The organism is Streptomyces muensis, assembly GCF_021474425.1.
GTDB lineage: Bacteria > Actinomycetota > Actinomycetes > Streptomycetales > Streptomycetaceae > Streptomyces > Streptomyces muensis.
This window is the reverse complement of the sequence record NZ_JAKEIP010000033.1, coordinates 1-54,836: the sequence shown is the minus strand read 5'-3', so window position 1 is coordinate 54,836 and position 54,836 is coordinate 1. Positions and strand designations below refer to the sequence as shown.

The window sequence follows — 54,836 nt, the reverse complement described above, 5'->3', positions numbered from 1 at the left end:
CGGAGGAGGGTGAGGCGCTCGGGGAGTTCCACGCGGCGGCGTTGGAGGGCGACCGCGGTGAGTTCCTCGGTGAGGAAGAAGCCGGTGACGAAGACGCCGATGACCGGGACGACGGTCTGGCCGAGGACCGGGATGAAGCCGAGGGCGAAGAGCAGGACTCCCCAGAGGGCGGCGCGCAGGACGATGCGGAGGCTGTCACGGGCCGAGATCAGCAGTTCGCGCCAGAGCGGGAGGCCGGAGACGGGGACGGTGCCGTCGGGGGAGACGTCGCGGTCGACCTTCTCGGAGAGGCTCTCGTAGAAGGGCTGGCCGATGAGGAGCGTGACCGCGGTGAAGGTGATCACGGAGAGGAGCAGGCCGAGGGCGAACAGGACGGCGGTGAGGAACCCGCGGAAGAGACCCTGCCAAGGGCTCGACCAGTCGTCGGCGAACGGCGTCGACCAGGAGACGAAGGCCTCGCCCCAGATCGCGAGCGCGACCAGGGCGGCCACGTAGAGCACCAGGGTGATCAGGCCCGGGATCAGCCCGAACTCGTACTGCTTGCCGTGCCGGGCCACCCATCGCTGGCCCTTGAGGAGATACCTGAATCCGGTCCCGAGATCGCGCATGGCCCGAACTCTAGTCGGGCCGTGTCACACGGCAGTCACGGCCGTTTCGGCGCCCGGTCACCGCGGTCCCGCACCGGTTCGTCGCGGCCCTCTCTCCTCCCCCGCAGGTCCGCGCTCCGGCGCTCGGATGCGCCATCCGGGGCATCCGTGACACCAACTCCCTCTTGTTGCGGTTGAGTCGAACAGGTACACCTCGCCGTACCGATCTCAGGAAGTTCCCGGAGGAGGTACGCGTGCGCAACACGAGAACCGTTCCTGCGAGACCCGTTCCGCTCATCGCCCTCGCCGTCACCACGGCCGGCTCCCTGCTCCTCGGCCCGGACGCCGGCGCGGCGGAACCCCGGCCCCCGGTCCACCGGGAGGCCGCGCTCGACCAGCAGGTGGCGCGGGCGCCGTTGAGCGCGGCCCAGCGGGCGCTCACCGGCGTCGGGGCCGCGCCGGAGGCGGAGGCGACGCTCGGTGACGACGGGCGTGGCTATCCCCGGCAGCAGGTCCTCGGCCCGGACCCGGTGAACCCGGGCGACAAGTCCCTCAAGCTGGGCCTCACCCCGTACCACGCCCTCGCGCCCGAGTTGAACCGCCTCCAGGCCCTCGGCGACCGGGTGAGCGTCGAGGTCGCGGGGCGGTCGGCGGGCGGGCACCGGCTGTATCTCGTCACCGTCACCGGTCCCGAGACGGCCCGTCAGGCACGCTCGCAGGCACGGATGCGCGAGCTCATCGAGCGGGCGCCGGCCCTCGCCGCCAAGTCGTCCGAGATCAAGCGGACCTACAAGGCGCCGGTCTTCGTCAACAGCAACATCCACGGCGACGAGTGGGAGGGCACCGACGCCTCCCTGAAGCTCATCCGGCGGCTGGCCACCGCCCAGGACGCCAAGACCCGCGATCTGCTCGCCCACAGCCGGCTGTACTTCAACATCACCGCCAACCCGGACGGCCGTATCGCCGGAACCCGCGCGAACGCGAACGGCTTCGACATGAACCGGGACTTCGTCACCGCGATGCGTTTCACGGTTGTCCAGGGTTCGCGCCGATGACGTGGGACTGGTGCGGGTACGTCAACGGCACCGTGAATGTGCCCACCAACGTACCCGCACCTCGTGAACAGGGGTACGACCTGTTCGTCAACTGCCCACCGCTTGGGCGCGGCAGGCTTGCGCTACGGTCACCGCTGGCTGCGATGCGACGTACGCGTCCAGCCACCCGTCGGGTGGCAGAGGCAGTTGACTGTGCCCCGCACCTGACGCCCTCGACGTCCGCACAAAACCGGGTCCACCGGCTATGCCGGGCTTGTGCCTTCACGAACTCATGCGCCGGGACCCAGACCGTAACACCGGCAGGGATCAAGCGGAGCCCGAACCCACAAACCGCTGGGGCTGCCCTGCGCGCCACCCTCGACTTCGTCCGCACCAGGCGCGCCTCGCTGGTCGCCGACCAGATCGAGGTCTTCCGGCGGGGAGCCGCGGGCGCCGCGCAGGTGCCGGTGTCCCCGCAGACCGTCCCGGGCGTCCCCGGCATCGGCCCCGAGGACGTCTACACGACCACCTTCCCCCGCGCGTACGTCATCCCGGCCCCGGGCACCACGGCCGCCGCCCGCCTCGTCGACCACCTCCTCGCCAACGACGTACGTGTCATGCGCGCCACCCGCTCCTTCCGGCTCGGCGGCCGGACGTACGCCAGGGGCTCGTACGTCGTCGACATGCACCAGGCCAAGCGCGGGCTCGCGAACGTGCTCCTCGCGGACGGGCGGGACATCAGCGACAAGGTGTCGGCGATGTACGACATCTCGGGCTGGAGCCTCGGCCGGCTGTGGGGTGCGACGGTGCGGACGCTGCCGCGCATGCCGTACGGCGGTGTACTGCGCCCGGTCCGTGAGGCGTCCCCGGTCGCGTACGTCGCGCCGCGCGGCGATCTGCGGCTGCGGCTCGACGACCCGAACGAGGTCGCCGCGCTCAACTCCCTGCTCCGCGAGGGCGTCCGGGCGCGCCGGGCCGCCGACGGCAGTGCGATCGTGCCGGGCTCGGCGCGGCTGCAGGCCGGGGAGGCCGCCCGCCGCTACGACGTCGCCTTCCACGCGACGCGGCTCACCGGCACGGCCCCGCTCCAGCGCACCCGGGTCGCCGCCGCCGTCACCGCGGGCGAGCTGTTCGCGCTGCGGGAGATGAACTTCGAGGTCACGCCGGTCTCGGCGGACGTGCTGAACGCCGGGTTCGACTGGTCGTCGGTGGACGTGCTGTTCGTGTCGGTGGGGTTGGAGTACGGCGATCTGAGCGCCGCCGCCCGCACCGCCCTGGACGCCTTCCTCGACGGCCACGGTCTCGTCGGCAGGGGCGTCACCGGCGCCGAGCTGAACGCGGCGGCGGGGCTGCTGGCGGTGAAGCCGGTCGAGGGCAACGGGGACGCCAACGGGGTGGTAAGGGTGCGGAACTCGGGCAGCCTTCTGATGTCCGGTGCGCCGGACCACGGGTTCGTGTACGCGCCCGTGTGGTTCACCGACCTGGGCCCGGACGTGCGGGTCGAGCAGGCCTACGGCGCCGGGAACCCGCTGGTCTCCGGGCACTGGCGGCCGTCGCAGGACGGTTCCGGTGGGCCGGCGGACGCGGCGGGCCGGGCGTCGGTGGTCAGCGGGCCGGAAGCCGTCCTGTTCGGCACCGAGCCGCTCTTCCGGGATCATCCGAAGGGTGAGTTCGCCCAGGTCGGACGGGCGTTGTTCAGCATGGCGCAGGCCAGTGGCACCAGATGAGGAGAGCGGATGACGCAGCGGATCCACGGCAGCGTGGCGGACGGCTTCGAGGCGGTACGGGAGGAGTTCGCCGCGTTCGTGGCAGGTGAACTGCCCGACTACGAGGGCCAGTTGTGCGCCTATGTGCAGGGCCGGAAGGTCGTCGACCTGTGGGCCGGCGACGGCTGCGAGGCCGACTCGCTCTACGGCGTGTTCTCCTCCACCAAGGGCGCCGCCCATCTGGTGGTCGCGCTCCTGATCCAGGACGGCACGCTAGAACCGGACCGCAAGGTGACGTACTACTGGCCGGAGTTCGGCGCCGAGGGCAAGGCCGGGGTGACCCTGCGCGAGCTGCTCTCGCACCGGGCCGGGCTGGTCGGGCTCGACGCCGGCTTCACCCGGGACGAGCTGGCCGACGACCGCGCGATTGCCGAACGCCTCGCCGACCAGCGGCCGTTCTGGCGCCCCGGCACGGCCTTCGGCTATCACGCGCTCGTCATCGGCGCACTGACGGGTGAGGTCGTACGGCGTGCCACCGGCCGTACGCTCCAGGAGCTGTACGAGGAGCGGGTGCGGGCGCCGTACGGCCTGGACTTCCACCTCGGGCTGCCCGAGGAGCTGGAGCCGCGCTTCCGCTCGGTGCAGCCGATGGCGCCGACGCCGGAGCAGCAGGCGGTGCTGGACTCGGTGCCGCAGGGGCCGCACACCCTGTCGTCGATCGCGTTCAACACGCATGTGCCGGATCCGGGTGAGCTGGTGGACTACGCCAACTCCCGTGCCGTGCGCGCGAGCGGGCCGGCGTCGGCGGGCGGGGTCGCGTCCGCGCGGGGGCTGGCCGGGATGTACGCGGCGGCGATCAGTGAGCTGGGCGAGCGGCCGCCGCTGCTGAAGCCGGACACGGTCGCGGAGGTCGGGCAGATCCATTCGACCGGGTACGACCTGGTGGCGCGGGCGCACAAGTCGTACGGGCTGGGTTTTCAGGCTACGGCTGACACGTGGTATCCGTTCCTGGGTGCCGGTGCGTTCGGGCACAGTGGGGCTGGGGGGTCGCAGGCGTTTGCGGATCCCCGCGCTGGGCTGGCTTATGGGTACACCCGGCGTCGGTGTGCGTTTCCTGGTGGGGCTGCTCCGGAGAACGGGCGGTTTGTGCGGGCGGTGCATTCGGCGGCGCTCGCGGGGTGATGCCCGGTGCGTGCGCCTAATAGCTCGGGGGGTTCGGTCGTATCGCGGGTGCGGCCCGGTGGGGGCTGGTCGCGCCCGCGCGGCGGAGCCGCATATCAGTACAGCCCCGCGCCCCTAGGACGTCGCGCCCACCGCCGATGAGGCCGCACCCTACGTCCAAGGGTGCGGCCTCCGCCGGTGCAACGAGCGTGTCAGACGAGCGTCACGGTGATGTTGCCGCGGGTCGCCTTCGAGTACGGGCAGACCTGGTGGGCCTTCTCAAGGAGGGCCTTGGCGGTCGCGGCGTCGACTTTCGGGAGGTCGGCGGAGATCTCGACGATGATGCCGAAGCCGTCCTCGTTCTTGCCGATGCCGACCTTGGCGGTGACGGTCGAGCCGGAGATGTCGGCCTGCTCCTGGCGGGCGACGACGCCGAGGGCGCCCTGGAAGCAGGCGCTGTAGCCGGCCGCGAACAGCTGCTCCGGGTTGGTGCCGGCGCCGCTGCCGCCCATCTCCTTGGGCGGGTTCACTACGACGTCGAGCTTGCCGTCGTCGGTGGCGACCCGGCCGTCGCGGCCGTTCTCGGCGGTGGCGACGGCGGTGTACAGGACGTCGGACTGCTGGATGGACATGCGGTGTCTTCCTCCTCGGTCCGTCGCGACTCGCGCCCACGATCGCGACAGATTTCGGAAAGAAGTTACCGCATGCCGGAAATACAGCACCAGAGCTGGTGGGTGCCTACAGCTTGACGATCATCTTTCCGGTGTTGTCGCCGCGCAGGACCCCGAGGAACGCCTCCAGGTTGTTCTCGATGCCCTCGACGACCGTCTCGCGGTACTTCAGCTCACCGGCGGCCACCCACGGACCGACCTCGGAGACGAACTGCGGCTGGAGGTCGTAGTGGTCGCCGACCAGGACGCCCTCGACGCGGAGGCGGTTCTGGAGGATCTTGACCATGTTGCGCGGGCCGGGGGTCGGCTCGGTCGAGTTGTACTGGGAGATCATGCCGCAGATCACGGCACGGCCCCGGAGGTTGAGCGCGCCGATGGCGGCCTCCAGGTGCTCACCGCCGACGTTGTCGAAGTAGACGTCGATGCCGTCGGGGGCGGCCTCCTTGAGCTGCTCCCAGACCGGGCCGTTCTTGTAGTTGAACGCGGCGTCGAAGCCGTACTCCTCGACGAGGAGCTTGACCTTTTCGTCCGAGCCGGCCGAGCCGATGACCCGGGAGGCGCCCTTGAGCCTGGCGATCTGGCCGACCTGGCTGCCGACGGCACCCGCCGCGCCCGAGACGAAGACCGCGTCACCCTCCTTGAAGGCGCCGACCCGCAGCAGGCCGGCGTAGGCGGTGAGGCCGGTCATGCCGAGGACGCCGAGGTAGGTGGACAGGGGCGCGGCGTCGGGGTCGACCTTGACGGCGTTCTTCGCGTCCACGGCGGCGTACTCGCGCCAGCCGAAGAAGTGCAGGACGTGGTCGCCGACGGCGATGCCCTCGGCGTTGGAGGCGACGACCTCGCCTACGGCCCCGCCCTGCATGACCTTGCCGAGCTCGAAGGGGGCGACGTAGGACTTGGCCGACGACATGCGGCCGCGCATGTAGGGGTCGACGGAGAGGTACTTGTTGCGTACGAGCACCTGGCCCTCACCGGGCGCGGGCACCTCGGTCTCGACCAGGGCGAAGTCCTCGTCCTTGGGCCAGCCGACGGGGCGGGAGAGGAGGTGCCATTCGCGGTTGGTCATCAGTGCGCCTTTCCAGAATTTACTTCAGCATCTGAAACAACCATGCTCCTGAATATTTCATGATGTCAAGTAACGGGGGTACGCTGAGAGCATGGCCACTCCACCCAAGACCCGCCGCCCCGATGAGCTGACCCTCGAGGTCGTCGACCTCATCGGCTCCGTCGTGGCCCGCTACCACGAGGAGTACGAGGAGGCCGCCGCCGAGCACGCGCTCACCGGTGCGCAGGCGCGGCTGCTCAGCCTGCTGTCGCTGGAGCCGCTGCCGATGCGGAAGCTGGCCCAGCGGCTGCGCTGCGAGCCGTCGAACGTGACCGGCATCGTGGACCGCCTGGAGAGCCGGGGCCTGGTGGAGCGGCGCCCGGACCCGGCCGACCGCCGGGTGAAGCTGGCGGCGGCGACGGACGACGGCCGCCAGGTCGCCCGCAGCCTGCGCGACTCCCTCCGCTTCGCCCGGGAGCCCCTGGCCGGGCTGTCGGAGGAACAGCGACTGACTCTGCGGGATCTGCTGCGGCGGATGCTGGGCGTGGAGGTCTAGGGCCGCGCCCCGCTGCCCCAGGGCGCCGGTTGCGGGTGGTTCGGGCCGGGGCGAGGATCGGAACGTGGTGGTGTACCGCTCGGGCAGCCGTGAGGGGCGTGACGGGCGTGACGGGCGTTCCGTCGGGGCGGGGGTGACTCCGGGCGGTGACCCGGTGCTCGCCGCCCGGCTGACCGTGCCGAGCGTGCCGGGGACGTTCGTCCGCAGGGAGCGGCTCGTCGAGCAGTTGGACGAGGGGGCGGGCCGGCCGCTGACCCTGGTCGACGGGCCCGCGGGGGCGGGCAAGACGCTGCTGGTCGCCGACTGGGTCACGGCCCGCGCACCGGGGGCCGTCGCCTGGCTGACCGTGGAGCCGCAGGACAGCGCGCCCGGTGTCTTCTGGTCGTACGTCCTGCACGCGCTGCGGCACCACGGGATCGCCCTGCCCGAGCACATCCGCGGTCCGGCCCGGCCCGGCGAGGTGGACCACTCGCTGCTGGCCCGGCTCGCGGCCTGGCTGAACGAACGGGACAGCCGGGTGATCCTCGTCCTGGACGAGTTCGACCGGGTCGCCGAATCCGCCGCGGTCGCCGACGAGCTGCAGTTCGTGCTCCGGCACGCCGGTGACGGACTGCGCCTGGTGGTCATCAGCCGCACCGAGCCGCTGCTGCCGCTGTACCGCTACCGGGCCGCCGGGGAACTCGTCGACATCCGCGCCGACGACCTGGCCTTCCGCGCCGAGGAGACGGCGGCCCTGGTCGACCGGCACGGGCTGCCGCTGTCGGCCGAGGCCGCGCGGGCACTGACCGAACGCACCGAGGGCTGGGCGGCGGGGCTGCGGCTGTGCGCCCTGGCCGCGCAGCGGGCCGACGACCCGGAGAGCTTCCTGGACGACTTCGAGGCCGGGCACAGCACGGTGGCCGACTTCCTCCTGGGCGAGGTGCTGCGCGCCCAGCCCGCCGAGACCCAGGACCTGCTGCTGCGCACCAGCATCCTGGAGAGGACCCACCCCGACCTGACCAACGCCCTCACCGGACGGGACGACGCCGAGCCGGTCCTGGAGACGCTGCAGCGCGCGAACGCGTTCGTCGAGCCCCTCGGGCACTCGTGGTACCGGCTGCACTCGCTCTTCGCCGAGATCCTCCGGGTGCGTCTGCGGGTGCGCCACCCGGGCCTGGAGCCGGAGCTGCACCGCAGGGCCGCCGAGTGGCTGAGCCGGGCGGGGCTGCTCGACGAGGCGCTGCGGCATGCGGCGGACGCAGGTGACTGGGAGCTGGCCGCCACCGAGCTCGTCGGCCAGCTGGCGATCGGCCGGCTGCTGACCGGGCTGGCGGCCGAGCGGCTGGACGCGCTGTTCGCCGGGATGGCACCGGAGGCGTCCGGTCCCGCGCCCGACCTGGTGCGCGCGGCGCGCGAGCTGGCCCACCACGACGTAGACCGGGGTGTCACGTATCTGCGGCGCGCGGAGGAGAACCTGCCGGACCTCGGCGCCGACAGCACCGACGACGCCGCGGCGACGCGGCTGAGCTGTGCGGTGCTGCGGGTGCTGGCCGCCCGGGTGGTGGGCTCGGCGGACCTGGCCGAGACGGCGGCGCGGGACGCCGCCGAGGCGGAACAGGCCCTGCCCGCCGACCGGCTGGAGCGCAGCCCGGAGCTGACGGCCCTGATGCTCACCGACCTCGGTTCGGCCCAACTGTGGGCAGGCCGCTTCGACGCCGCGCGCGGCACACTGTCCGCCGCCGTCGACGCCGCCGCCGAGGGGCTCTCGACGGCGTTCCCCCGGCACGAGGCGCCAGGGCGTGTTGCGAAAGTCCCGCCTGCCGGGCGACGCCTGGCCCGCACTCTCGCCGCACCGGACGAAAGCCCACGTACAAGCAGTACGAGGGCTTCCGCCCGGCACGCTGAGAGCACGCTCCCCCACGCTCGAACAACCTCGCGCGGGGGGACCCCCATGACGCCGCCCGGCCCGCCCTCCGGGCGGACGACGGGACTTTCGCAACACGCCCTGGGCCGGCTGGCGCTGATCGACTTCCTGCACGGCCGGCCCGGTCAGGCCGAGGCACATGCCCGGGGGGCGGTCGCCGAGGCGGAGCGTTCGGGGCTGCCGGTGGCGTACCGCACCGGGATGCCCCAGCTGGTGCTGGCCGCGGTCGCCGTGGACCGCGACGACCTGACGGCGGCCCAGGACCATCTCGACGAGGCGGCCGCCACGTCCGCCGCCTCCCGCGATCCCCTGATGGCCGTGGAGCTGGCGATCCTGCGCTCCCGGATGCTGGTGGCCAGGGGCGACCCCCGGGCGGCGCTGTCGGCTCTCGACGACATGACGCGGCAGCCCCTGGGCTCCGCCGAGCCCTCCCCGTGGGTGAGCGACCGTATCGCCATGGCCACGGCGGCGGCGCATCTGGCGGACGGCGATCCGAAGGCGGCGGTGAAGGTCTTCGAGGAACAGCCGCTGCACAGCCCGGAGAGCCGGGCGGCCGAGGCCCGGGCCCGGGTGGCCGCGGGCGACGGTGAACGGGCGCTGCGGATCCTCGACGCGCTCCCCGAGTCCCGGGACCAGGGACCGGCCGTCGACGTGTGGCTGCTGCTGACCCGTGCGCAGGTCCTCGAGGCGAGGGGTGACTCCCCGGCCGCGGAGGGCCTGGTGCTGCGGGCCCTGGCGGCGGCCCGTCCGCACCAGCTCAGACGGCCGTTCCTGGAGGCCGGGCCGTGGCTCGGCCGGCTGCTGCGCCGGCCCGCGCTCGCCCGGGAACACACCTGGCTGACCGGCACGCTCGCGCCGCACCGCGCGCAGCCGCCGCCTCCGGAGCCGCTCAGCGCGCGGGAGCAGGACGTCCTCGAACGGCTGGCCCAGCTGATGTCCACCGAGGAGATCGCCGCCGATCTGCATCTGTCGGTCAACACGGTGAAGACGCACCTGAAGAGCATCTACCGCAAGCTCGCCGCCACCCGGCGCGGCGAGGCCGTCCGCCATGCCCGCGACCTCGGACTGCTCTGACGTGTCACCTCGCCCGGGTGATGCCACCGCGCCTCCGGTCGCCCAGCATTGAGGTCATGCGCTACGAGATCCGCGTCGACGGGGAGATGTCGGACGAGCTGACCACGGCGTTCCCCGAGTTGAAGACGTTCGTCGTCCCCAGCCAGACCGTGCTGTACGGCCCGGTCGACGACGAGGCGCATCTCTACGGCCTGTTGGTCCGGTTCCAGTCGCTCGGGCTGCGCGTGGCGGAGTTCCGCCGGCTCCCGGAGTGAGGGCGCCGGCTCCGCAGCGGTGACGGCCGGGTTTCGCGCAGCCCGCGAGGACTCAGCCCGCGAGGACCTTCGCCTTGGCCTGCTCGTACTCGGCGTCGGTGATGTCGCCGTGGTCGTGCAGCCCGGCGAGCCTGGTCAGTTCGTCCACGCGGGTCGCGCGGGCCTCACCGGTGGCCGGGGTGCCGGCGGCGGCCTCCTGGACGTAGGAGCGGAACGCCTGCTCCTGCCGCTGCATCTGGCGCACGTCGCGCTCGCCCATCCCGCGGCCGCGGGCGATCAGGTAGACGAAGACGCCGAGGTACGGCAGCAGACATACGAAGACCGTCCAGCCCGCCTTGGCTCCGCCGCCCATGGTGTCGTCCCGGAAGATGTCGCCGATGACCCGGAACAGCAGCACGAACCACATGACCCACAGGAAGAACCAGAGCATGGTCAGGAACGCGTTGAGCAGCGGATAGTCCACGGTTTCCTCCACATGCCGGCCGCCGTGGGGCCACGGCGGCACTCGAAGCCTGACGCTCTCCACGCTGCGCCTGTCGGCCCGGGACGGCATCACCCACGGCGGGTGGGCGGTCAGACGAGGATCAGCACGATGAAGATCACGCAGACCACGATGTTGATCAGCCAGCTGTGCGTGTTCATCCAGTCCCGCACATGCGGCATGGCGGCCGTCGCCCGGTGGTGGAAGAGCAGCAGGGACAGCAGCGGCAGCGCGGCGATGAGCACGGTCGCCGCGACGAAGGGCAGGGCCTCGGCGAAGTTCGCGTTCGCCTGGGCCAGGTTGGTGCCCACCGTCAGCATGACGACGATGTCCGACGGCATCAGCAGGATGACGAGCAGCCCGACCTTCAGGGCCCGCTTGGCGTCCGCCGACATCAGGGTGCCCAGCCACTTCGGTGGCTGGATGGTCTCCCGCCGTATCCAGTTCTTGAGGGCGCCCGCGGCCAGGAGGCCGACCAGCACGTACTGGATGATCCTGCCGCTGGAGCCGCCGTCGTCGGGGTCGCCCAGGTCGAACGCCGAGGCGAGGCCGAAGGCGATGGCGGTGCCGACGGTGGCGGCGACGGCGACGCCGAGGAGGAAGCCGAGCGAGACGCGGACGGCCCGGGGGGCGGTGACGAAGATGATCGCCGACATGATCTGCGGGCCGATCATCATGGTCACGGCCAGCGGCAGCACATTCAGACCGTCCACGTCCGCCTCCGCGTCGGGTTCGTCAGGTCGTCAGGACCCTGGACTTGGCCCGCTCGTACTCGGCGTCGGTGATGGCGCCCCGGTCGTGCAGCGCGGCCAGCCGGCCCAGCTCGTCCGCCTTGGTGCCCGGCGTCCTCGGCTCCGGTGCGGCGGCCTGCCGGACGTAGGCGCGGAACGCCCGTTCCCGGTCCTGGGCCCGGTTCAGCTCGCGTTCGCCCATCCCCCGGCCGCGGGCGACCAGGTAGCCGAGGATGCCCAGGAACGGCAGCACACACACCGTCAGTGTCCAGCCGGCCTTGCCCCAGCCGCCGAGCGCGTCGTCCCGGAAGATGTCGGCGACCACGCGGAACAGCAGCATCAGCCACATGATCCACAGGAAGAACCAGAGCATGGTCCAGAACACGTCGAGCAGGGGGTAGTCCATGGTGTTCCCCCTTCGCTAATCGGACATGGGGTCCTTCCGGACCACGCACAGCGCCCAGATGATGAACGCGTACAGCGCGATCAGCGTGAGCGACCAGACCGGGTAGTACGGGATGGACAGGAAGTTGGCGATCAGCAGCAGGGCCGCGATGCCGACGCCCATGACCCGCGCCCAGGTCTTCGCCGTGAACAGGCCGAAGCTCACGACCAGGGCGATGGCCCCGAACAGCAGGTTGATCCAGCCCCAGCTGGTCAGGTCGAACTTGAAGATGTAGTTGGGGGTGGAGACGTAGACGTCGTCCTCGGCGATCCCCATGATTCCCCGGAAGACATCGAGGATCCCGGCGATGAACAGCATCACACCGGCGAACAGCGTCAGGCCGGTCGCGGCGGTCTGCGTCCTCTCCCGATGCTGGGGACGGCTGGTGGTGGCCATGGTGGCCTCCCTTTCCTCGACGGGCTGCGGCGCGCAGCCGTACACCCCGAGCCTGATCCACTGGGCGGCTCCCGTCGTCACCCTCGGCGGGTGAGGGTGCGTCGCCCGAGGTCATGCCGCCGGGTCGGTCCTGGCGGTGACACGGCCGGCGGCGACGGCGTCGGCCAGTTCCCGGTGGTCGCGTTCGTTCTGGTCGGCGTAGGACTCGGCGAACCGGACCAGGGCGCGGTCGAAGGTGTCGCGGCGGCCGAGGTAGGCGGCGATGGCGACGGGGTCGCCGGAGCGGGCGTGGGCGCGGGCCAGTGAGGCGCCGCACAGGCGGGCGAACAGGGCCAGGGTGCCGGGGTCCATGGTCTCGGGGCGGGCGATGCCCTTCCAGTCCCGCAACTGCCGTACGTAGAAGTCGCGTTCGCGGCCGTCGAGGCCGGTGACGTGCTGCCAGCCGAGGAAGATGTCGCTGGCGGCCTGCATCAGCCGTTGTCCGGTCACCACCCGCTCGCCCTGGTTCTGGAACGGGCTCGCCTCGCAGTAGGGGGCGAGGACCGACTCCCCCGCCTCCTTGGCCTGCAACAGGAGCGGGTCGCCGTCGTCGCGGCCGAGCAGCAGGATGATCCAGCAGCGGGTGCCTACGCTGCCGACCCCGACGACCTTCCGCGCCATGTCGACCACGTGGTACCGGCTGAGCAGGTGCCGACGCTCGGAGGTCAGGCTGGACCGGTAGTCGTCGACCAGGGTCCGCAGCATCCGTGCCAGGCCCTCGCCCTCGGCGCCGGGCAGCAGCTCGGCGAGCGGGGTGATCAAGGGGGGATCCGAGACGATCCGGGGTGTGCCGTCGACCACCCGGGTCAGCTTGGCGGCCGCCTGGAGGCTGGTGCGGGTGCGGGCCTTGGCCGCCGCGCGGGTGGCGCGCCGCTCGTCCGCCTTGCCGGGCCGCTCGGGCAGCAGCGCCGCGATCTGGTCGAAGTCGTCACGGGCGTACCAGACGTCGAGGGTGCGCGCCCCGGCGAACTCGCGCATCCGCTCGCGGTAGGACTCGACCCCGGCGCGCACCGCGGTGGCGCACCGCTTCGCCGGGAACCCGTTGGCCCGGCCCGCGATCACCAGGGACGCGGCGAGCCGCTTGACGTCCCACTCGAAGGGGCCCGGCAGGGTCTCGTCGAAGTCGTTGATGTCGAAGACGAGATGGCGTTCGGGCGAGGCGAGGAGCCGGAAGTTCAGCAGGTGCGCGTCACCGCACAGCTGGGCGTACAGCCCGGTGTGCGGCGCCGCGCCCAGATCGGAGGCCATGATCGCCGCGGCTCCCCGGTAGAAGCGGAACGGCGATTCGAGCATCCGGCCGTAGCGGACGGGGACGAGTTCGGGGACCCGGGTGGCGGACTGCCGCTCGATGATGTCGAGGGGGTCGGGCCGCTTCTCGTCGGGCTCGTAGAGCGCGTGGGCGGAGCGCGGGACACGAGCGCGCGTCTCCTTGCCGAGTGCCGTCCGCTCGTCCGGGGAGAGCGGGGCGTCGGGCATCGGTGCGAGCGGGCCGTCGTAGATCGTCGCCATGACCGGACCTCCTTGCCCGCATGGTCACAGCGGCGCACGGCGGCGGGATCACCCGGAGCAGGTGAGGCGCGAACGGGAAAGGCTCAGGTGCACCACCACAGGAACCGGTCGCACTCCGTCTCGGACGGGGTCGGCTGCGGGGTCGGGTCCTGTGTGGTCGGGTCGGCGGTCGGCGCCGGGGCCTGCGGTTCGGAGGTGGGGGCGGGGGCCGCGGTCGAGGTGTCGGAGCCGCCGCTGCCCGTGGTCGCCGACTGGGCGTCCTTGTCGGGGGTCTTGTCCTCGTCCTTCTTGTCGTCCTCGTCCTTCGGGGACTTCGAGGACGAGGGAGACGCCGAGGGACTCGCCGAACGCGAGCCCCCGCCCGTCCGCGTCGTGCCGTCCGTCGCCTCGGGGGACGCGGTGACCTCCTCCGAGGCCGCGCCCTCCGCCGACTCGTCACCGGCCGCGGCCGGCTTCGGGCTGCTTCCCGGGGCGTCCATGCCGAGTTCGGCGAGGCTCAGACCGCCGGCGGCCAGGACGAACCCGGCGGCGATCAGCAGGGTCCGGCGACGCCGGCGACGGTGCGCTGCGGCCTTGCGGTCGCGCCGGCTCGCACCGGCCGCCCCGGGCTCCTCGTCCAGGTCACCGTCGTCCTCGTCGTCGTACTCGTCCCGCTCGCCCTGATCGTCGTGGCCGGCGCCGTACTCGTCCTGACCGCGCCCGCGGCCGCGCCGCTGTGCCGCCCGCCGCGCGGCCCGTCCGCCGACCGGCGCGACCGCAGCGGCCTCGGCCGTCTCACCGGCGTCCGTGCCCGTGTCCGCGGCCTCTTCGCGGTGGCCGGCGTCGGTGTGGTGGTCGCCGTACTCGCCACCGCCGTACTGCCCCGCAGTGCCGCCGTACTGGCCGGCGTCAGCCCCGTACCGCGCCTCGTACCCCGCGTACGCCCCCTGGCCGCCCACGACCCCCACAGGCGCCTGTACGGGCCGCTCGGTCAGCTGCGGGTACGCCTCGCCGGGCGCGCCCGCGTACCTGCCCGGCTCTTGGATCGTGGCGCCGCACCCTGGGCAGGCAAGGGCGCCGTTCAAGTGCCGTTGGCACGGGTGGCAGTAGTCCATGACGCGGGAAGACTAGGGAACCGACCTGCACCTTTCCTAGCGGCTCCTGTGAAGGTTCTGTGCGGAACTGGCCTTTCCGGTTTGGTCGGTGGGGTCAAGCCCGACCATTCGGCGCGATCCTCCGCGCCGGATCCGGGCAACAGCCCGTACGAGAACGCCACGTGGCCCGTCGCCGGTATGCCGCGCGACGGGCCACGTCGACCCAAGTCCCCAGGTCCGGCCTAGGTTTGCTTGCGCGTCGTCATCGCCCGCTGGATCAGGATGAACGCGCCCAGCAGCACACCCGTGGCGATCTTCGTCCACCAGGAGCTGAGCGTGCCCTCGAACTGGATGATGCTCTTGATCAGGCCGAGTACGAGAACGCCGAACAGGGTGCCCAGGACGTAACCGGAGCCGCCCGTCAGCAGCGTGCCGCCGATGACGACCGCGGCGATGGCGTCGAGCTCCATGCCGACGGCGTGCAGCGGGTCACCGGACTGGATGTACAGCATGAACAGCAGGCCGGCCAGCGCCGAGCAGAAGCCGCTCACCGTGTACACGGCGATCTTCGTGCCGCCCAGCGGAAGCCCCATCAGCAGCGCCGACTGCTCGTTGCCGCCGATCGCGTACACCCGGCGGCCGAAGCGCGTGTAGTGGAGGATGTAGAAGGCGGCGGCGACGACGACCACGGCGACGAGGGCGCCGATCGACAGCTCCCCCAGTCCGATCGACACCCGGGTCTGGGCCATGCTGCTCACCGTGGAGTCGCTGACGGAGATGGACTCCTTGCTGATGACCAGGCACAGGCCCCGGAAGAGGAAGAGGCCGGCGAGGGTCACGATGAACGGCTGGATCTCGAAGTTGTGGATCACATAGCCCATGAGGAAGCCGCCGAACGCGCCCACCCCCAGGGCGAGCGGGATGACCACCAGCAGCGGCAGGCCCTGCCGCTCCACCAGCCACGCCGTGAACATGGTGGTGAAGCCGATCAGCGAACCGACGGACAGGTCGATGCCGCCGGCCATGATGACGAAGGTGGCGCCGACGGCGGCGACCAGCAGATAGCCGTTGTCGATGAACAGGTTGAGGAAGACCTGCGGTTCACCGAAACCGTAGTTCTGGTAGCGGCTGAGACCGCCGATGTACATCGCGAGGAACAGGCCGACCGTGACCAGGACGGGCAGCCGCCGGTCGCCGAGCAGCCGCGCGGCCGTGGACGCCCGTGCCGGCGTGGACGGCGTACGGCCTTCCGCCGCCGTACGGGTCTTGGTGGTCGCGCTCATCGCGACACCTCCATCTTCGGGGCGGCGTCGGCCGGGGTGGCGGGCTCCGCCGGGGCGGTGGTGCGGGCGCGTCCCTTCGCGCCGAAGACCTTGGCCCGGAACTTCGGGGACTGCAGCAGACAGACGACGATGACGACGGCGGCCTTGAAGACCAGGTTGGTCTGGGTGGGCACGCCGATGGTGTAGATCGTGGTGGTCAGGGTCTGGATGACGAGGGCGCCGATCACGGTGCCGCCGATGGAGAACCGGCCGCCGAGCAGCGAGGTGCCGCCGATGACGACCGCGAGAATCGCGTCCAGCTCGATCCACAGGCCGGCGTTGTTGCCGTCCGCGGCCGAGGTGTTGGAGCTGATCATCAGGCCGGCGATGCCCGCGCACAGGGCGCAGAACATGTACACCATGATCTTGATGCGCCGGGAGCGGATGCCGACCAGACGGCTGGCCTCCGCGTTGCCGCCGACCGACTCGACGAGCAGGCCGAGCGCCGTACGGCGGGTCAGGGCGACGGTGACGGCCACGACGGCGGCGACGACGAAGATGGAGAAGGGCAGGGTCAGCCAGTAGCCGCCGCCGATGAGCTTGTACGGCTCGCTGTTGATGGTGATGATCTGGCCGTCGGTGATCAGCTGGGCGACACCACGTCCGGCGACCATGATGATGAGGGTCGCGATGATGGGCTGGATGCCCATCCGGGCGACCAGGAAGCCGTTCCACAGGCCGCAGACCACGGCCGCCACCAGGCCGATGCCCATGGCGAGGAAGACCCCGGAAAGCGCGCTCTGGTCGGCCTGGTCACTGATGTACGAACAGGTCAGGGCGCCGGTGATGGCGACCACCGCGCCGACGGAGAGGTCGATGCCGCCGGTGGCGATGACCAGGGTCATGCCGACCGCCACCAGGATCAGCGGCGAGCCGAACAGCACGATCGAGACGAGGCTGCCGTAGAGGTGGCCGTCCGCCATCCGGATCGCGAAGAAGTCGGGTGTGAAGGGGACGTTGACGAGCAGCAGGGCGATCAGGACCGCGACCGGCCAGAACAGGTGGTGGTGCGTCAGTGCTCGCCAGCGGGAGGGGGTGGTCGCTGATGGGGTACTCACTGGTGCTCTCCGCTCGCGATGGTCTCCAGGATCTTGCTGGTGGTGATCTCCGGCCCGTTGGTCAGCTGTGCCACGAGCTTGCGGTCGCGCAGCACTCCGATGGTGTGGCTGAGCCGGAGCACCTCCTCCAGTTCGGCCGCGATGTACAGCACGGACATGCCGTCCTCGGAGAGGGAGACCACGAGCTTCTGGATCTCGGCCTTGGCGCCGACGTCGATGCCGCGTGTGGGCTCGTCGAGGATCAGCAGCTTCGGCTGGGTGATCAGCCAGCGGGCGAGCAGCACCTTCTGCTGGTTGCCGCCGCTCAGCTGGCCGACGCGGGCCTCGGGGTTGGCGGGGCGGATGTCGAGGGCCTTGATGTACTTGGCGACGAGTTCGTCGCGCTGGGAGACCGGGATGGGCCGGGTCCAGCCGCGGGAGGCCTGGAGGGCGAGGATGATGTTCTCGCGCACCGTGAGGTCGGGGACGAGACCCTCGGTCTTGCGGTTCTCCGAGCAGAACGCGACACCGGCGCCGATGGCGTCGTTGGGGGCGCTCATCGAGACCTGCTTGCCGGCGACGCTCACCTTGCCGCTGTCGGGCTGGTCGGCGCCGAACAGCAGCCGGGCCAGTTCGGTGCGGCCCGAGCCGAGCAGTCCGGCGAGGCCGAGCACCTCGCCCTTCTTGATCTCCAGGTCGAAGGGGGCGATACCGCCGGTGCGGCCGAGGCCCTCGGCCTTGAGAAGCGTCTCGCCGACGTCGGAGCGCAGCTGGTGCTCGTGCAGTCCCTCCAGCTGGTCCAGGGCCTTGCCGATCATCAGCTCGATCAGCCCGACCTGGTCGAGGTCGGCCACCATGTGCTCGCCGACCAGGGTGCCGTTGCGCAGCACCGTCATGCGGTCGCAGATCTCGTAGATCTGGTCCAGGAAGTGCGACACGAAGAGGATCGCGACGCCTTCGTCCCGCAGCCGCCGCATCAGGCGGAACAGTTCGAGGACCTCGTCGCGGTCGAGGCTGGAGGTGGGCTCGTCCAGGACGAGCACCTTGGTGCCGGAGCCCTCGCCGTCGCTGTCGCCGTGGCCCACCGACCGTACGATCGCGACCAGTTGCTGCACGGCCAGCGGATACGAGGACAACGGCGCCGTCACGTCGATGTCGAGGCCGAGCCGGTCGACCATCTCCGCGGCCTGCTTGCGTATCTGCTTCCACTGGATACGGCCCGCGCGGGTGGGTTCACGGCCGATGAAGATGTTCTCCGCCACCGAGAGGTTGGGGCAGAGGTTGACCTCCTGGTAGACCGTGCTGATGCCGGCGTGCTGGGCCTCCGACGGGCTGCCGATCCGCACGGCCTTGCCGTCGAGGGTGATGGTGCCGCCGTCCAGGGAGTAGACCCCGGTCAGCACCTTGATGAGGGTGGACTTCCCGGCTCCGTTCTCGCCCATGAGGGCGTGGATCTCGCCGGGGAAGAGCCGGAAGTCGACGCCCGACAGAGCCCGTACCCCCGGAAACTCTTTGACTATGCCCGTCATCTCCAGGACGGGCCGCGGCTCTGCCATGGCAGCGCTCCTCTTGAAATGGGTTCAGGCCCGCAGGGAGCCTCCCGGGACCGGATGGTCGCCGGCCGGCCGGAGGCTCCCTGCCGGTGGGTGCGGTCGGTCAGTACTTGCGGGTGGGGAGCGCGTCCTTGGCCTGGTCCTGCATGAAGTCGCTCTCCTCGGTCTTGATCCAGCGCTCGACCTTCTCGCCGGCGTGGACCTTCTTCACGGCCTCCATCAGCTGGGGGCCGAGCAGCGGGTTGCACTCGACGATCGCGTTGATCTTGCCTTCGGACATGGCGATGAAGCCGTCCTTCACGCCGTCGACCGTGACGATGAGGATGTCCTTGCCGGGCTTCTTGCCGGCCGCCTCGATGGCCTGGATGGCGCCGAGACCCATGTCGTCGTTGTGCGCGAACAGCACGTCGATGTCCGGGTTGGACTGCAGGAAGGCCTGCATGACCTGCTTGCCGCCGGCGCGGGTGAAGTCGCCGGTCTGGCTGGCGACGATCTCCCAGTCGTCCTTGTGCTCGGCGTCCATGACCTCCTTGAAGCCCTTGGCGCGCTCGATCGCGGGGGCGGCACCGGTGGTGCCCTCCAGCTGGGCGATCTTCACCTTGCCCTTGTGGCCGGCCTTCTCCAGGACCTTCTCCAGGATCTTGGCGGCGCGGCGGCCCTCATCGGTGAAGTCGGAGCCGACCAGGGTGACGAACAGGGACTCGTCGCTGTCGACGGACCGGTCGGTCAGGACGACCGGGATCTTCGCCGCCTGGGCCTCCTTGAGCACGGCGTCCCAGCCGGTGACGACCACCGGCGAGAAGGCGATGACGTCCACCTTCTGCGCGATGAAGCTGCGGATCGCGGAGATCTGGTTCTCCGGCTTCTGCTGCGCGTCGGAGAACTGCAGCTTGAAGCCCGCCTCCTTGGCGGCCGCCTTCACCGAGTCGGTGTTGGCGGTGCGCCAGCCGCTCTCGGAGCCGACCTGGGCGAAGCCGAGGGTGATCGCCTTGCTGCCGCCGGAGGAGGAGCCGTTGGAGCCGCCGTCCTCCTTGGCGCAGGCCGCCAGGCCGCCCGCGGCCGCCACGCCGACCGCCGCGGTGAGGAAGTTCCGTCTGTTGAGCATGTTCTTCTCCTTTGAAGAGCCGGCCCGGGGATGGACCGCTGGTACTCGGTTGGTACTCGTGTGGACCGGCTGCGCTGCGTCCAACCTGTCGATCATTGTTCGAAATACCGGTCACACATGCCCGAAGGAAGAAAGGCGACCGGGGTGGTGCGGTGTCAGCCGGGAGCGGCTCCCGGCTGCGGGGCGTACGGGAACGTGCTGGCCCGGACGACGAGTTGGGGTTCGATGGAGACCTGGGACGTCCCGGAGGGGGTACGGCCCTCGATCAGGTCGAGCAGCAGGGCGATGCTCCGCTTGCCCACCGTCGCGAAGTCCTGCCGGACGGTGGTGAGCGGCGGGGCGAAGAACTCCGACTCCGGAATGTCGTCGAAGCCGGCCACCGCGACGTCCTGGGGCGTACGCACGCCCGCCTCACGCAGCGCCCGCAACACCCCCAGCGCCATCTGGTCGTTGGCCACGAAGACGGCGGTCAGGCCGCGTCCCACCCAGCCCGCCAGTTCCTGGCCGGCCCGGTAGCCCGACAGCGGACTCCAGTCCCCCCGCAGCAGCATCGGTGCTTCCACGCCCGCCTCTTCGAGGGTCGCCCGCCAGCCGTCGACCCGGTCCGCCGCCTCCTGCCAGTCCTCGGGCCCGGCGAGATGCCAGACCCTGCGGTGGCCGGCGGCGAGCAGATGGGCGGTGGCCAGCCGCGCGCCCAGATTCTGGTCCACGTTGACGCTGGGGACCTCGGCGCCCGAACCGGTGCCCACGGCCACCACCGGGAACGGGTGGCGGAGTTCGGCGAGGGCCTCGACCGCCGACCGCTGCGGGGCGATGGCGACGACCCCCTCGACCCCGCCCTCGCTGAGGCGGTCCAGGGCCTCGGACAGCGTCTCCACCGTCAGCCTGCGCAGACTGACCGTCGAGACCAGATAGCCCTCGGCCCGCGCCGCCTCCTCCAGCGCGAACAACGTACTGGCCGGACCGTAGAGCGTGGTGTTGGAGGCGACCACACCCAGGGTCCGGGTGCGCCGGGTGGCCAGGGCCCGGGCGGAGAAGTTACGGCGGTAGCCCATCTCCTCGATCGCGCGCAGCACCTTGGCCCGTGTCTCGTCCCGCACGTTGGGGTGGTCCCCCAGCACGCGGGACACGGTCTGGTGGGACACGCCGGCCTGGCGTGCCACGTCGGCCATGGTGGGCGGCCGAAGCTGCGAGTGGGTCACGGCCGCACCTCCTTGGCGGTCGTCCGCCGATAAGACCCGCGCCGCGGGCCGATGGTTCGGCGCCGGCCGCGTCATGCCGGTGTTCCGGAAGGACCAACGGCACGGGGCGGGAAGGCGAGTTGAAGCACTGCTGACACGACGCTCATACCTCCTTGCATGCCGTCGGGGCCGACTGGTGAATGCGGACGACATTGTGAGCGCTAACAATTCGGGCCGGTCAAGAGGGATGCGTCAGAGAAGTCGTCACGGTTGAATAACGCGACGGACGGCGCAGATCGCGAGGGCCAAGGCGTTTTACCTGGTCAGGGGCTGTCCGAGTGCCCACCAGGTGAGGCATGTACACGCCCTTGAGGAGCTCGGCGACCCTCGTGGCGCACTCCGTCGCATCCGCCTCGCAGGCCGCCTCCGACACCGCGTCGAAACCGTTGTTTGTAGACCCATTGACACTCGCATGTGGTCGTCCCTACTGTCGCGACCAGCATTTCGAACGAGTGACGAGATTTCGAACAGACCGAAGAGGACAGGGAGTACCGTGCGCATCACGGGAATCAGCACACACGTGGTCGGAACGCCGTGGCGGAACCTGACCTACGTCCAGGTGCACACCGACGAGGGGCTCACCGGCGTCGGCGAGACCCGCATGCTGGGCCACACCGACGCGCTGCTCGGCTATCTGCACGAGGCGAAGACCAATCACATTCTCGGGTCGGACCCGTTCGATGTCGAGGATCTCGTCAAGCGGATGAAGTACGGCGACTACGGCCGGGCCGGCGAGATCGTGATGTCCGGCATCGCCGTGATCGAGATGGCCTGCTGGGACATCAAGGGCAAGGCGCTCGGCGTGCCGGTCTGGCAGCTGCTCGGCGGCAAGGTCACCGACAAGGTCAAGGCGTACGCCAACGGCTGGTACACCACCGAGCGGACGCCCGAGGCGTACCACAAGGCGGCCCAGGGGGTCATGGAGCGCGGTTACCGGGCGCTCAAGATCGACCCGTTCGGGACCGGCCACTTCGAGCTGGACCACGAGCAGAGCCTGTACGCGGTCTCCCTGATCGAGGCCGTGCGCGACGCGATCGGCCCGGACGCCGAGCTGATGCTGGAGATGCACGGCCGGTTCTCCCCCGCCACCGCCGTCCGCCTGGCCAAGGAGCTGGCGCCCTTCAAGCCCGCGTGGCTGGAGGAGCCGGTGCCGCCGGAGAACCTGAAGGCGCTGGAGAAGGTCGCCGCCAAGGTCGACATGCCGGTCGCCACGGGTGAGCGCATCCACGACCGCATCGAGTTCCGGGAGCTCTTCGAGAGCCAGGCCGTGGACATCATCCAGCCGGACGTCGGCCACATCGGCGGCATCTGGGAGACCCGCAAGCTGGCCGCCACCGCCGAGACGCACTACATGCTGGTCGCGCCGCACAACGTGGGCGGGCCGGTGCTGACCGCCGCCTCCCTCCAGGTCGGCTTCACCTCCCCCAACTTCAAGATCCTCGAGCACTTCAACGACTTCGCGGACGCGGAGATCAAGAAGGTCGTCAAGGGCGCACCCCAGGTGAACCCCGAGGACGGCTGCTTCCACCTCTCCCACGAGCCCGGTCTCGGCGTGGAGCTGGACGTCGACGCCGCCGCGGAGTTCCCGCAGCAGCAGGCCCGGTTCGACCTGTGGGCCGACGGCTGGGAGCAGCGCAAGCCCAAGGGCACCGAGTGAGCGCCCACACCCGTCCCCGCACCGGGAGGACCCAGTGAGCACCGCCGTCGTGATCGAGGCTCCGGGCGAGCATCGGCTCGTCCCGCACGAGCCCCGGCAGCCGGAAGCGGGCGAGGCCCTGGTCCGGGTGCACGCCTCGGGGATCTGCGGCAGTGACCGCGAGGTCTTCCAGGGCAACCGGCCGGAGGGGTACGTGCGCTATCCGCTCACGCCGGGCCACGAGTGGTCCGGGACGGTGGCGGCGGTCGGCGACGGCGTCCCCGCGAGCCTGGTGGGCCGCAAGGTCGTGGGCGAGGGCTTCAGGAACTGCCAGGTCTGCGACCGCTGCCACGCGGGCGAGACCACCCTGTGCACGGCGGGCTACGAGGAGACCGGCTTCACCCAGCCGGGCGCCATGGCCACCACGCTCACGCTTCCCGCCCGCCTGCTGCATGTCCTTCCGGACGACGCGGACCTCACGGCGGCTGCGCTGCTGGAGCCGGCCGCGTGCATCGCGGCCGCCGCGCTCAAGGCGAACGCGGTGCCGGGCGAGCGGGTGGCCGTGGTGGGCACCGGGACGCTCGGGATGTTCGCCGTCCAGTTCCTGAAGGCGGGCTCGCCGGCCGAGCTGCTCGTGGTGGGGACGCGCCCGGACCGGGCCGAGCTGTCGAAGCGGTTCGGCGCCACGGACTTCCGCACCAAGGACGAGGAACTCCCGGGCGACTTCGACGTCGTCATCGAGACCGCGGGGTCCGCGGACGCGGCGCGCACCGCCGCCGCCCTGCTGCGCCGCGGTGGACGGCTGGTCCTGACGGGCATTCCGGCGCCGGGCGCGGACGGGCTCGACCCGACCGATCTCGTCGTACGGCAGCTGGAGGTGCAGACCGTGTTCGGCGCGGCACCGGACGCCTGGGCGCACACCGTGCGGGTCTTCGGCGCCGGACTCCTCGACCCGCTGCCGCTGGTCACGCACGAGCTGCCGCTGGAGGAGTTCCCACAGGCCATCGAGCTGGTCGGGTCCGGCGATCCGAAGGTCGGAAAGGTCCTGCTGCGGCCATGACACACCCCTGAGCCGTACGCCGGTACGGGGTACCTGACGACTTCGTACCGGCGTACACCCAAAGCCCCGCACGACCAGAGCCGCGACCGCCGTCCGATATATCGAACATGAAGGACAACCTGTGACCGACACCACCGCTCCGACGCCGCGCCGACCCGGCGAGCAGGCGCTCGCCGCACTCGGCCTGGGGGCGCCCGCCCTCGACCCCTCCGACGCCTCTCCGCACACCTTCCCCGGCGGCGGCCGCTGGCGCACCGAGGTTCCCTCCGTGGAGGGGCCCGAGGCGCTCGCCGTGGTCCTCAAGGAGTCCTCGCGGCTCGATGTGCCGATCCACCGGATCAGCCAGGGCAGCGGTGTCTGGATGCTCACCGACGCCGAGATCACCGAGATGGTGGAGGCGACCGCCGAGCGCGACATCGAGCTCTGCCTGTTCACCGGCCCGCGCGGCACCTGGGACATCGGCGGCTCCACCCGTACCGACTCCAAGGGCGGCGGACTGCGCGCCCGGGGCCATGACGCGGTCGCCGGGTGCGTCGAGGACGCCGTACGCGCCACCGAGCTGGGTGTGAAGTGCCTCCTCGTCGCCGACGAGGGCGTGCTGTGGACGCTGCACCGGGCGCGGGTCGCGGGGATCCTGCCGGCCGACACGACGCTCAAGGTCTCGGCGCTGATCGGCCCGGTCAACCCGACGGCGTACGCCGTGTACGAGAACCTCGGCGGCGACTCGATCAACGTGCCCAGCGACCTGACACTGGATCACCTCACCGAGATCCGCCGCGTCTCCGCCGCCCCCATGGACATGTACATCGAGGCGCCCGACGACCTCGGCGGCTACATCCGGATGTACGAGGTCGCAGAGCTGATCCGGCGCGGCGCACCGCTCTACCTGAAGTTCGGGCTCTCCAAGGCCCCCGGGATCTACCCCTACGGCCACCACATGAGGGACCTGACGCTGGCCACCGCCAAGGAACGCGTACGGCGCGGACGTCTGGCGTTGGACCTGCTCGCACGGCACGGAGCTGACGGCGACATGGCGCCTCTCGGTTCACGGCTGCCCGGGACGCTGAAGCGGTTCGAAATTCCCGCATAACGTTCCGGACAATCCCCCTTCACAAAAGAAGACGCAGTCGAACACAATCCGACACACCCTCATCTCGGTCTTACCCGCACCGCCCGCAAGCGTCTTCGCACGGCCGGACCGAGCCCTGCCACACACACATCAAGGATGATGATCATGCGTAATCGCAGAGCCGCACTCGCCGCCATAGCCGGAGCCGCCTCCCTCGCCCTGACCCTGTCCGCCTGTGGCCAGAGCGGCGAGGGCGGCAGCAAGGAGGAGGCCGGCGACACCAAGGGCGCGACCATCGGCATCGCGATGCCGACCAAGTCCTCCGAGCGCTGGATCGCCGACGGCAACAACGTCGTCAAGGACCTGGAGTCCAAGGGCTACAAGACCAAGCTGGTCTACGGCGAGGACGACCCGGACCAGCAGGTCGGCCAGATCGAGAACCTGATCACCCAGGGCGTCAAGGCGCTGATCGTCGCCGCCATCGACAACAAGTCGATGAACAACGTGCTCCAGCAGGCCAAGGACGCCGACATCCCGGTCATCTCCTACGACCGGCTGATCCTCGGCACCGAGAACGTCGACTACTACGCCTCGTTCGACAACGAGAAGGTCGGCGAGCTCCAGGGCAACTACATCGTCGAGAAGCTCGGCCTGAAGGACGGCTCCAAGAAGGGCCCGTTCAACATCGAGCTGTTCGCCGGCTCCAACGACGACAACAACACCCGCTACTTCTTCCAGGGCGCCATGAACGTCCTGCAGCCGTACATCGACAAGAAGCAGCTCGTCGTCCGCTCCAAGCAGACCGCCCTGAACCAGGTCACCACCCTGCGCTGGGACGGCGGCACCGCCCAGAAGCGCATGGACGACATCCTGACCTCGGCCTACAAGAGCGAGCGCGTCGACGCGGTCCTCTCGCCGTACGACGGCATCTCCATCGGCATCCTCTCCGCCCTGCGCTCGGACGACTACGGCTCCAAGGCCAAGCCGTGGCCGATCGTCACCGGCCAGGACGCCGAGGTCGCCTCGGTGAAGTCGATCATCGCCGACGAGCAGTCGATGACGGTCTACAAGGACACCCGTGAGCTCGCCAAGGTCGCCTCGAACATGGTCGACGCGGCGCTCAACGGCAAGAAGCCCGAGGTCAACGACACCAAGACCTACGACAACGGTGCCAAGGTCGTCCCGGCGTACCTGCTCACCCCGGTCAGCGTCGACAAGACCAACTACCAGAAGACGGTCGTCGACTCCGGCTACATCAAGGAAAGCGACCTCAAGTAACCGCCGGCACACTCTGATTGGAAGGCACGACCATGGCGGGACCCGTCCTGGAAATGCGCTCGATCGTCAAGACCTTTCCCGGCGTCAAGGCGCTGTCGGACGTCACGCTGACCGTCCAGCAGGGCGAGGTCCACGCCATCTGCGGGGAGAACGGCGCCGGTAAGTCGACCCTGATGAAGGTCCTCTCCGGCGTCCACCCGCACGGCACCTACGAAGGGGACATCCTCTTCGAGGGTGAAGTCTGCGAGTTCAAGGACATCCGGGCGAGCGAGCACCGCGGCATCGTCATCATCCACCAGGAACTGGCGCTGTCGCCGTACCTCTCCCTCGCGGAGAACATCTTCCTCGGCAACGAGCACGCCAAGGGCGGGTTCGTCGACTGGCGGGAGACCCTGCGGCACGCCACCGAACTGCTGCGCCGGGTCGGCCTGTCCGACCACCCGGACACCCGCGTCGCCGACATCGGCGTGGGCAAGCAGCAGCTGGTGGAGATCGCGAAGGCGCTGTCGAAGAAGGTGAAGCTGCTCATCCTGGATGAGCCGACCGCGGCCCTGAACGACGAGGACAGCGGCAAACTCCTGGATCTCATCCTGGAGTTGAAGAAGCAGGGCATCACCTCGATCATCATCTCCCACAAGCTCAACGAGATCCGCAAGGTCGCCGACTCGGTGACGATCATCCGTGACGGCAAGACCATCGAGACCCTCGATGTGAAGGCCAAGGAGACCACCGAGGACCGGATCATCAGCGGGATGGTCGGCCGCGACCTGGAGAACCGGTTCCCGGACCGCACTCCGCACGAGCCGGAGGAGGGCTCCGCCCCCGCGCTGGAGATCCGCAACTGGACCGTGCACCACCCGATCGACCAGCAGCGCAAGGTCGTCGACGACGTGTCCCTGTCCGTGCGGCGCGGCGAGATCGTCGGCATCGCGGGCCTGATGGGCGCCGGCCGCACCGAACTCGCGATGAGCGTCTTCGGGCGGACCTACGGCCGCTACCACGGCGGCACGGTCCTCAAGGACGGCAAGGAGATCCGTACGAAGTCCGTGCCCGAGGCGGTCAAGAACGGCATCGCGTACGTCACCGAGGACCGCAAGCACTACGGCCTCAACCTCATCGACACCATCAACCGCAACATCTCGCTCAGCGCGCTGGGCAAGGTCGCCAAGGGCGGTGTGGTCGACGAGCACGAGGAGCGGCAGGTCGCCGAGGGCTTCCGCAAGTCCATGAACATCAAGGCACCGACCGTCTTCGAGCCGGTGGGCAAGCTGTCCGGCGGCAACCAGCAGAAGGTCGTCCTCAGCAAGTGGATCTTCGCGGGTCCGGACGTGCTGATCCTGGACGAGCCGACGCGTGGCATCGACGTCGGTGCCAAGTACGAGATCTACACGGTCATCGACCAGCTGGCCGCCCAGGGCAAGGCGGTCGTCTTCATCTCCTCCGAGCTGCCGGAACTGCTCGGCATGTGCGACCGCATCTACACGATGGCCGCGGGGCGGCTGACCGGTGAGTTCTCACGGGAAGAGGCCTCGCAGGAATCGCTGATGCGTCAGATGACAAAGGACAAAGAGGTATCCCGATGAGCACGGATGTGACCGCCAAGACCCCGGCCCCCGCGCCGCCGGGCAAGAGCGGAGGGGCCGCGGGCGACGGTCTGCTCCAGCTGGTGATGGACGGCATGCGCCGCAACATGCGGCAGTACGGCATGCTGATCGCCCTCGGCCTGATCGTGGCGCTGTTCGCCGTGTGGACCGACGGTGACCTGCTGCTGCCGCGCAACGTCTCCAACCTGGTGCTGCAGAACAGCTACATCCTGATCCTCGCGATCGGCATGATGCTGGTCATCATCGCCGGCCACATCGACCTGTCGGTGGGATCACTGACGGCGTTCGTCGGGGCGATGGCCGCCGTGTTCATGGTCAAGAACGACATGCCATGGCCGCTGGCCGTGCTGCTGTGCCTGGCCGTCGGCGCCCTCGCCGGTGCCGTCCAGGGGTTCTTCATCGCCTACGGCGGCATACCATCCTTCATCGTGACCCTCGCGGGCATGCTGATCTTCCGCGGTCTGACCGAGATCTTCCTGGAGGGCCAGACCCTCGGCCCGTTCCCGGAGGGCCTGCAGAAGGTCGCCAACGGCTTCCTGCCCGAGGTCGGCCCGAACACGAACTACCACAACCTCACCCTGCTGCTCGGCTTCGCGATGATCGCGTTCGTGGTCTTCCAGGAGTTCCGTGACCGCCGCCGCCAGCAGGAGTTCAACCTCGACGTCCCGCCCTTCAACCTGTTCCTGCTGAAGCTGGTCGCGCTCGGCGCCGCCATCCTGACGCTGACGATGCTGCTCGCCAGCTACAAGGGCGCCCCGATCGTGCTGCTCATCCTGGGCGTGCTGCTCGTCGGCTTCGGCTACGTCATGCGCAACGCGATCGTCGGCCGCCACATCTACGCGATCGGCGGCAACCTGCCCGCGGCCAAGCTGTCGGGTGTGAAGGACAAGAAGGTCACCTTCCTGGTCTTCCTGAACATGGGCATGCTCGCGGCCCTGGCGGGTCTGGTGTTCGCCGCCCGCTTCAACGCGGCCTCCCCCAAGGCCGGCCTCAACTTCGAGCTGGAGGCCATCGCCGCCTCGTTCATCGGCGGCGCGTCGATGAGCGGCGGCGTCGGCACGGTCCTCGGCGCGATCATCGGTGGCCTGGTCCTGGGCGTGCTGAACAACGGCATGAACCTCGTCGGCATCGGCACCGACTGGCAGCAGGTCATCAAGGGCCTGGTACTGCTGGCGGCGGTCGGTTTCGACGTGTGGAACAAGCGCAAGGTCGGTAGCTGACAGGACCGGAAAGGGGGCCTCGCCTGAGGGCGGGGCCCCTTTCATGTGAGAAGGGCGGGGAGCAACCCGTGAAGGAACTCTTCGGCAAGCTCGCCGACGGCACGGAGGTCCACAGCTGGTCGCTGGCGGGCGGCGGCACGCGGATGAAGGTCCTCTCCTACGGCGGCGTCGTGCAGTCCCTGGAGGTCCCGGACCGGCGCGGCCGGTACGCCAACATCTCGCTGGGCTTCGACACCATCGAGGACTACGTCGCGGGCAGCCCGTACTTCGGTGCGCTGATCGGCCGCTACGGCAACCGCATCGGCGAGGGCCGGTTCACGCTCGACGGCGAGGCCCACCAGGTCGACGTCAACGACGGCGGGAACAGCCTGCACGGCGGCGCCAAGGGCTTCGACCAGCGCGTATGGGACGTCGAGCCGTTCACCAAGGGCTCCGACGTCGGTCTGCACCTGCACCACACGTCCGTCGACGGCGAGATGGGCTACCCGGGCACGCTCAAGGTGACGGTCACGTACACCCTCACCAAGCACGGCGACTGGCGCATCGACTACGCGGCCACCACCGACAAGGCCACCGTCGTCAACCTCACCAGCCACGTCTACTGGAACCTCGCCGGCGAGGGCAGCGGCACGATCGAGAACCACGAGCTGAAGATCGCCGCGTCCCGCTACACCCCCGTCGACCCGGGCCTCATCCCCACCGGCGAGCCGGCCCCCGTCGCGGGCACCCCCTTCGACTTCCTCCGCACCAGGCGAATAGGCGAGGCCCTGCGCGCAGCCCACCCCCAGCTGCTGCACGCCAAGGGCATCGACCACAACTGGGTGCTGGACAAGGGCGTCTCACCGCGCCCCGAGTGGTGCGCCACGCTGAAGGACCCGTCCTCCGGCCGCACCCTGCGGATGGCGACCACCGAGCCGGGCCTGCAGTTCTACTCCGGCAACTTCCTCGACGGCACGCTCGTCGGTACGGGCGGCAACATCTACCGGCAGGGTGACGCGCTGTGCCTGGAGACGCAGCACTTCCCGGACTCGCCGAACAAGCCGTCGTACCCGTCGACGGTGCTGCGCCCCGGTCAGACGTACCGCTCGACGACGGTGCACTCGTTCAGCGTCTGAGCCTGTGATCGGCTGCCGAGCCCGCGTTCAGCCGCCGAGCCCGTCGAACCGTCCCTTGTGACGGTTCTTCACAGGTGCCACACAAGTTCTCACCGATTTCCCAGTGGTTGAACAGCGCCACCCCAGCCTCCGTATGTATGGGTGGCCCGTGCTCCCCCGCGCGGGCCACCCAAACGACGGACCCGGGTCGTCCCTGCCGGGTCCGCCCCATACGGAGGTTCCATGGCCGACAACGTCACCTCGCTGTTCCGCAGCACCGCGGCACACAGCCCGTCGATGGCGGCGCTGACACGTGAGGGCGGCGACGGGGCCGGTCCGGTCGACTTCTGCATCCCCTGCAACCCGTACTTCCCGACGCCGGAGATGTTCCAGGACATGGGGGCCCGGCTGCGGGACATCATCACGTACTACCCGAGCAGCGCCGACACGATCACGGCCGAGCTGTGCAGCCTGCTTCAACTCCCGCCGCAGTGCGTGGCGATGGGCAACGGCTCCACCGAGCTGATCACCTGGATCGACCACCTCCTGGTCCGTGAGTCCCTCGCCATCCCCGTCCCCACGTTCGGCCGCTGGACCGACCAGCCCATGGAGACCGGCAAGCGGGTCGACATGTTCCCGCTCCAGGAGTCCAGCGGCTTCGCCCTGGACCTGGCCCAGTACGCCGAGTTCATCCGCGCCCGGGGGACGCGGGTCGCGGTGATCTGCAACCCGAACAACCCCGACGGCGGCTATCTCCACAAGCACGCGCTGGTCCAGTTCATGGACGCCATGGCCGACCTGGACCTGGTGATCATCGACGAGTCGTTCCTGGAGTTCGCCGACGCCGAACAGGATCCCTCGGTGGTCCAGGAGGCGATGCTGCGCCCGAACGTCATCGTCCTGCGTTCCCTCGGCAAGAACTTCGGTCTGCACGGCATCCGCTTCGGCTACCTCGTCGCCAACCCGGCGCTCGCGGGCATGGTCCGCTCGATGCTGCCGAAGTGGAACCTCAACGCCTTCGCCGAGCACGTGGTGTTCATGCTGAAGAACCACGGCGCCGAGTACGCGCAGAGCCTGCACCAGGTGCGCAAGGACCGCCTCGACATGGCGAGCCAGCTCTCCGCGCTGCCCGGCCTGACGGTCTACCCGTCCCAGGGCAACTTCCTCTTCGTACGCCTCCCCGTCGGCGCCGAAGGCACCGTGGTCCGCGACCGGCTGCTCACCGAGCACCGGATCCTGGTCCGCGAGTGCGGCAACAAGATCGGTTCGTCAAGCCGCTTCCTGCGACTCGTGGTGCGCCCCCAGGTGGACGTGCGTCGCCTGGTGTCCGGCCTGGAACAGGTGCTCTACGGGACCAGGAGGGGAGCCGCCGTACCCGAGCTCGGTACAGGGACCAACTACAGCTCGGGTACGGCGGCCGTGGACCGGTTGGTGAGCTCCACGAACGGGGCCGGTGTGCAGGGGCTTGCCGCGCAGGCCATGGGGGTCGGCGCCGCGATGCCCGCTGCGCCGCAGCCGCAGCCGGCCGCCGCGCAGATGCCGATGCCGTCGCCCATGCCGGCGCCGATGCCTGTGGCTCCGGCCCCGATGCCGGCGCCGGCGCCTGTCGCGCCCGCGCCCGCGCCGACTCCCTTCCCGTCGCCTGTGGCGCCGGCCGCCTCGGTGGTGCCGCCCGGGCCCACGCCGCCCGGGGTGCCGGCTCGGGGTGGGCTCACGGCGGCGCAGGTTCGGGGTACCACGGGGCCGGCTCCCGGGCTGGCGCCCGCGCCGGCTACCGGGTGGCCCAACAGTCAGAGTTGGCCGAATGCGGCGGGGATGCAGACCGGGTAGCGCCCTTTCGCCGTAGGGGTGCGGGTGCTTGTGCGACTACCGGATCGTCGTGGCTGGTCGCGCAGTTCCCCGCGCCCCTAAAGGCAGGGCGTTGCAGCTAGGCCGGGGTCAGGCGCCACTGCTGGCAGTTGTTGCCCAACCATGCCCACTGGCGTACGTCCGTTCCGTCCGTCGTACCGCAGTTCGCTACGTCGGCCACCTTGCCGGTGGCCTGGTTGGTGATGCGGATGTAGCCACCGTCAGTGGCCACGAACCGGAAGCGCTGGCAGGTGTTGTTCAGCCACGACCATTGCCTCAGGTCGGTGCCGTCGGCTGCGGAGCAGTTCTCGGTGTCGAGGACCTTGCCCGTGGCGACGTTGACGAGTCGGTGGGTGTCGTCGCCCTGGTCTTCCAGGCGCCATTTCTGATTGTTGCCGCCGCTGCATGACCACTGCTGGACGTTGGCGCCGTCGGCCGTCGAACTCCCGGCGACCTCGAGGCACTTGCCGCTGTTGCGGTTGGTGATCGTGTAGGTGGTGGAGGCGGTGGAGGGCTCTCCGGAGGGGCCGGTCTGGGAGGCGCCGAGGCGGACCGGGGTGCCGAGGTTCGGGGTGCCGTCGGAGTTCCAGGTGAACTTCTGGGCGCGGGTCGTACGGCCGTTGTCGCAGCCCTCGCTCGCGCTGTCGTTGGCGTGGTAGACGATCCAGTTCTCGGTGCCGTCGGGCGAGGTGAAGAAGCCGTTGTGGCCGGGGCCGTAGACACCGGCCGCGTCGTTGCGCTGAAAGACCGGCGTGGACTTCTTGGTCCAGGAGGACGCGGACAGCGGGTTGGAGCCGGTGAGTTCGAGCTGGCCGAGCTTGTAGTCGGGGGTCCAGCAGCCGCTGGCGGAGTAGATGAGGAAGGTCCGGCCGCCGCGCTGGAGTATCTCCGCGCCCTCGTTGACCGTGCCGCCCTGCCGTTCCCAGGCGTACGTCGGCGTCGAGATCGTCGAGTAGGAGCCGCTGACCGTGTACGGGTTGGACATCGGGGCGATGACGAGGTTCTGGGTGCCGTTGGTGATCGCGCTGCCCAGCATGTAGAGCCGGCCGCCCACGTTCAGGACGCTCGGGTCCAGCATCCAGGCGGAGTTGAGCTGCCCCTTGTAGGTGTACGGGCCCATGGGGTCGGAGCCGGCGCTCTCCAGGACGTGGCTGCGCTGGGTCGGGTTGTAGTCGGCGATGTTCTGCCCGGCGACGTAGTACAGGTACCAGCGGCCGTCGAGGAAGTGCAGTTCCGGGGCCCAGATGTTGCAGCACCGGGAGGCGGCGTCGCCCTGCCACACCTGGACGCTGGGGGCCGTGGCGAGGCCGGCGAGGGTGGTGGACTTGCGGATGGTGATGACGTCGGTCCAACTCGTCGTCACCAGGTAGTAGTTGCCGTCGTGGTAGGAGATCCAGGGGTCGGCGCCCTTGACCGACTTGACGGGGTTCGCGAACGAGGCGGCACTGGCGGAGGGCTGGCCGATCGAGAGGGCCAGCAGCAGGGCTGCCAGCAGGGTCAGTAGGCGACGGGCCATCCGGTGCTCCAGTTCAAGAGGTTGATGCCCAGCTTGGGCGTGCCGTTGTCGTTGCCGTCGTAGTAGTGGTAGACGATCAGGTCCCCGTCGACGTCGTTCATGATCGACTGGCCGCCGGGGCCGATGACGCTGCCGTGCGACTCCAGGACCGGGGTGCCGCCGTTGTTCATCATCGAGACGCCGTTCTTGTCGGTGTACGGCCCGGTGATGCTGGTGGCGCGGCCGACCTTGACCTTGTAGGTCGAGCTGGTGCCGGCGCAGCAGGTGTCGTAGGAGGCGAAGAGGTAGTAGTAGCCGCCCCGCTTGACGATGAAGGGTGCCTCGACGGCCTTGGTCCCGGTGGGGCGGGAGGCGAGGGAGTAGCGGGTGGTGTTGGAGCTCAGCTGCTTCCCGGTGGACGGGTTGATCTGGATCATCTTGATCCCGGTCCACCAACTGCCGAAGGACAGCCACCACTTGCCGTCGTCGTTCACGAAGAGGTTCGGGTCGATGGCGTTGTAGTCGCTGGAGGAGCCGGAGGTGTAGACCGTGCCCTGGTCGGTCCAGCTGCCCGGCTGGCCGGTGGTGGAGGTGGCGAGGCCGATGGCGGACGTGTTCGAGCCGAACTTCGAGACGGAGTAGTACATCAGGTACTTGCCGCCGTGGTACGAGATGTCCGGCGCCCAGGCCTCCGGCACGGAGGAGTAGTTCCGCCACCAGCCCGGCCGGCTGGAGAACGCGTCGGCGCCGTTCCTGAACGCGGTGCGGTCGCTGGAGGTCTTGTTGGCGATGCCGCCTCCGGTGGCGTAGAGCAGGTACTGGCCGGAGGAGGTGCGGATCATCGTCGGGTCGTGGGTGACGACGTCGCCGGTGACCCGGCCGGGGTTGGGGTACGCGGACGCCGTGGAGGGGATCAGGGCGAGCAGGGCGGCGGTGGGGAGGGCGATCAGGGCGGTGCGCTTGCGGAGGGTGCGGGAGGTGCGGCTCATGCGGGTCCTCCTTGCGGTGGGGGTGGCAGGTCGACAGACATCTGGCCGATATCTCGAACAGTGCTCGCAAGTTCGAACGGGACCGTAGAATCGAACCCCTTGCGCGTCAATGGTCCGCGCAGCAACAGCTGTGCTCACGCGGTGGACTGACGGACTGTCGACCGGCTCCCCGCCCCCGAACCATGGACAGCCAGCCCGGCAGATCGACCTCTGCGCAGACCGTCTTGCCGGGCGACGCGCCCCGCTCCACCACCTCCCACCGGCCAGCCAGCGCCTCGACCAGGACGAGGCCACGGCCGTGTTCGTCCAGGGGGTGCGGAGGCGGTACGTCGCCCGGCTTCGGGGGACGGGATTCCGTACGGGTGTCACTGACCTCGACCCGGATGCTGCCCGTCGGCAGCGACAACCGCAGCTCGAAGTCCCGCCCGGGGACGCGGCCGTGGGTCACGGCATTCGCCGCCAGCTCGGCGACGGTCAACGCGACGGCGTCGGAGGCGGTACTGCCGTGCGGGATGCCCCAGGCGTGCAGCTGGTTCAGGACGAGGTGCCGGGCGAGGCGCGCGCCACGCGGGGTGGCACTGAGGCGCTGCGTGAGCGGATCTGGCATGCACTCAATCTGACGGCCGTGCGGGGCAGTTCACCAGGTGGGCGGCGCGTACGGTGCGGGAGCGTACGCGGTTACGGGATGGACAGTACGCGTGACCGACCGTGACCATTCTGCGGGAGGTGACCTGCCTTGGTCGAGTGTGGTGAGCCGGAGCCGTCGGACAGTCTGCGGACGTTCGGGGCGGTTGTACAGGCCCTGCGGGAGCACGCGGGGTTGAGCAGCGAGGAGTTCGGGGACCGGGTGGGTCTGTCGAAGCACACGGTGGCCTCGCTTGAGTTGGGACGGAGAATGCCGGATCCGACGTTCCCGGAACGGTCGGAGCCGGTGCTGGGGAATACCGGGGCGCTGACGAAGGCGGCGCAGCATCTGGCTCGGCAGCCGGGGTTGGCGGCGTGGTTTCGGCGGTGGGCTCGGCTGGAGAAGACAGCTATCACGCTGTGCACGTACGAATGCCGCCTGATTCCAGGGCTGTTGCAGACGGAGGCTTATGCCCGCCAGCTGTTCAACGACGAGTTGCCCCCGCTGGCCGACGAGCAGATCGAAGCCCAGTGGGAAGCCCGAGCCAAACGACAACAGCTGCTGCGGGAACATCCGAACACCGAGTTCAGCTTCATCCTCGAAGAGCAACTGTTCCTTAGGCATACGGGTGGCGCGGAGGTAGCACGAGAGCTCATCGATCACATACTGGAGGTATGCGCCCTGCGGAACGTCGAGATCCAGATCATGCCGGTGAAGCGGGAGTCGCACGCCGGACTGCATGGGCCCATGCAACTGCTGGAGACGCCTGAGAACAAGTGGTTCGCGTACATCGAGGGGCACGAATGCGGCCAACTCATCTCAGACCCAAAGGTGGTGGGCATCCTTCAGAGGCGATATGCCAGGATGCGTGCGCAGGCTCTCTCCCCCGAAGACTCCGTGAGCCTGCTGCAACGGTTGCGAGGAGAACTATGAGCACGAGCGAACTGACTTGGTTCAAGTCGAGCTACAGCAGCAGTGGTTCGGGCGACTGCGTCGAAGTGGCCCTCTCCTGGCACAAGTTCAGCCATAGCGGCGGCTCCGGCGACGACTGCGTAGAGGTCGCCACCTGCCCCCACACCGTCCACGTCCGCGACTCCAAGGCCCCGGAGGTGCGTCAGCTGGCGGTTTCTCTGGTTTCCTGGGGGGCGTTCGTCTCGTATTCCTCCGGCACGGCAAGATGATTCATGACGCGGGCGCCGAGCCCGTCGGCGCCCACCATGTGGGGGTATGACCTGACAGTGCCCTGAATGAGGACCCGGCGCAGTCCGGGCAGGTTGCGCAGGTCCGTCAGATCGAGCGGCGCCACAGCATCCCACGCGAGGTCAAGTGTCAGGGTTTCCACACTCGGAAAGACGTGACGCACCTGCGTCATGCGGCTATAGCCCCGAAGCCTGGTGAGCTGTAGATTTCGGACAGCAGGCAGCGGCGCAAGCTCGGTCAAGAGGTCGAGCGATTCCATCGCCAGTTCCAGACTCGCCAACCCGGGCGCCAGCGCAACGGCGCGCAGTAACCTCCGCGTGCTTTCTACGTCACCGAAGAAGGACAGACTCTCAAGGTTCGTCCATCCGTCGAGGAGTTCGGACCACTCATCGTTTTCGGACTCGAGAGCCGTGCAGCCACTCACCCTCAGCTCTCGCAAGTCCTTCCGCTCGCGCAGGAAGTCCAGGCGGGTCAAGGCCTTGTTGCGCGTCAAGCGGATCGTCACGACGTCTCGCGTTGGCAGACAAGCGTCAAGTTCCTCCGCGGAGTATGACCCCGTCAGCGTGATGTCACGGATCGAGTCGAGGTACGGCAGCTGAGCCAACTGCGAGCTGTTCAGAACGAACAGACGGTCAATGCCGGAGCCGGCCAGTACCTCACGGGCATACTGCTCCGCAGGCTGTTGAACCCACCCGATGGCAATCTCGAATTTTGTGCCGGGCAGCGGACTCAACGCGAACAGCTTCAGCTTCCTCCGTGCCTCCGCCGTGCGGATCTTCGTAAGGGCGTGGATGGTCCCCAGGACACCGGAAACGTCGTCGCCTTCCGGCCCTGGCAGCAGGTCCACGACCCACGCCCCCAAGCTCCCGACATCATCGGCCTCCGAAGGAGTAACCGGCGGCATCAGAGCCCGCACCCGCCCCCTCACCACCTCCATCAGCGCCGCATCCAGAGACAACAGACTGCTGGCGCACTGCGCCGCCAGCACATGCAGATACCACTTCTCGGCACGCCCCTGCACGACGTCCCCGTACTGCACCAGCCGCTCGATGAGCACCTGCGCGTCCGTCCGCGTCGCGTGCCCGGCAGCCAGCACGATCACGTCCCGCCAGGCTTCCTCACCCGCGTGGTTGAGGAGTTCCAGGACGTACCCGCTCTCGTGGAACTCCTTCGCCGCCAGGAAGTCCTGGAACGTCCGGTGGATGAACTGGATCGCGTCATGCGTCCGTTCCTGAAGCAGCCCGCTGCGTTCGATGAGATAGCGCAGTGCTCGGTCAGGAGTCGCCTGGGCCCGGATCTGCGGCATGTCGCGTGTCGCGAGGTCGAGTTGCTGGGTGGCCTGCGCGTGGGTCAGCTGCTGCTGCTCGGTCCGTACGAGCCAGATGGCCAGCCGTTGGAGCAGCGCGTGCTGTTCGTCCGAGTCAAGACTGATGTCGTCGGGTCGGGAGACACCGCGCGCCGCGTCCCGGCCGCCGAGGAGCATGGCGAGCGCGGCCCGGTACAGCGACCAGCGGGTCGTAGGGAGGAGGCCACGGCGGCGGCGGTGCAGGGCGCAGATGACGGCGCACAGGAGCGGGGTGCGGGCGAGGTCGCGGAGCGCCGTGTTCTGCTCCAGCTGGTGGGCTAGGTCCTGCTCCAGGGCGAAGAGGAGTTCCTTCTCGTCGCCGCACCGGCGGGTGTCGTAGACGTATTCCGACTCCAGGCGGGCGGTCTCGTGCCAGGCGGAGACGAAGGACTGGACGTCCTCGTCGCTCATGGGCAGCAGCCTCAGTTCGGCGAAGCCCTCGGCGCGGAGCCAGTCCTTCTCCACCGCGTCCGGGCGGACGGTGGCCAGGCACCGGGTGTCCGGGTACCGGGCGAGGAGGTCGGAGAGCCAGCGCCGAGCTTTCTCCCGTTCCTCCGGCGGGACTTCGTCCAGGCCGTCCACCAATAGCAGCGCGCGGCCGGCCTCCAGGACCCGGCCCGCCCAGCCGGGCGGGGCGTCGTCCGAGATGACCCTGCCGGCCGAGAGCAGCTCCGCCACCGCCGGGAACCGCCCGCCCCGCGCGTACACCTCACGCATCGGGATGACGAACGGCACCATTCCGTTCAGTTTCCAGAGGTTGTTGTCGAGGGTGCCATTCGCCGCGTGCGCCGCCAGCCACCACACCAGGGTGGTCTTGCCGGCGCCCGCCTGGCCGCGCAGCAGGGCGCGGGGGCGTTCCCTGAGCAGGCTGTCGATGCGCTGCGCCGAGTACTTGGCCTCCTTGCGGTCGTCCAGCCCTGCGGCGGTCTCGGCCTCCAGGCTCAGATAGGCGGTGTCGAGGTCCCAGCGGGACTCGGTGCGGCCGAGTTCCTCGATGCCGAAGATCTCCGTCCTGCGGTACTGCGCGGCCAGGTCCTTGGCGTACCGGGCTTCGAACCGTTCGTCCTGCGGGTGGACGTCGTTGATGTCCTCGACCTTGAAGCCCCATCGGAACGACCGGGCCTCGGTCAGCACAGCAGCGATCGGGACCGCTTCGATTCTGAGGTGGGAGCGGCCCTGCGGCACCTGATGCACGACCCCGAGGAGCACAGCTCCCGCGAAGACAGGAGCTCCTGACAGCCCGCCCAACGGTGAGGTCCCCTTACCCCGTTCGTCCACAGCGGGAACGTCGAGTTCGCAGACGAGGGCGTTCCTCATGCGTCCGGCCAAGGGCAGTACGGTCGCGCGGAACTGGTCGTACTCAAGGTCGTCGCCACGCTCGCCGTAGCGCTGGATCTCGGGGAATCCCACGATCTGGCAATGCGGCAGCGGAGCACCGGTGCCGACGCCGCCCACTCTGATCTGTCCCAGGGGGCCGGACAGCTCGGGACCGATCACTTCCGAGTCCGCGAGGAGCACAGCGGCGTCGAGGGTCTCGTCGGCCCAGGTGACGAAGCATGGGACCGGATGCCGTTTCGAAGGATGGATCACCTCGACGCAACCGTTGCCGCGCACCACGTGCTGTGCGGTGAGCACCAGATTGGGGGCGAGCAGTACTCCACTGCCCTGCCCATCCCCAAAGACCGCGACGACGCGATCCGAAACGCTGCCCACGATCATCGCTCGTCGTCACGCCGACCGAACCGAGCCACACTCCCCCGGTTCTCGTTACGGACCTTCCACGGCTGTCCGGTCGCGGAGTCGACCGCTTTGAGCGTGACCGCGACCCGATGGGTGCGCGTGGTGCCGCCTCCCCCGTCGGCCCCGGCCTCCACCACCCACGCCTTGACCTTCACCCCGCCCTTGACCTCCTTGCGCAGCTCGACGCTGAACTCCAGCTCGATGTCGCCCACTTCGAAGGTCACGTCCTGCCCGGACGAACGGGCCGCAGCGGTGATCAGTTCGTCCCGTACCGCCTGTACGGCGTCGGCCAGTTCGATCCGATTGTCGGTCATGTGTCCCATGCTAGAGAGACCTTGACCTCCACCGCCATCGGTTCAATCCAAACTCTCTCACTGCCAGAAAGGCTGAGAAAAAACGGGCCCCGGAATCAAAAGGCGAATTCCAGGGCCCGTCGCACAAGTTCCCTCAGTGAGCGGCAGCGTGCGCGTGCAGGCCCAGCGCGACGCCCTCGGGCGATATCGCGGCGAAGGCGTCGACGCAGGCGACGGCGGAGAGGGAGTCGGAGAGACCGCCGGAGAGGGCGCCCGTGAGGCCAGCGGAGGCGGCGCCCGCCTGGCCACCGGAGATGTTGTCCAGGGCAGCGTCGGCGATCTCGGCCGTTTCAACCTGAGAGGTGTAGCTCATAACCTGCGGTTCCCTTCGAGCGAGCATGTTGCAAAAGCGGCGGCGGCCACGACGCCCCCAGCCGTGCGCAGGATCAAAGCACGCCGAGGAGGAGACGGCCAGCTTCCCCGAGCCGGTGCACGACGCGTTCCGGCGACCGGCTTCACCGCTATGGCCATCGGGTCACCGAATACGTCAACTTCTTCACGGGACCTGCCGCGTTACCGCGTACGCGACTGTTGCTACCCGCTTTCCAAGACGGACACTTCGGCGAGAAGGCGGCGCGCGGCGGCAGAATGTGGTCGTCGGCCAGGCCCGGCATGAACTCCTGGTGCGCCCGTGTGGACGTTTGCCGGAGGTTCGGGCCCAGCGCCTGGCATACCGAACCTTGATGGCATCGCAGGCGGTAGATGAGCGGCTCAGCCATTGGCGCCCATCGCGATCGGTTCATGCCAACCGTCCTGACGGCGCAGCCGGATGACCGCCCAGCAGCGCCAGCCCCAGGGGCGTGACCGAATGCCGTACGGCCTTCCCCGCCCTGCACGCGCTGAGCAACCTTGCCTTACGCAGAATGCTGACGTGATGGCTGACGGTGGCCGGTGAGATCCCCGCGTCATGGGCGAGTTCGGTCGCCGCCACCCCATGGTCCGCGACCGATTCGAGGATACCGGTGCGAGGGCGGCCAAGGGGGCGTTCAGAGAACGCAGCCCGGGTACTCCTCCGGCCAGCACCGCCTCATGTGTCATCGGCTACACCACGACGCACGGCAGAGCGGGGTCTTTCAGCAGCGTCGGCTTGCACCAGCAGGAGTACGGCGGGAGGACCAGCAGCCCGCGCACGTCGAGCCGGACGTCACGGTCCGCACCCAGCCCCATCACCCAGAACCAGTCGCTGCCAGACGAGGCCGGGATGGAGGGTGCTCAGCAGTCCGCCCAGGTCGCCGTTGGCCAGGTACCGGGCCGTGACGGGCGCGGATGTCGTTCCACCAAGGGGCCAGAGCTGAGCCGAAGTAGCTCCTGAAGGTACGCGCCAGATACCTGACAGCCTGCCTTTCACCGTCGGCGTGCGACCTCGCCCACGGCGGCACCCGCCGCCTCCCGCGCGACAGTTCGACCAGGTACCGCGGAGCCGCTTCGTGGCATGGACAGCAGGCACCAATCCCGGCGTCTAGGCCGCTCGTGCCGGCGGTCGACGTGAGGAGGTCGGCCGAGTAGCCGACTGGCGGGTCGGTGGAACAACGGGCGTATGACTGCATGCAGTTCGTGGCCCACTGTATTCCGCCAGCCGCCGAAGACTGCGGCCCCGGGTTCGTCTGGAGCATGTGCATGCCGGGCAGGCCTCCCACATGGGGTCGGGAGCCTGCGCCAGCCTGATGCCCCCGCGATCGTCGTCGGTGAATTGAATCCTCCCCCTCATGGATGAGGTGGATTCCTGACTCAGGCAGCCTCCGGGAGCAGCGCTCCCGGAGGGCTTACGCCTTCAGCATCAGCCGGGTTGAAACCAGCCCGGACGAGCATCACGCGGGCGGAGTTCTTGTCTCTGGGGGAGACGGTTCCGCACACGGTGCAGGTATACGTTCGTTCCGACAGCGGCAGTGCGTGCTTGGCTCTCGCTCCGCAGTGCGCGCAGTCCATCGTGGTGTGGGCCGGGTGCACCAGGTGCACGATCCGGCCGTGCTTGCGGGCCATCTCGGTCAGCGCTCGTTTGGTTGCGCCGATCGCCGCGTCAGCGGCCTTGCGGGCCATCGTCGACCTCGCGAGGAACTTGGGCCGGAAGTCCTCCACTGCCACAACGTCGTGGTCTCGGACCACGCGCTTGGCCCATTTTCGGCCGGTGTCCTGACGCTGCCGGGCGATCTTTGCATAGGTCTTCGCCCGCCACTTCTTCGCCTCACGGTAGCCCTTCGTTCCGGACTGCCCCTTCTTCGGCTTGCGGCGTGCCATCATGCGGTCGTACCGCGACAGCTTGGTCTGCACCTTCCTCCCGTGCTGTGCATGCGGGAGGTCGTGGGCGTCGGACGTGGTGGTCGCGGTCTCCTTCACGCCCCAGTCGACACCGATCACCCGGCCGGTTACAGGCAGCGGTCGCACCTCGGCAGGGACCACGAACGAGCAATACCAGTGCCCCACCGCGTCCCGGTACACGCGCACTGACGTGGGCTCGGCGGGCAGGTCCCTCGACCACACGGGCGTCAGGACGATGCCCCCGGCCAGGTGCAGGCGGCGGCCCCTCAGACGGAACCCGCGCTTCGTATAGTTGAGGCTCGGCAGGGCCTCGCGCCGCTTCTTCCACCTCGGCATCCCAGCCCGTTGCCGCTGAGGGAGACGCTCACGAATGTCCTTCTGCGCCTTCGCCCTGGATTTCCCGAAGTCACGGATGATCTGCTGCTGCGGCACCGAGCTGCCTTCACGCAGCCAAGGAGTACGGGCACGGGCCTCGGTCAGCATTCTGTCGAGCTGTGCCGGACCGCACGTCTCCTTGCCGACGCCCTCGGGCCGTGTCTTGTTCCGGGCGTGGACCTGCTGCGACTTGGCCACGCTCTCGTTCCACACCCACCGGCACCGTCCCCACTCGTCCATCAGCGCGGCGAGTGCAGTGGACGACACACGCAGGCGGAACGTCCACCGGGCGTACCCGGCTTCCTCCGCGACCATCCCCACTCCCGCCACATCCTCACCCCCTCCACGCCCCTCCGACCGAAGGTCCACGGCCTGCTGACGTCTCACAACGAGACCGTACGCACGACAGTCGCACATCCGTACTCCAATCGCGCGATCATCACTCCAACCGGCGACCATCGGAACACGCGTTCGCATTTCCCGGCTCCGCTGGGCAGTCGCACGGGTTCCACACCTCCACTCCGGAGGCGGCGACGCTCCTCGCCACAACACCGGAATGTGATTCTCCCTGACGTGGACCCGGAACCCCCTCGCAAGCAAGGTGAAGTCACTTGTGCGGCAAGGAATTTGACGGATGCTCACTTTGCCCCACTGGCAGCCCATCAACAGCCTCCCCTTCTATGGTGCCGTGCTCATGACAGACATTTTGAAGGCACCGAGGCCGACCCCCACCACGATCGGTCGCCGTACCGTGCTGATCGCCACCGGCGCCGCGGCCGCCTCGCTGGCCGTCACCGCCGCCGCACCCGAAGCCCCCACAGCCGAGGCGGCCGGCCAGGCCCCGGTCGCCGCAACGGCCGTCTGCACCCTCACCAAGGAGATGACCGAAGGCCCCTACCACCTCGACGGACAACTCGTCCGCGCCGACATCAGCGAGGAAGCAACAACGGCCACGACGAGCCCGACAACGGCACGTTCCTGCGCGGCGGCGTGCTCACCGGCCCGGACGGCGTCGCACGCATCACGACCGTGTACCCCGGCTGGTACCGGGGCCGCTGCGTGCACATCCACGTCAAGGTGCACACCGACGTCACGCTCACCGACGACGGCTCCTTCACCGGCGGCCGGGAACTCCACACCGGCCAGCCCTTCTTCGACGAGACGATCACCGCGAGAGTCGCGCCGCTCGCCACCTACGCCGCCAACACCGTCCCGCGCACCACCCTCGCCCAGGACGGCATCTACGACGACGGAGGCGCCGCGTCCGGGCTCCTCACCCTGACCGCCCTGGGCAGCACCCCTTCGGCCGGCTACGGCGGGACGCTCACCCTGGGAGTGGCGAGCTGACCCGACCCCGACGGGACAGGTGTCAGGCCGTGCCCGGCGCTTCCAGCACCGGGCACGGCCTGACGTGTCCACGGGAACCGCGGGGGGGGCTACTCGGCTACTTCTCCGGGCACTGCTTCCATGCCAGGTGGTACACCGTGCTGATGTCGCCGTCCGTCGAGTCCATGGTCATGAAGCTGACCTTGCTCGCCGAGGACGAGCCGAGGTTCACTCTCAGCTCGGTGTTGATGTTGAAGTTGCGCTGTACTCCACAGGGCGCCCAGACCAGCTGGGCCCAGTCGGTCTCGTCGGTGGCCTGCCAGTTGTCGTTGAGCGGGCCGCTGAAGGGGTGGCTGCGGAACTGGGTGCTCGGTGAGCCCTGGAAGTAGTACGAGGCTCGCTGCATGGCACTCGCGCCGGGCTGGAGGGCGGCGAAGCCGCGGTAGTCGGCGCTGGCGATGGCGTAGGTGAAGCCACCGGGGACGTGCACGACCAGACTGAGCTGGCAGTTCTTACGGAACGCCGTGGGGTCGGAGTTGCCGCCGACCTGGGCGAGGTAGTCGCTGTACGTCACGGTGAACGCGGTGTTGTCCTCGGAGACGGCTACGGCGGTGGTGCCCTGGGGGCAGCCGGAACCGTTCACCGTGGCGACCTTGATGACGATCTTGTCCGGCGGCGGGTCTTCGAACGCCGGGGTCGCCTGCGCGGGCAGCGCCGCGGTGAGCAGAGCGGCGAGTGCGCCGCCGCTCAGCAGGAATCGCAGGAGTCCACGTGCCATGGAGCGCTCCTTGGGGATGGGGGGTGGCTGTGCCCCCGGCCCGCGCCCACTTGTTAAATCTTTGAAGAATCAGTGGGGTTTCTGTGAAGGTCGGAGGCGTACGCATCGTAGGAGTTGCAGGAGTCGCCGACAGGGCCAACTCCAGCCATTCACAACGCGGTTGAGCGAGACGCCCCCGAGTGGCCGATTCCGTTCGGTCAGACGCCGACCGGCTGCCGCCGCTCCTCGGCGGGCTCGGCCTCTGCCGCCGCCCTCGTCTCCGTCAGGTGGGCGCGGATCGAGTACGTCAGGGCGGCGGCCCACAGGCCGTACAGCGCGACGTACACCGCCACGGCCGTCACCCCGGAGACCGCGAGCCAGTCGCTGTTCAGCAGGGTGCGGACGTTGGTGACGAGGATGACGCCGCCCACCGCGGAGCCCAGGACGCGGGGCGGCAGGACGCGCACCAGCCAGGCGGCGATCGGCGCGGCGACCAGTCCGCCGGCGAGGAAGGCGGCCACCCAGACGAAGTCGATGCCCTGCGAGCCCAGCGAGAAAAGGAAGCCGAGGCTCGCTGCGACAGCGACCAGAAACTCACTGGTGTCGATCGAGCCGATGACCTTGCGCGGCTCCATCCGGCCGGAGGCCAGCAGGGCCGGCGTCCCGACCGGGCCCCAGCCCCCGCCGCCCGTCGCGTCGAGGAAGCCGGCGACCAGGCCGAGCGGGGTGAGGAAACGGCGGCGCAGGGGCAGGCCCACGCGGTCCTTGGGCAGGCCGCGGAAGGTGAAGCGGGACATGACGTACACACCGAGGCCCAGCAGGATCAGGGACATCAGCGGCGCGGCCACCTCGGTGGACAGCTTCGACAGGACGGTCGCGCCGAGGAAGGCGCCGACCGCGCCGGGCACACCGATCTTCCCGACGACCTTCCAGTCGACGTTCCCGAAGCGCCAGTGGGAGGCGCCGGACATCAGCGTCGTACCGATCTCGGCGAGGTGGACGGTCGCGGAGGCGGCGGCCGGATTCGTACCCAGGGCGAGCAGCAGCGTGGTCGAGGTCACCCCGTAGGCCATGCCGAGGCTGCCGTCCACGAGTTGGGCCCCCAGCCCCGCGAGGGCGAGCAGTATCAGCGTGCGCATGCGGCCGGTCCCGTCTTTCCGAGGTTTCCTACCGGGTTGATAGGGATGACGGGACCGGACCCTAGGGCATCAGGCTGGGGGCGAGCTGTGAGCGTCCGAAGTGTGGGACGGAGGTCCAAGGTGTGGACCTCCGTCAGTCTCACCTTCGGTCTCACCGTCGGTCTCAGCCCAGCCGGATCACGTTCCAGGACAGCGGCTCCAGCACGGCGGTGAGGCGGCCGTCCTTCAGTTCCGTGCCCTCGACCGGGTGCGGGGCGACCCGCTCGGGGTCGTCGAGGGTGTTGCGGGCGTCGGGGTCGGCGTCCGCGAGGGCGCTGTGCTCGACGACCCGCGTCAGGTCGAGGCCGTTCAGGGCGACCTCCAGGGGCAGCGCCTCGGTGCGGCCGCGGTTGACCGCGAACACGGTGACGGTGCCGTCCTCGGCGCGTACGGCGGTGGCGTGCAGCAGGTCGGCCTCGCCGTACTTCTTCGTCTCGTACGTCGGCGAGTCCACGCGGACGTCCAGGACCTGGCCGCGGCCGTACTTCGAGGCCTGCGCGAACGGGAAGAAGGTCGTCTGCCGCCACGCCGGGCCGCCCGGCTCGGTCATGATCGGCGCGATGACGTTGACGAGCTGGGCGAGACAGGCGACGGTGACGCGGTCGGCGTGCCGCAGCAGGGCGATGAGGAGCGAGCCGAAGACGACGGCGTCGGTGACGCTGTAGTTGTCCTCCAGCAGCCGGGGGGCCTCCGCCCAGTCCCGCGCGCCGGAGTTCTCGATCTCGTGCCACTCCGAGATGTACCAGACGTTCCACTCGTCGAAGGAGAGGTTGATCTTCTTCTTCGACTTCAGCTTCGCGCCGATGTGGTCGGCGGTGGCGACCACGTTCTCGATGAAGGACTCCATGTCGACGGCGGAGGCCAGGAAGGAGTCGATGTCGCCGTTCTCGGGCTGGTAGTAGGCGTGCAGGGAGATGTGGTCGACGAGGTCGTACGTCTCCTCCAGGACCGTCGCCTCCCAGGCGGCGAAGGTCGGCATGGACTGGCTGGAGGAGCCGCACGCGACGAGTTCGACGCCGGGGTCGATCTGGCGCATCGCGCGGGCGGTCTCGGCGGCGATCCGGCCGTACTCCTGGGCGGTCTTGTGACCGGTCTGCCAGGGGCCGTCCATCTCGTTGCCGAGGCACCACAGCTTGATGCCGAAGGGGTCCTTGTCGCCGTGGGTGACCCGGAGGTCGGACAGGGCGGTGCCCTCCGGGTGGTTGGCGTACTCCTGGAGTTCGAGGGCCTCGGCGACTCCGCGGGTGCCCAGGTTGATGGCCATCATGGGCTCGGCCTGGGGGCCGACCTTCTTCAGGAAGGCGATGTACTCGGAGAGGCCGAAACGGTTGGTCTCGGTGGAGCGCCAGGCGAGGTCGAGGCGGCGGGGGCGGTCTTCTGTGGGGCCTACCGAGTCCTCCCACTTGTAGCCCGAGACGAAGTTGCCGCCGGGATAGCGGATGGCGGTGACGCCGAGTTCGCGGACGAGGTCCAGGACGTCGGTGCGGATGCCGTCCTCGTCGGCGGTGGGGTGGTTCGGTTCGAAGATGCCGGTGTAGACGCAGCGGCCGAGGTGTTCGACGAAGCTGCCGAAGATTCGGGGGTTGACCTCGCCGATGGTGAAGGCGGGGTCGAGGGTGACGCGGGCCGTTGCTTGCATGGTCGCCTTTCCAGAGGGGTGGTTCTTGTTTCGTTGGCGGCTGCGGGTTGTGGGGGCTGGTCGCGCAGTTCCCCGCGCCCCTAAAAAGCCTTTGGCCAGCCGGAAGCTGACCAGCTCAGGCGGTTCAGGCCCAGCTTGGGGGTGCCCTTGTCCTGTGCGTCGTAATAGTGGTACGCCAGCCAGTCTCTGCCCTGGGCCCGGAACACGGACTGGCCGCCCGTACCGACGTAGCGGCCATGGCCCTCCAGCAACAGGTCTCCTCCGCCCTCCAGCATCGGCTTGCCCTTGCTGTCGACGTACGGGCCGGTGACCGAGGTCGAGCGGCCGACCCTGATCTTGTAGGTCGAGTTCACGCCCTGGCAGCACTGGTCGTAGGACGCGAAGAGGTAGTAGAAGCGGCCATGCTTCACGATGTATGGACCCTCTACCGCGTACGGGGCGTCGGGGCGGGTGGCCAGGTGGTGGACCGGGGCTGCTGTGAGTGCCTTGCCGGTCCGCGGGTTCAGTTCCACCATCCGGATGCCCGTCCAGTACGAGCCGAAGGACATCCACAGTCTGCCGTCGGCCTGGATGATCGCCGGGTCGATGGCGTTCCAGGTGTCGGTCGTCTCGGAGGTGAGGACCTTGCCGTGGTCGGTCCAGGTGCCGGGGAGGCCGGAGCGGGACGTCGCTACGCCGATCGCGGAGTGGTTGGTGCCCCAGGAGGAGACGGCGTAGTAGAGCCAGTAGCGGCCGGCGCGGTAGGAGATGTCCGGCGCCCACGGGTCACCGGTGTCGTTGTACTCGTACCACCAGCTCGGGGGCTGTGCGAAGGCGTTGCCCGCGTCGCTCCAGTTCCTCAGGTCCTTCGAGAGACGGGCGCCGATCACGCTGCCGGTCGAGTACGCCACGTACTGGCCGGACTTCAGCCTCAGGACCGTCGGGTCGTGGATGATCTGCTGGCCGGTGATGGGGAGCGGGTCGGGGTAGGTGGTGTCCGCCTGGGCCGTGGACGGCAGGAGGGCGATGAGGGCGGCGGTGAGAAGCGTCGCGATTCTCAGGCTCTTCAACTCTGCTCCCCTTTACTGGCCGGCCAGGCCCGTGTGGGCCACGCCCGCCACGATCTGTCGTTGGAAGAAGACGAAGACGACGATCAGGGGCAGGCCCGCCATGAGGCCGCCGGCCATGAGCTGGGCCCACTGGATGCCGTAGGAGTTCATGACGGTCGCGATGCCGTTCGGCATGGTCATGAGGTCGGGGTTGTTGGTCACCATGTAGGGCCAGAGGAAGTTGTTCCAGGAGGCGATGAAGGTGAAGATGCCGACCGCCGCCAACGACGGCCTCGCGAGCGGGACGACGATGGTGAAGAAGACGCGCCAGCGGCCGGCGCCGTCGATGAACGCGGCCTCCTCCAGCTCGCGCGGGATGCCCTGGAAGAACTTGTAGAGGATGTAGACCATCGCGGCGGGCGCGCACTGGGGCAGGATCATGCCCCAGTAGGTGTCGACCATCCCCATCTGCTGGACCGTGGTGAAGAGCGGGACGCCGAGGACGGCCGGGGAGATCATCAGGCCTCCCATGACGATGCCCATGAGAACGCTCTTGCCGCGGAACTCGGTGCGGGCGAAGCCGTAGCCGGCGAGGGCGCTGACCGCCAGCACGACGGAGGTGACACAGACCGACACCACCAGGGAGTTGACGAACCAGTTGGTGATGTTGCCGGTCTCCCACAGCCCCTTCCAGGCCTGCGCCGTCCAGACCTCCGGCAGCCAGTGCGGCGGGATCGCGGCCGCCTCCGCCTCGGACTTGAACGAGGTGAGCAGGGCCGCGGCGATCGGCGCGACGAAGACGGCGGAGACGGCGACGCCGATCAGCGTGAGGACGATCTGGCCGGGCGTCCAGGGCTTGCGGGTCCTGACCCGTATCTGGGTGGTGGTCATCGGCCGCCCTCCTCACGGTTGCGCAGCAGCCACATCCGGGCCAGGGCGACGACTGCGATGATCACGAAGAAGATGATGGACATCGCGGAGGCGTAGCCCACGCGGTAGCTGGTGAAGCCCTGTTCGAGGGTGTACTGGACGAAGGAGCGGGTGGAGAGCTCCGGTCCGGGTGAGAAGTCCATCATCACGACGGCCTGGTCGAAGAGCTGGAGCGAGGCCAGGATCTGAAGGGTGATCACCAGGCCGGTGATGTTGCGCAGCATGGGCAGCGTGATGTGGACCATGCGGTGCCAGGCGTTCGCGCCGTCCAGTTTCGCGGCCTCGTACAGGTGGTCCGGGATGCCCTGGAGGGCGGCGAGGTAGAGCAGGAAGCTGAAGCCGACCGTCCACCACAGGGTCTCGATGACGATGGCGAGCATGGCGTACGACTTGTCGGTCAGCCAGGGCGTGGTCAGGCCGAAGGTCTCGTTGATCAGGCCGATACCCTGGGTGAACAGCCACTGGAACATGTTGGCGGCGACGGTGGAGGGCAGCAGGAACGGCACGAAGAAGCACAGCCGCCACAGCCATTTGCCGCGTTCGATGTTGTGGGCCAGCATCGCGAGCAGGAAGGCGAGGACGGTGATGCACGGGACGACCAGCAGCGTGAAGTAGGCGCTGTGGCCGAGCGCGTCCCACATCGCCGAGTCGTTCAGGGCCTCGCGGTAGTTGTCGAGGCCGACGAAGCTCGCGCCGTCGCCGGAGATGTTGGCGTCCGTGAAACTGAGGTAGACGCCGCGCAGCAGCGGCCAGATCACGAACAGCGCGAAGAGCGCCAGGAACGGGGCGACGAACCAGCCTCCGTGCTGGAAGCCCTGCTTGCGGCGGACGGTCGCGGTGGCGCTCGCGGTCCTCGCGCGTGCCGGTGCGAGGGCGGTGTGTGCCCCGGTCGTCATGTGCGCGCTGGTCGTCATACGACCGCACCTCCCTGCGCGGCGGTCCTGCCGTCCATCGGGTTCTTCGAGGCGAGGAGCTTGGTGAGGTGGCTCTTCATCGTCCGGGCGACCTTGTCCGGCTTGGCGGAGCCCATGGTCGAGGAGACGACGACCGGGCCGAGGTCCTGGGCGAGGACGCCGGTGGAGCCCGCGAACCACACCTTCGGCTCGGTGGCCTGGTGGTCCATGGCGCTGACGTACTCGTTCTGCGGGGTGAGCTTCTTGTACGCGTCCGTGGCGAGCGTCGGGGTGTACGCGGGGATGTGGCCGCCGGCCGCCCACTGCAGGGCGTGCTTGACGACGTAGGCGGCGAGTTCGTGGGCGCCCTCGTTGGTGGCGCCGCCGCGGTCGGACTGGTGGGGCAGGACGAAGGCGTGCGACTCGGCGTGGGTGGCCTGCTGACCGAAGACGGGCGGCAGCGGGGTCGCGCCGTAGTCGAGCTTCGCGCCGGAGAAGACCGGCACCGACCAGTTGCCCTCCCAGGTGAAGGGGGCGCCGTTGACGAACTGTTCGCCGGTGGGGGCGCCGGGGATGACGTAGCCGTCGGTGACGTGCCTGCGGAGGAACTCCAGGACCTGGGTGGCCTTGTCGGTGTCGAAGAGGACCTCGGTGTCGGCGTCGTCGAACCACTTCCCGCCGAGCTGGGTGTAGAAGGCGACGAAGAACCACCACTGGAAGTTCTGGTCGTTGGTCCACAGGCCGATCGTCTGCAGGCCCTTCTTCTGGACGGCCTTGGCCGCCTTCAGGACGTCGAACCACTCGTTCGTGGAGGTGACCGGGATCATCCGGCCGTCGTCGCCGAGCAGGTCGGCCTTCTTCAGCACGTCCTTGCGGTAGAAGCAGAGCTGGACGTGGATGTCGAGCGGAAGGGCGTAGAGCTTGCCGTCGATGACGCCGCGCCGCCAGAGCCTGGGGTTGAAGTCCTGTTCCCGTACGCCGTACTTGGCGAGCAGCTCGACGTCCCAGGGGTCCAGCAGACGGCCCGGTGAGAAGCCGGTGACGCGGCCCATGTGCATGACGCCGAGGTCGGGTGCGCGGTTTCCGGCGGCGGCCATGGCGAGCTTGGTGTAGAAGGGGTTGCCCCACTGGAGGGTGGAGTCCTTCACGTCGATGCCGGGGGTGGCCTTCCGGAAGGCGTCCAGCATCGCGATCATGTTGGCGCCGTCGCCACCGCTGAAGAGGTTCCAGTACCGCACCCGGGTACGCGCGTTGGAGGCCAGCGCGTCGGCGCCGGTGCCCAGTGCCGCGAAGCCGAAGCTGCCGGCCACCGCGAGCCCTCCGGCGGCGGCCAGAAGTTGCCTGCGATCGAGGCCAGGTCGTCCCATTCCCTGGTCCTAACTGTTCGAGATATCGAATTATGCACGTAACTTCGAACGGGACCGTAGGGGGAAAGCGCTTACCAGTCAATGCCCCGTGCACGAATTCCGGAGCGGGCCGTGGGCACGGCGGCCGGGTCCGCGGGCCTGCGCCCCGCGGAGCGCTTGGTTACCGGTTGAACTACGGTCGCCGGATCACATGACGCGGACACGCGGGTCCGCGTAGGCTCGAACGGCCCGCCGGGCGGCGGGGGAAACAGGGGGTGCGATGGACATCGCGGGCGCGCGCGAGAGGGCGGCCCGGGTCGCTTCGGTGCTCCGGCTGCGTCTGCGGCTGCGGCGCTCACGCTCCGCTTCCGCGATGCGCGACCTGGCCTCCGATCTGAGCGCCGCCCTGCGTGCCAGACCCCACCCCCCGGCCGATGTCCGCGAGTTGTGCCACGCGCTGTGCGCGGAGATGAGCGCGCGGCGCGGCGGGCGGCCCGTCGAGCTGCGGTTCGAGCGGTTCCCGGACGAGATCGAAGTGACCGGACTGTGGGTGGAGTTCCAGGACTTCGACCTGGTCATCGTCGAGGAGCGGGCCGAGGCGATGCAGCAACTGGTCATCCTCGGCCACGAGTTGTGGCATCTGCATGCCGGGCACGGCCACCACCACACCGACGGTACGGCCGCCGCGCACGCCTTCGCCGGTACGCCCGGCTGGAAGGACGTCGCCCTCACGGTGGCCGCGCGCAACGGTTCCCGGGAGCGGGACGAGTCCGAGGCCGACGACTTCGGGCACCGGCTGGCGGCCGCGTTCCGGCCGCTGCTGTCGGGGCGGGGGGCGCACGCGCCGCTCGGGCCGGTGCAGCGGTCGATGGGGTATCGCGGGAGTGGGAGCGGTGCCGTGGACAGAGGCAGGGGCAGGAGAGTGGAGCGGTGACCTGGGCTGCCGGGCCGGTGTCGGGACTGGCGTCGGGGCTGGTGTCTGAGCCGGAGTCGGTGTCGGGGCTGGTGGCAGCCTCGGAGGGGCTCTTGGACGACGTCCAGATCTCCTTCTGGATCCCGACCGTCGCCCTCACCGCCGCCCTTGCGATCAAGCTGCCCAGCATCGTCAGGATGTGGCGGGACCCGCTGCTGCGTGCCGTCGGCGGGCTGCTGCTGTTCGCCTGCGCCGTGTTCGTCTTCGCCGCCCCGAGCACGATCGCCTGGACCAACCGCGTCACCGGCGTGCCGAACATCTCGGCGCCCTGGGTGTACTCGCTCATCACCGCGCTGTGCGCGTCCTGGCTGCTGCTGATCATCGCCTGGCGCAACGGCCTGACCAACCGCTCGGCCGCGACGCGCCGCGCGACACGCTGGGTCGTCTCCGTGTACGCGGGTGTGGTCGTCGCCCTGTGGGTGCTCTTCGCCCTCGCCGACGCCCCCGAGGAACGACTGCGGGACCTGGACACGTACTACGCCACGACGCCCTTCATGCGCGAGCAGATCCTGCTCTACCTGCTCGCGCACACCGTGGCCTGCACGATCACCGCCCGGCTGATCTGGAACTGGATCCGCACCGACGGCCTGGACGCCTGGCTGCGCTGGGGCCTGAGGTTCCTCGGCGTCGGCTACGCGACGAACCTGCTCTTCGACGCCTCCAAGCTCACCGCCGTCGTCGCCCGCTGGACGGGCCACGACCTGGACTGGCTGAGCACCTACCTGGCGCCGTCGGCGGCCTGTGTCTCGGCGTCCCTGGTCGCGGTGGGCTTCATCCTCCCGCACACGGGCCAGTACCTGCACGAGCACTGGCGGATCCGGCGACGCCACCGGCAGCTGCGGACCCTGTCCGTGCTGATGCGGTCGGTCAGCGCCGCCCGCGAGCCGTTCACCCTGCGCGGGACCGCGGAACTCCGGCTGATCCGCCGGGAGACGTTCATCCGCGACGCGCTGCTCCAGGTGTCCCGGCACCTCGACGAGGACCTGCGCGCACGGGCGTACGAGGCGGCCATCGGCCTCGGTTCCGGGCCCGCGCGGGCGGAGGCCCTGGCCGCGGCGGTGATGCTGCTGGACGCCGTCGACACCCGCCGGCGTGCCCCGGAGGCCGACGCCGGCGCCTCCCCGTCCGGCCCCGACACCGCGTATCTGCTGCGGGAGATCCAGGCCGTGTCCCGAGCCCTGCGCCACCCCGACGACATCGAGGCGGTACGCGCCCGAGCGACCGCCCCGGCAGAGAGTGCCTCCACATGAACGAACGCCCCGCCCCAGACGTCAGAACCGCCGTCGTCCTGGGGGGATCCCACACCGGCATGCTCGCGGCCCGCGCGCTCGCCGGTTTCGCCGACCGGGTGGTCGTCGTCGACCGGGACGCCCTGCCGGACGGCCCCGAGCCCCGCAAAGGGCTGCCGCAGGCCCGGCACGCGCACATGCTGTGGTCGGGCGGGGTACGGGCCATGGAGGAGCTGCTCCCGGGCATCACCGAGGTGCTCCAGGCAGCCGGAGCACGGCGGCTGCCCGTCACGACGGACGTGGTCGCCATGTCGGCCCGGGGCTGGTTCCGCCGCTGGCCCGAGTCGCACCATGTGATCCTGGCCGGCCGTGACCTGCTGGACGCGACGGTCCGCGCGCAGGTCCTCGCCGACGAGCGGATCGAACTGGTCGAGCGGGCGGAGGCCGTGGGTCTGCTCGGCACGGCCGCCGCCGTGACGGGCGTGCGGATCCGGACCCATGACGGCGCCGAGCGCACCCTGTCCGCCTGCCTGGTCGTCGACGCCACCGGCCGCGGCTCCGTGGCGCCCAAGTGGCTCTCGGCACTCGGCCTTCCCGCACCCGAGCGCCGCGAGGTCGACTCCGGCCTGGTGTACGCCAGCCGTCTCTACCTCGCCCCCGAGCACGCCCGGGACGGCTTCCCCGTGGTCAACGTGCAGCCCGACCCGCACGACGGCGGGCCCGGCCGGGCGGGCTTCCTGCTGCCGATCGAGGACGGCCGGTGGATCGTCACCCTCTCCGGCACCCGTGGCGGCGAACCTCCCGCCACGGCCGAGGACTTCGCGCCGTTCGCCCGGGAGAAGCTGCGTCACCCGCTGATCGGCGAACTCATCGAGAACGCCGAGCCGATCTCCCCCGTCTCCTGCACCCGCACGACCGTCAACCGCCGCTTCTTCTACGAGCGGATGCCGGCCTGGCCGGAGAACCTCGTCGTCCTCGGCGACGCCCTCGCCGCGTTCAACCCGGTCTACGGCCACGGCCTGGCGGTGGCCGCCCAAAGTGCCCTGATCCTGCGGGACTTGACACGCCGCCACACCCCGACGACGCCCGGCCTCGCCCGCCGCGTCCAACGGGCGGTCACCCGCCCGGTCGCCGCCGCCTGGGACATGGCCATCGGCCAGGACGTCTTCTACCCCGGCGCGACGGAGTCCGGCCCCACCCTGCGCGAACGCCTCGTCGCCGCCTACGTAGCCCGCCTCATGCACACCGCCACCGGCAACGGCCGCATCGCCCGCCGCGTCACGGACGTGACGTCCCTGGAACGCGGCGCGGAAGTCCTCCTGACCCCGTCCGTCCTCCTGGCCGCCGCGATCGGCCCCCTGAAACCGGCACTGAACGGGCCGCCGTTGACGGGGGAGGAACGGAAGGCTGGGGGGTTGGTCTGAGGC

At 69.5% G+C, this 54,836-nt stretch carries 47 protein-coding genes and 2 pseudogenes; 19 read left to right on the top strand and 30 right to left on the bottom strand.

All coding sequences use genetic code 11. The features are described 5' to 3' along the window. On the bottom strand, window positions 1–608 hold a 608-nt coding region (locus tag L0P92_RS11980), incomplete at its 3' end, for an EI24 domain-containing protein (protein WP_234762544.1). 233 nt (window positions 609–841) lie between these two features. On the opposite strand from L0P92_RS11980, the pseudogene L0P92_RS45680 reads away from it, so the two are divergent. Then, window positions 842–3,348 (top strand): annotated as a pseudogene (locus L0P92_RS45680) (M14 family zinc carboxypeptidase). 9 nt (window positions 3,349–3,357) lie between these two features. Next, the gene (locus L0P92_RS11970; RefSeq protein WP_234762543.1) at window positions 3,358–4,509 is read left to right on the top strand and encodes a serine hydrolase domain-containing protein; all 1,152 of its coding nucleotides are present in this window, start codon (window positions 3,358–3,360) and stop codon (window positions 4,507–4,509) included. Window positions 4,510–4,700: 191 nt separating this feature from the next. Here the strand turns inward: L0P92_RS11970 and L0P92_RS11965 are convergent, their stop codons facing one another. Both L0P92_RS11965 and L0P92_RS11960 read right to left on the bottom strand, forming a co-directional pair. Further along, the gene (locus L0P92_RS11965) at window positions 4,701–5,120 is read right to left on the bottom strand and encodes an organic hydroperoxide resistance protein (protein ID WP_234762542.1); all 420 of its coding nucleotides are present in this window, start codon (window positions 5,118–5,120) and stop codon (window positions 4,701–4,703) included. Between the two features lie 106 nt (window positions 5,121–5,226). Then, the gene (locus L0P92_RS11960; RefSeq protein ID WP_234762541.1) at window positions 5,227–6,225 is read right to left on the bottom strand and encodes an NADP-dependent oxidoreductase; all 999 of its coding nucleotides are present in this window, start codon (window positions 6,223–6,225) and stop codon (window positions 5,227–5,229) included. A gap of 91 nt (window positions 6,226–6,316) precedes the next feature. Between L0P92_RS11960 and L0P92_RS11955 the strand changes: the two genes are divergently transcribed. From L0P92_RS11955 to L0P92_RS11945, 3 genes are all read left to right on the top strand, one after another. After that, entirely contained in the window at window positions 6,317–6,760 is a 444-nt protein-coding gene (locus L0P92_RS11955) for a MarR family winged helix-turn-helix transcriptional regulator (protein WP_234762540.1), read from the top strand. Window positions 6,761–6,824: 64 nt separating this feature from the next. After that, window positions 6,825–9,737: a winged helix-turn-helix domain-containing protein gene (locus L0P92_RS11950; RefSeq protein ID WP_234762539.1), complete on the top strand. Its 2,913-nt coding sequence runs from the start codon at window positions 6,825–6,827 to the stop codon at window positions 9,735–9,737. 56 nt (window positions 9,738–9,793) lie between these two features. Beyond that, window positions 9,794–9,991 carry a DUF8691 family protein gene (locus L0P92_RS11945; RefSeq protein WP_234762538.1) on the top strand — a complete coding sequence of 66 codons (198 nt, stop codon included), beginning with the start codon at window positions 9,794–9,796 and terminating at the stop codon, window positions 9,989–9,991. A gap of 52 nt (window positions 9,992–10,043) precedes the next feature. Here the strand turns inward: L0P92_RS11945 and L0P92_RS11940 are convergent, their stop codons facing one another. The 11 genes from L0P92_RS11940 to L0P92_RS11890 form a co-directional block, all read right to left on the bottom strand. Beyond that, window positions 10,044–10,454, bottom strand: coding sequence for an SHOCT domain-containing protein (locus L0P92_RS11940; RefSeq protein WP_234762537.1), 411 nt, complete (start codon window positions 10,452–10,454; stop codon window positions 10,044–10,046). A gap of 110 nt (window positions 10,455–10,564) precedes the next feature. After that, the gene (locus tag L0P92_RS11935) at window positions 10,565–11,185 is read right to left on the bottom strand and encodes a GAP family protein (RefSeq protein ID WP_234762536.1); all 621 of its coding nucleotides are present in this window, start codon (window positions 11,183–11,185) and stop codon (window positions 10,565–10,567) included. Between the two features lie 22 nt (window positions 11,186–11,207). Then, a complete protein-coding gene (locus L0P92_RS11930) occupies window positions 11,208–11,609 on the bottom strand; it encodes an SHOCT domain-containing protein (protein WP_234762535.1) in 402 nt (133 codons plus the stop codon). 15 nt (window positions 11,610–11,624) lie between these two features. Further along, window positions 11,625–12,044, bottom strand: coding sequence for a DUF7144 family membrane protein (locus tag L0P92_RS11925; RefSeq protein ID WP_234762534.1), 420 nt, complete (start codon window positions 12,042–12,044; stop codon window positions 11,625–11,627). Window positions 12,045–12,155: 111 nt separating this feature from the next. Then, a complete protein-coding gene (locus L0P92_RS11920; RefSeq protein ID WP_234762533.1) occupies window positions 12,156–13,592 on the bottom strand; it encodes a DUF2252 domain-containing protein in 1,437 nt (478 codons plus the stop codon). An 83-nt stretch (window positions 13,593–13,675) separates the two neighbouring features. After that, window positions 13,676–14,656, bottom strand: a complete 981-nt coding sequence (locus tag L0P92_RS11915; protein ID WP_234762532.1) for an SCO2400 family protein — start codon at window positions 14,654–14,656, stop codon at window positions 13,676–13,678. A gap of 251 nt (window positions 14,657–14,907) precedes the next feature. Then, window positions 14,908–15,948 (bottom strand): galactofuranose ABC transporter, permease protein YjfF, encoded by a 1,041-nt coding sequence (gene yjfF, locus L0P92_RS11910; protein ID WP_234762531.1) that lies wholly within the window; start codon window positions 15,946–15,948, stop codon window positions 14,908–14,910. Next, a complete protein-coding gene (locus tag L0P92_RS11905; RefSeq protein WP_234762530.1) occupies window positions 15,945–17,045 on the bottom strand; it encodes an ABC transporter permease in 1,101 nt (366 codons plus the stop codon). Before L0P92_RS11905 ends, yjfF begins: the two co-directional genes overlap by 4 nt. Then, window positions 17,042–18,580: a sugar ABC transporter ATP-binding protein gene (locus L0P92_RS11900; RefSeq protein ID WP_234762529.1), complete on the bottom strand. Its 1,539-nt coding sequence runs from the start codon at window positions 18,578–18,580 to the stop codon at window positions 17,042–17,044. The genes L0P92_RS11905 and L0P92_RS11900 overlap by 4 nt, the downstream gene beginning before the upstream one ends. Window positions 18,581–18,680: 100 nt before the next feature. Further along, window positions 18,681–19,682, bottom strand: a complete 1,002-nt coding sequence (locus L0P92_RS11895) for an ABC transporter substrate-binding protein (RefSeq protein WP_234762528.1) — start codon at window positions 19,680–19,682, stop codon at window positions 18,681–18,683. Window positions 19,683–19,837: 155 nt separating this feature from the next. Next, window positions 19,838–20,884, bottom strand: a complete 1,047-nt coding sequence (locus L0P92_RS11890) for a LacI family DNA-binding transcriptional regulator (protein WP_234762527.1) — start codon at window positions 20,882–20,884, stop codon at window positions 19,838–19,840. 532 nt (window positions 20,885–21,416) lie between these two features. On the opposite strand from L0P92_RS11890, the gene L0P92_RS11885 reads away from it, so the two are divergent. The 8 genes from L0P92_RS11885 to L0P92_RS11850 all read left to right on the top strand — a co-directional run bounded on the left by L0P92_RS11885 (window position 21,417) and on the right by L0P92_RS11850 (window position 31,714). Next, window positions 21,417–22,580 carry a mandelate racemase/muconate lactonizing enzyme family protein gene (locus L0P92_RS11885; protein ID WP_234762526.1) on the top strand — a complete coding sequence of 388 codons (1,164 nt, stop codon included), beginning with the start codon at window positions 21,417–21,419 and terminating at the stop codon, window positions 22,578–22,580. 34 nt (window positions 22,581–22,614) lie between these two features. Next, window positions 22,615–23,619, top strand: a complete 1,005-nt coding sequence (locus tag L0P92_RS11880; protein WP_234762525.1) for a zinc-dependent alcohol dehydrogenase — start codon at window positions 22,615–22,617, stop codon at window positions 23,617–23,619. 121 nt (window positions 23,620–23,740) lie between these two features. Beyond that, window positions 23,741–24,709, top strand: coding sequence for a glycosyltransferase family protein (locus tag L0P92_RS11875; protein ID WP_234762524.1), 969 nt, complete (start codon window positions 23,741–23,743; stop codon window positions 24,707–24,709). A gap of 144 nt (window positions 24,710–24,853) precedes the next feature. Next, complete coding sequence (gene chvE, locus L0P92_RS11870; protein WP_372497239.1) at window positions 24,854–25,966, top strand: multiple monosaccharide ABC transporter substrate-binding protein; 1,113 nt, start codon at window positions 24,854–24,856, stop codon at window positions 25,964–25,966. Window positions 25,967–25,998: 32 nt separating this feature from the next. After that, the gene (gene mmsA, locus L0P92_RS11865; protein WP_234762522.1) at window positions 25,999–27,549 is read left to right on the top strand and encodes a multiple monosaccharide ABC transporter ATP-binding protein; all 1,551 of its coding nucleotides are present in this window, start codon (window positions 25,999–26,001) and stop codon (window positions 27,547–27,549) included. Beyond that, window positions 27,546–28,790 carry a multiple monosaccharide ABC transporter permease gene (mmsB, locus tag L0P92_RS11860; protein WP_234762521.1) on the top strand — a complete coding sequence of 415 codons (1,245 nt, stop codon included), beginning with the start codon at window positions 27,546–27,548 and terminating at the stop codon, window positions 28,788–28,790. Before mmsA ends, mmsB begins: the two co-directional genes overlap by 4 nt. 23 nt (window positions 28,791–28,813) lie before the next feature. Continuing rightward, window positions 28,814–29,905 carry an aldose epimerase family protein gene (locus tag L0P92_RS11855; protein ID WP_372497242.1) on the top strand — a complete coding sequence of 364 codons (1,092 nt, stop codon included), beginning with the start codon at window positions 28,814–28,816 and terminating at the stop codon, window positions 29,903–29,905. 222 nt (window positions 29,906–30,127) lie between these two features. After that, a complete protein-coding gene (locus L0P92_RS11850; RefSeq protein WP_234762520.1) occupies window positions 30,128–31,714 on the top strand; it encodes a pyridoxal phosphate-dependent aminotransferase in 1,587 nt (528 codons plus the stop codon). Window positions 31,715–31,811: 97 nt separating this feature from the next. On the opposite strand, the gene L0P92_RS11845 is transcribed toward L0P92_RS11850, so the two are convergent. From L0P92_RS11845 to L0P92_RS11835, 3 genes are all read right to left on the bottom strand, one after another. Continuing rightward, window positions 31,812–33,248, bottom strand: coding sequence for a family 43 glycosylhydrolase (locus L0P92_RS11845; protein WP_234762519.1), 1,437 nt, complete (start codon window positions 33,246–33,248; stop codon window positions 31,812–31,814). After that, window positions 33,230–34,216, bottom strand: coding sequence for an arabinan endo-1,5-alpha-L-arabinosidase (locus L0P92_RS11840; RefSeq protein ID WP_234762518.1), 987 nt, complete (start codon window positions 34,214–34,216; stop codon window positions 33,230–33,232). The genes L0P92_RS11845 and L0P92_RS11840 overlap by 19 nt, the downstream gene beginning before the upstream one ends. 106 nt (window positions 34,217–34,322) lie before the next feature. Next, a complete protein-coding gene (locus L0P92_RS11835) occupies window positions 34,323–34,823 on the bottom strand; it encodes an ATP-binding protein (protein ID WP_234762517.1) in 501 nt (166 codons plus the stop codon). 129 nt (window positions 34,824–34,952) lie between these two features. Here L0P92_RS11835 and L0P92_RS11830 point away from each other — a divergent pair, with 129 nt between their 5' ends. Together L0P92_RS11830 and L0P92_RS11825 are read left to right on the top strand one after the other, a co-directional pair. Continuing rightward, on the top strand, window positions 34,953–35,774 hold the full coding sequence (locus tag L0P92_RS11830) for a helix-turn-helix domain-containing protein (RefSeq protein ID WP_234762516.1): 822 nt from the start codon (window positions 34,953–34,955) through the stop codon (window positions 35,772–35,774). Further along, entirely contained in the window at window positions 35,771–36,022 is a 252-nt protein-coding gene (locus L0P92_RS11825; RefSeq protein WP_234762515.1) for a DUF397 domain-containing protein, read from the top strand. Before L0P92_RS11830 ends, L0P92_RS11825 begins: the two co-directional genes overlap by 4 nt. Here the strand turns inward: L0P92_RS11825 and L0P92_RS11820 are convergent. The 6 genes from L0P92_RS11820 to L0P92_RS11805 all read right to left on the bottom strand — a co-directional run bounded on the left by L0P92_RS11820 (window position 35,956) and on the right by L0P92_RS11805 (window position 42,425). After that, complete coding sequence (locus L0P92_RS11820) at window positions 35,956–39,099, bottom strand: NACHT domain-containing protein (RefSeq protein ID WP_234762514.1); 3,144 nt, start codon at window positions 39,097–39,099, stop codon at window positions 35,956–35,958. The two genes, L0P92_RS11825 and L0P92_RS11820, sit on opposite strands and share 67 nt — an antisense overlap. Window positions 39,100–39,101: 2 nt before the next feature. Continuing rightward, the gene (locus L0P92_RS11815; RefSeq protein ID WP_234762513.1) at window positions 39,102–39,440 is read right to left on the bottom strand and encodes a trypco2 family protein; all 339 of its coding nucleotides are present in this window, start codon (window positions 39,438–39,440) and stop codon (window positions 39,102–39,104) included. 133 nt (window positions 39,441–39,573) lie between these two features. Next, entirely contained in the window at window positions 39,574–39,792 is a 219-nt protein-coding gene (locus tag L0P92_RS11810) for a hypothetical protein (RefSeq protein WP_234762512.1), read from the bottom strand. A gap of 426 nt (window positions 39,793–40,218) precedes the next feature. Continuing rightward, the gene (locus tag L0P92_RS45675) at window positions 40,219–40,437 is read right to left on the bottom strand and encodes a helix-turn-helix domain-containing protein (protein WP_372497241.1); all 219 of its coding nucleotides are present in this window, start codon (window positions 40,435–40,437) and stop codon (window positions 40,219–40,221) included. Between the two features lie 83 nt (window positions 40,438–40,520). Further along, window positions 40,521–40,646, bottom strand: coding sequence for a hypothetical protein (locus L0P92_RS45215; protein ID WP_273634026.1), 126 nt, complete (start codon window positions 40,644–40,646; stop codon window positions 40,521–40,523). 561 nt (window positions 40,647–41,207) lie between these two features. Further along, a complete protein-coding gene (locus L0P92_RS11805) occupies window positions 41,208–42,425 on the bottom strand; it encodes an RNA-guided endonuclease InsQ/TnpB family protein (protein ID WP_234762511.1) in 1,218 nt (405 codons plus the stop codon). A gap of 379 nt (window positions 42,426–42,804) precedes the next feature. On the opposite strand from L0P92_RS11805, the pseudogene L0P92_RS11800 reads away from it, so the two are divergent. After that, window positions 42,805–43,457 (top strand): annotated as a pseudogene (locus L0P92_RS11800) (peptidase associated/transthyretin-like domain-containing protein). A gap of 97 nt (window positions 43,458–43,554) precedes the next feature. Here L0P92_RS11800 and L0P92_RS11795 read toward each other — a convergent pair. The 7 genes from L0P92_RS11795 to L0P92_RS11765 form a co-directional block, all read right to left on the bottom strand. Beyond that, a complete protein-coding gene (locus L0P92_RS11795; RefSeq protein WP_234762510.1) occupies window positions 43,555–44,214 on the bottom strand; it encodes a DUF4360 domain-containing protein in 660 nt (219 codons plus the stop codon). A gap of 197 nt (window positions 44,215–44,411) precedes the next feature. Next, a complete protein-coding gene (locus L0P92_RS11790; RefSeq protein WP_234762509.1) occupies window positions 44,412–45,332 on the bottom strand; it encodes a sulfite exporter TauE/SafE family protein in 921 nt (306 codons plus the stop codon). Between the two features lie 163 nt (window positions 45,333–45,495). Continuing rightward, window positions 45,496–47,010: an arabinosylfuranosidase ArfA gene (gene arfA / locus L0P92_RS11785; protein WP_234762508.1), complete on the bottom strand. Its 1,515-nt coding sequence runs from the start codon at window positions 47,008–47,010 to the stop codon at window positions 45,496–45,498. Window positions 47,011–47,090: 80 nt separating this feature from the next. Next, the gene (locus L0P92_RS11780) at window positions 47,091–48,059 is read right to left on the bottom strand and encodes an arabinan endo-1,5-alpha-L-arabinosidase (RefSeq protein ID WP_234762507.1); all 969 of its coding nucleotides are present in this window, start codon (window positions 48,057–48,059) and stop codon (window positions 47,091–47,093) included. A 12-nt stretch (window positions 48,060–48,071) separates the two neighbouring features. Beyond that, on the bottom strand, window positions 48,072–48,929 hold the full coding sequence (locus tag L0P92_RS11775) for a carbohydrate ABC transporter permease (RefSeq protein ID WP_234762506.1): 858 nt from the start codon (window positions 48,927–48,929) through the stop codon (window positions 48,072–48,074). Beyond that, a complete protein-coding gene (locus tag L0P92_RS11770) occupies window positions 48,926–49,864 on the bottom strand; it encodes a carbohydrate ABC transporter permease (protein WP_234762546.1) in 939 nt (312 codons plus the stop codon). Before L0P92_RS11770 ends, L0P92_RS11775 begins: the two co-directional genes overlap by 4 nt. A 14-nt stretch (window positions 49,865–49,878) precedes the next feature. Further along, complete coding sequence (locus tag L0P92_RS11765) at window positions 49,879–51,228, bottom strand: extracellular solute-binding protein (protein ID WP_234762505.1); 1,350 nt, start codon at window positions 51,226–51,228, stop codon at window positions 49,879–49,881. A gap of 259 nt (window positions 51,229–51,487) precedes the next feature. Between L0P92_RS11765 and L0P92_RS11760 the strand changes: the two genes are divergently transcribed. The 3 genes from L0P92_RS11760 to L0P92_RS11750 all read left to right on the top strand — a co-directional run bounded on the left by L0P92_RS11760 (window position 51,488) and on the right by L0P92_RS11750 (window position 54,833). Then, complete coding sequence (locus L0P92_RS11760) at window positions 51,488–52,141, top strand: toxin-antitoxin system, toxin component family protein (protein ID WP_234762504.1); 654 nt, start codon at window positions 51,488–51,490, stop codon at window positions 52,139–52,141. Between the two features lie 71 nt (window positions 52,142–52,212). Next, window positions 52,213–53,430 (top strand): MAB_1171c family putative transporter, encoded by a 1,218-nt coding sequence (locus L0P92_RS11755; RefSeq protein WP_372497240.1) that lies wholly within the window; start codon window positions 52,213–52,215, stop codon window positions 53,428–53,430. Further along, on the top strand, window positions 53,427–54,833 hold the full coding sequence (locus L0P92_RS11750) for an FAD-dependent oxidoreductase (protein ID WP_234762503.1): 1,407 nt from the start codon (window positions 53,427–53,429) through the stop codon (window positions 54,831–54,833). Before L0P92_RS11755 ends, L0P92_RS11750 begins: the two co-directional genes overlap by 4 nt. Window positions 54,834–54,836: the final 3 nt, after the last annotated feature.

Excerpts from the sequence above, each read along its gene's own strand:
- L0P92_RS11970 (WP_234762543.1), top strand. The coding sequence starts at position 3,358 with ATGACGCAGCGGATCCACGGCAGCGTGGCGGACGGCTTCGAGGCGGTA.
- L0P92_RS11965 (WP_234762542.1), bottom strand. The coding sequence starts at position 5,120 with ATGTCCATCCAGCAGTCCGACGTCCTGTACACCGCCGTCGCCACCGCC.
- L0P92_RS11960 (WP_234762541.1), bottom strand. The coding sequence starts at position 6,225 with ATGACCAACCGCGAATGGCACCTCCTCTCCCGCCCCGTCGGCTGGCCC.
- L0P92_RS11955 (WP_234762540.1), top strand. The coding sequence starts at position 6,317 with ATGGCCACTCCACCCAAGACCCGCCGCCCCGATGAGCTGACCCTCGAG.
- L0P92_RS11945 (WP_234762538.1), top strand. The coding sequence starts at position 9,794 with ATGCGCTACGAGATCCGCGTCGACGGGGAGATGTCGGACGAGCTGACC.
- L0P92_RS11930 (WP_234762535.1), bottom strand. The coding sequence starts at position 11,609 with ATGGACTACCCCCTGCTCGACGTGTTCTGGACCATGCTCTGGTTCTTC.
- L0P92_RS11925 (WP_234762534.1), bottom strand. The coding sequence starts at position 12,044 with ATGGCCACCACCAGCCGTCCCCAGCATCGGGAGAGGACGCAGACCGCC.
- L0P92_RS11920 (WP_234762533.1), bottom strand. The coding sequence starts at position 13,592 with ATGGCGACGATCTACGACGGCCCGCTCGCACCGATGCCCGACGCCCCG.
- yjfF (WP_234762531.1), bottom strand. The coding sequence starts at position 15,948 with ATGAGCGCGACCACCAAGACCCGTACGGCGGCGGAAGGCCGTACGCCG.
- L0P92_RS11900 (WP_234762529.1), bottom strand. The coding sequence starts at position 18,580 with ATGGCAGAGCCGCGGCCCGTCCTGGAGATGACGGGCATAGTCAAAGAG.
- L0P92_RS11895 (WP_234762528.1), bottom strand. The coding sequence starts at position 19,682 with ATGCTCAACAGACGGAACTTCCTCACCGCGGCGGTCGGCGTGGCGGCC.
- chvE (WP_372497239.1), top strand. The coding sequence starts at position 24,854 with ATGCGTAATCGCAGAGCCGCACTCGCCGCCATAGCCGGAGCCGCCTCC.
- mmsA (WP_234762522.1), top strand. The coding sequence starts at position 25,999 with ATGGCGGGACCCGTCCTGGAAATGCGCTCGATCGTCAAGACCTTTCCC.
- mmsB (WP_234762521.1), top strand. The coding sequence starts at position 27,546 with ATGAGCACGGATGTGACCGCCAAGACCCCGGCCCCCGCGCCGCCGGGC.
- L0P92_RS11850 (WP_234762520.1), top strand. The coding sequence starts at position 30,128 with ATGGCCGACAACGTCACCTCGCTGTTCCGCAGCACCGCGGCACACAGC.
- L0P92_RS11845 (WP_234762519.1), bottom strand. The coding sequence starts at position 33,248 with ATGGCCCGTCGCCTACTGACCCTGCTGGCAGCCCTGCTGCTGGCCCTC.
- L0P92_RS11840 (WP_234762518.1), bottom strand. The coding sequence starts at position 34,216 with ATGAGCCGCACCTCCCGCACCCTCCGCAAGCGCACCGCCCTGATCGCC.
- L0P92_RS11835 (WP_234762517.1), bottom strand. The coding sequence starts at position 34,823 with ATGCCAGATCCGCTCACGCAGCGCCTCAGTGCCACCCCGCGTGGCGCG.
- L0P92_RS11825 (WP_234762515.1), top strand. The coding sequence starts at position 35,771 with ATGAGCACGAGCGAACTGACTTGGTTCAAGTCGAGCTACAGCAGCAGT.
- L0P92_RS11815 (WP_234762513.1), bottom strand. The coding sequence starts at position 39,440 with ATGACCGACAATCGGATCGAACTGGCCGACGCCGTACAGGCGGTACGG.
- L0P92_RS11810 (WP_234762512.1), bottom strand. The coding sequence starts at position 39,792 with ATGAGCTACACCTCTCAGGTTGAAACGGCCGAGATCGCCGACGCTGCC.
- L0P92_RS45215 (WP_273634026.1), bottom strand. The coding sequence starts at position 40,646 with ATGGGGCTGGGTGCGGACCGTGACGTCCGGCTCGACGTGCGCGGGCTG.
- L0P92_RS11805 (WP_234762511.1), bottom strand. The coding sequence starts at position 42,425 with ATGGTCGCGGAGGAAGCCGGGTACGCCCGGTGGACGTTCCGCCTGCGT.
- L0P92_RS11795 (WP_234762510.1), bottom strand. The coding sequence starts at position 44,214 with ATGGCACGTGGACTCCTGCGATTCCTGCTGAGCGGCGGCGCACTCGCC.
- L0P92_RS11790 (WP_234762509.1), bottom strand. The coding sequence starts at position 45,332 with ATGCGCACGCTGATACTGCTCGCCCTCGCGGGGCTGGGGGCCCAACTC.
- arfA (WP_234762508.1), bottom strand. The coding sequence starts at position 47,010 with ATGCAAGCAACGGCCCGCGTCACCCTCGACCCCGCCTTCACCATCGGC.
- L0P92_RS11775 (WP_234762506.1), bottom strand. The coding sequence starts at position 48,929 with ATGACCACCACCCAGATACGGGTCAGGACCCGCAAGCCCTGGACGCCC.
- L0P92_RS11770 (WP_234762546.1), bottom strand. The coding sequence starts at position 49,864 with ATGACGACCGGGGCACACACCGCCCTCGCACCGGCACGCGCGAGGACC.
- L0P92_RS11765 (WP_234762505.1), bottom strand. The coding sequence starts at position 51,228 with ATGGGACGACCTGGCCTCGATCGCAGGCAACTTCTGGCCGCCGCCGGA.
- L0P92_RS11760 (WP_234762504.1), top strand. The coding sequence starts at position 51,488 with ATGGACATCGCGGGCGCGCGCGAGAGGGCGGCCCGGGTCGCTTCGGTG.
- L0P92_RS11750 (WP_234762503.1), top strand. The coding sequence starts at position 53,427 with ATGAACGAACGCCCCGCCCCAGACGTCAGAACCGCCGTCGTCCTGGGG.